Annotated in this window: 45 protein-coding genes and 1 tRNA gene (1 of these 46 running past the window's edge); 21 read left to right on the top strand and 25 right to left on the bottom strand. The window is 41.8% G+C overall.

Annotated features, from left to right (window positions below; genetic code table 11):
- From aepY to upgY, 9 genes are all read right to left on the bottom strand, one after another.
- Window positions 1–679 carry the 5' portion of a phosphonopyruvate decarboxylase gene (gene aepY, locus ISX59_RS12395; protein WP_032537203.1) on the bottom strand. Its footprint begins 467 nt before the window's first position, so 679 of the gene's 1,146 nt are visible here — the first part of the coding sequence; its start codon is at window positions 677–679; its stop codon lies off the left edge, out of view.
- On the bottom strand, window positions 676–1,998 hold the full coding sequence (gene aepX / locus ISX59_RS12390) for a phosphoenolpyruvate mutase (RefSeq protein ID WP_220575945.1): 1,323 nt from the start codon (window positions 1,996–1,998) through the stop codon (window positions 676–678). Before aepX ends, aepY begins: the two co-directional genes overlap by 4 nt.
- 131 nt (window positions 1,999–2,129) lie before the next feature.
- Entirely contained in the window at window positions 2,130–3,641 is a 1,512-nt protein-coding gene (locus tag ISX59_RS12385; protein WP_032537206.1) for an MATE family efflux transporter, read from the bottom strand.
- Between the two features lie 50 nt (window positions 3,642–3,691).
- The gene (locus ISX59_RS12380; protein ID WP_032537207.1) at window positions 3,692–4,792 is read right to left on the bottom strand and encodes a DegT/DnrJ/EryC1/StrS aminotransferase family protein; all 1,101 of its coding nucleotides are present in this window, start codon (window positions 4,790–4,792) and stop codon (window positions 3,692–3,694) included.
- Between the two features lie 17 nt (window positions 4,793–4,809).
- Complete coding sequence (locus ISX59_RS12375; protein WP_032537208.1) at window positions 4,810–5,220, bottom strand: FdtA/QdtA family cupin domain-containing protein; 411 nt, start codon at window positions 5,218–5,220, stop codon at window positions 4,810–4,812.
- On the bottom strand, window positions 5,217–5,630 hold the full coding sequence (locus tag ISX59_RS12370; RefSeq protein ID WP_032537209.1) for an FdtA/QdtA family cupin domain-containing protein: 414 nt from the start codon (window positions 5,628–5,630) through the stop codon (window positions 5,217–5,219). Before ISX59_RS12370 ends, ISX59_RS12375 begins: the two co-directional genes overlap by 4 nt.
- 7 nt (window positions 5,631–5,637) lie before the next feature.
- On the bottom strand, window positions 5,638–6,519 hold the full coding sequence (gene rfbA / locus ISX59_RS12365) for a glucose-1-phosphate thymidylyltransferase RfbA (protein ID WP_032537210.1): 882 nt from the start codon (window positions 6,517–6,519) through the stop codon (window positions 5,638–5,640).
- Window positions 6,520–6,676: 157 nt separating this feature from the next.
- A complete protein-coding gene (locus ISX59_RS12360) occupies window positions 6,677–7,165 on the bottom strand; it encodes a UpxZ family transcription anti-terminator antagonist (RefSeq protein ID WP_032537211.1) in 489 nt (162 codons plus the stop codon).
- Between the two features lie 19 nt (window positions 7,166–7,184).
- On the bottom strand, window positions 7,185–7,721 hold the full coding sequence (upgY, locus tag ISX59_RS12355) for a capsular polysaccharide transcription antiterminator UpgY (RefSeq protein ID WP_005784914.1): 537 nt from the start codon (window positions 7,719–7,721) through the stop codon (window positions 7,185–7,187).
- A 1,046-nt stretch (window positions 7,722–8,767) separates the two neighbouring features.
- Between upgY and ISX59_RS12350 the strand changes: the two genes are divergently transcribed.
- The 4 genes from ISX59_RS12350 to ISX59_RS12335 all read left to right on the top strand — a co-directional run bounded on the left by ISX59_RS12350 (window position 8,768) and on the right by ISX59_RS12335 (window position 11,157).
- Window positions 8,768–9,115 carry an SH3 beta-barrel fold-containing protein gene (locus ISX59_RS12350; protein ID WP_032537212.1) on the top strand — a complete coding sequence of 116 codons (348 nt, stop codon included), beginning with the start codon at window positions 8,768–8,770 and terminating at the stop codon, window positions 9,113–9,115.
- 141 nt (window positions 9,116–9,256) lie between these two features.
- The gene (locus tag ISX59_RS12345; protein ID WP_220575944.1) at window positions 9,257–10,129 is read left to right on the top strand and encodes a DUF4373 domain-containing protein; all 873 of its coding nucleotides are present in this window, start codon (window positions 9,257–9,259) and stop codon (window positions 10,127–10,129) included.
- Between the two features lie 489 nt (window positions 10,130–10,618).
- Window positions 10,619–10,831: a helix-turn-helix transcriptional regulator gene (locus ISX59_RS12340; RefSeq protein ID WP_005818358.1), complete on the top strand. Its 213-nt coding sequence runs from the start codon at window positions 10,619–10,621 to the stop codon at window positions 10,829–10,831.
- Window positions 10,828–11,157 carry a HipA N-terminal domain-containing protein gene (locus ISX59_RS12335; RefSeq protein ID WP_044300157.1) on the top strand — a complete coding sequence of 110 codons (330 nt, stop codon included), beginning with the start codon at window positions 10,828–10,830 and terminating at the stop codon, window positions 11,155–11,157. Before ISX59_RS12340 ends, ISX59_RS12335 begins: the two co-directional genes overlap by 4 nt.
- A gap of 134 nt (window positions 11,158–11,291) precedes the next feature.
- Here the strand turns inward: ISX59_RS12335 and ISX59_RS12330 are convergent, their stop codons facing one another.
- From ISX59_RS12330 to ISX59_RS12315, 4 genes are read right to left on the bottom strand one after another with little or no spacing between them, the layout of a single operon-like run.
- Entirely contained in the window at window positions 11,292–12,185 is an 894-nt protein-coding gene (locus tag ISX59_RS12330; protein WP_005775503.1) for an AraC family transcriptional regulator, read from the bottom strand.
- 41 nt (window positions 12,186–12,226) lie between these two features.
- Complete coding sequence (locus ISX59_RS12325; RefSeq protein WP_032531459.1) at window positions 12,227–13,474, bottom strand: mechanosensitive ion channel family protein; 1,248 nt, start codon at window positions 13,472–13,474, stop codon at window positions 12,227–12,229.
- The gene (locus tag ISX59_RS12320; protein WP_005810390.1) at window positions 13,446–14,462 is read right to left on the bottom strand and encodes a DUF4435 domain-containing protein; all 1,017 of its coding nucleotides are present in this window, start codon (window positions 14,460–14,462) and stop codon (window positions 13,446–13,448) included. The genes ISX59_RS12325 and ISX59_RS12320 overlap by 29 nt, the downstream gene beginning before the upstream one ends.
- Before the next feature lie 21 nt (window positions 14,463–14,483).
- The gene (locus tag ISX59_RS12315) at window positions 14,484–15,311 is read right to left on the bottom strand and encodes an AAA family ATPase (RefSeq protein WP_005810392.1); all 828 of its coding nucleotides are present in this window, start codon (window positions 15,309–15,311) and stop codon (window positions 14,484–14,486) included.
- Between the two features lie 91 nt (window positions 15,312–15,402).
- Between ISX59_RS12315 and ISX59_RS12310 the strand changes: the two genes are divergently transcribed.
- A complete protein-coding gene (locus ISX59_RS12310) occupies window positions 15,403–16,311 on the top strand; it encodes a DMT family transporter (protein WP_220575943.1) in 909 nt (302 codons plus the stop codon).
- A gap of 109 nt (window positions 16,312–16,420) precedes the next feature.
- On the opposite strand, the gene meaB is transcribed toward ISX59_RS12310, so the two are convergent.
- From meaB to ISX59_RS12295, 3 genes are all read right to left on the bottom strand, one after another.
- Complete coding sequence (gene meaB, locus ISX59_RS12305; protein ID WP_220575942.1) at window positions 16,421–17,512, bottom strand: methylmalonyl Co-A mutase-associated GTPase MeaB; 1,092 nt, start codon at window positions 17,510–17,512, stop codon at window positions 16,421–16,423.
- Window positions 17,513–17,520: 8 nt separating this feature from the next.
- Window positions 17,521–18,609, bottom strand: a complete 1,089-nt coding sequence (locus tag ISX59_RS12300; protein WP_032539572.1) for a DUF1573 domain-containing protein — start codon at window positions 18,607–18,609, stop codon at window positions 17,521–17,523.
- A 270-nt stretch (window positions 18,610–18,879) separates the two neighbouring features.
- The gene (locus ISX59_RS12295) at window positions 18,880–24,660 is read right to left on the bottom strand and encodes an alpha-2-macroglobulin family protein (protein WP_220575941.1); all 5,781 of its coding nucleotides are present in this window, start codon (window positions 24,658–24,660) and stop codon (window positions 18,880–18,882) included.
- A 224-nt stretch (window positions 24,661–24,884) separates the two neighbouring features.
- On the opposite strand from ISX59_RS12295, the gene ISX59_RS12290 reads away from it, so the two are divergent.
- The 4 genes from ISX59_RS12290 to ISX59_RS12275 are packed head-to-tail and all read left to right on the top strand — an operon-like array spanning window position 24,885 to window position 31,233.
- Window positions 24,885–25,625 carry a hypothetical protein gene (locus ISX59_RS12290; RefSeq protein WP_005818350.1) on the top strand — a complete coding sequence of 247 codons (741 nt, stop codon included), beginning with the start codon at window positions 24,885–24,887 and terminating at the stop codon, window positions 25,623–25,625.
- On the top strand, window positions 25,622–28,372 hold the full coding sequence (locus ISX59_RS12285) for a TonB-dependent receptor domain-containing protein (RefSeq protein WP_032539574.1): 2,751 nt from the start codon (window positions 25,622–25,624) through the stop codon (window positions 28,370–28,372). Before ISX59_RS12290 ends, ISX59_RS12285 begins: the two co-directional genes overlap by 4 nt.
- Window positions 28,373–28,376: 4 nt before the next feature.
- Complete coding sequence (locus ISX59_RS12280; protein ID WP_032539575.1) at window positions 28,377–29,528, top strand: DUF4249 domain-containing protein; 1,152 nt, start codon at window positions 28,377–28,379, stop codon at window positions 29,526–29,528.
- A 22-nt stretch (window positions 29,529–29,550) separates the two neighbouring features.
- Complete coding sequence (locus ISX59_RS12275) at window positions 29,551–31,233, top strand: hypothetical protein (protein WP_032539624.1); 1,683 nt, start codon at window positions 29,551–29,553, stop codon at window positions 31,231–31,233.
- 630 nt (window positions 31,234–31,863) lie between these two features.
- Here ISX59_RS12275 and ISX59_RS12270 read toward each other — a convergent pair.
- Both ISX59_RS12270 and ISX59_RS12265 read right to left on the bottom strand, forming a co-directional pair.
- Window positions 31,864–33,321, bottom strand: a complete 1,458-nt coding sequence (locus ISX59_RS12270) for an aminoacyl-histidine dipeptidase (protein ID WP_220575940.1) — start codon at window positions 33,319–33,321, stop codon at window positions 31,864–31,866.
- A 203-nt stretch (window positions 33,322–33,524) separates the two neighbouring features.
- Window positions 33,525–34,526: a lysylphosphatidylglycerol synthase transmembrane domain-containing protein gene (locus tag ISX59_RS12265; protein ID WP_005818341.1), complete on the bottom strand. Its 1,002-nt coding sequence runs from the start codon at window positions 34,524–34,526 to the stop codon at window positions 33,525–33,527.
- A gap of 49 nt (window positions 34,527–34,575) precedes the next feature.
- On the opposite strand from ISX59_RS12265, the gene rsmA reads away from it, so the two are divergent.
- From rsmA to ISX59_RS12250, 3 genes are all read left to right on the top strand, one after another.
- Entirely contained in the window at window positions 34,576–35,418 is an 843-nt protein-coding gene (gene rsmA, locus ISX59_RS12260) for a 16S rRNA (adenine(1518)-N(6)/adenine(1519)-N(6))-dimethyltransferase RsmA (protein WP_022012224.1), read from the top strand.
- Between the two features lie 61 nt (window positions 35,419–35,479).
- A complete protein-coding gene (gene mgtE, locus ISX59_RS12255) occupies window positions 35,480–36,820 on the top strand; it encodes a magnesium transporter (protein ID WP_005775486.1) in 1,341 nt (446 codons plus the stop codon).
- A gap of 118 nt (window positions 36,821–36,938) precedes the next feature.
- A complete protein-coding gene (locus ISX59_RS12250; RefSeq protein WP_032539576.1) occupies window positions 36,939–38,789 on the top strand; it encodes a DUF349 domain-containing protein in 1,851 nt (616 codons plus the stop codon).
- Between the two features lie 143 nt (window positions 38,790–38,932).
- On the opposite strand, the gene ISX59_RS12245 is transcribed toward ISX59_RS12250, so the two are convergent.
- Window positions 38,933–39,003: transfer RNA gene (locus tag ISX59_RS12245), tRNA-Gln, on the bottom strand.
- A 302-nt stretch (window positions 39,004–39,305) separates the two neighbouring features.
- On the opposite strand from ISX59_RS12245, the gene rsfS reads away from it, so the two are divergent.
- Genes rsfS through ISX59_RS12230 form a run of 3 tightly spaced genes read left to right on the top strand, consistent with a single transcriptional unit; the run spans window position 39,306 to window position 42,557 of the window.
- Window positions 39,306–39,665: a ribosome silencing factor gene (rsfS, locus tag ISX59_RS12240; protein WP_220575939.1), complete on the top strand. Its 360-nt coding sequence runs from the start codon at window positions 39,306–39,308 to the stop codon at window positions 39,663–39,665.
- A 48-nt stretch (window positions 39,666–39,713) separates the two neighbouring features.
- Window positions 39,714–41,702: an ATP-dependent zinc metalloprotease FtsH gene (gene ftsH, locus ISX59_RS12235; RefSeq protein WP_005810427.1), complete on the top strand. Its 1,989-nt coding sequence runs from the start codon at window positions 39,714–39,716 to the stop codon at window positions 41,700–41,702.
- A 15-nt stretch (window positions 41,703–41,717) separates the two neighbouring features.
- On the top strand, window positions 41,718–42,557 hold the full coding sequence (locus tag ISX59_RS12230; protein WP_044302108.1) for a phosphatidate cytidylyltransferase: 840 nt from the start codon (window positions 41,718–41,720) through the stop codon (window positions 42,555–42,557).
- Window positions 42,558–42,667: 110 nt separating this feature from the next.
- On the opposite strand, the gene ISX59_RS12225 is transcribed toward ISX59_RS12230, so the two are convergent.
- The 3 genes from ISX59_RS12225 to surE form a co-directional block, all read right to left on the bottom strand.
- Window positions 42,668–43,408 carry a NigD-like protein gene (locus tag ISX59_RS12225; RefSeq protein WP_044302110.1) on the bottom strand — a complete coding sequence of 247 codons (741 nt, stop codon included), beginning with the start codon at window positions 43,406–43,408 and terminating at the stop codon, window positions 42,668–42,670.
- Between the two features lie 89 nt (window positions 43,409–43,497).
- On the bottom strand, window positions 43,498–44,631 hold the full coding sequence (gene lpxB, locus ISX59_RS12220; RefSeq protein WP_220575938.1) for a lipid-A-disaccharide synthase: 1,134 nt from the start codon (window positions 44,629–44,631) through the stop codon (window positions 43,498–43,500).
- Entirely contained in the window at window positions 44,628–45,395 is a 768-nt protein-coding gene (gene surE / locus ISX59_RS12215) for a 5'/3'-nucleotidase SurE (RefSeq protein ID WP_220575937.1), read from the bottom strand. Before surE ends, lpxB begins: the two co-directional genes overlap by 4 nt.
- A 504-nt stretch (window positions 45,396–45,899) precedes the next feature.
- On the opposite strand from surE, the gene ISX59_RS12210 reads away from it, so the two are divergent.
- The 5 genes from ISX59_RS12210 (at window position 45,900) to ISX59_RS12190 (ending at window position 52,074) form a co-directional block, all read left to right on the top strand.
- A complete protein-coding gene (locus tag ISX59_RS12210) occupies window positions 45,900–46,667 on the top strand; it encodes a ParA family protein (protein WP_005784850.1) in 768 nt (255 codons plus the stop codon).
- Between the two features lie 8 nt (window positions 46,668–46,675).
- Window positions 46,676–47,566 carry a ParB/RepB/Spo0J family partition protein gene (locus ISX59_RS12205; protein ID WP_005775476.1) on the top strand — a complete coding sequence of 297 codons (891 nt, stop codon included), beginning with the start codon at window positions 46,676–46,678 and terminating at the stop codon, window positions 47,564–47,566.
- Complete coding sequence (locus ISX59_RS12200) at window positions 47,567–48,436, top strand: DUF5683 domain-containing protein (protein ID WP_032537221.1); 870 nt, start codon at window positions 47,567–47,569, stop codon at window positions 48,434–48,436.
- 24 nt (window positions 48,437–48,460) lie between these two features.
- A complete protein-coding gene (locus ISX59_RS12195) occupies window positions 48,461–49,759 on the top strand; it encodes a lytic transglycosylase domain-containing protein (RefSeq protein WP_032537329.1) in 1,299 nt (432 codons plus the stop codon).
- Window positions 49,760–49,827: 68 nt separating this feature from the next.
- Window positions 49,828–52,074, top strand: coding sequence for a bifunctional (p)ppGpp synthetase/guanosine-3',5'-bis(diphosphate) 3'-pyrophosphohydrolase (locus ISX59_RS12190; protein ID WP_032539580.1), 2,247 nt, complete (start codon window positions 49,828–49,830; stop codon window positions 52,072–52,074).
- A gap of 43 nt (window positions 52,075–52,117) precedes the next feature.
- Here the strand turns inward: ISX59_RS12190 and ISX59_RS12185 are convergent, their stop codons facing one another.
- The gene (locus ISX59_RS12185) at window positions 52,118–52,483 is read right to left on the bottom strand and encodes a MerR family transcriptional regulator (protein ID WP_005775470.1); all 366 of its coding nucleotides are present in this window, start codon (window positions 52,481–52,483) and stop codon (window positions 52,118–52,120) included.
- Between the two features lie 14 nt (window positions 52,484–52,497).
- The gene (locus ISX59_RS12180) at window positions 52,498–53,466 is read right to left on the bottom strand and encodes a M23 family metallopeptidase (RefSeq protein WP_005775469.1); all 969 of its coding nucleotides are present in this window, start codon (window positions 53,464–53,466) and stop codon (window positions 52,498–52,500) included.
- 103 nt (window positions 53,467–53,569) lie between these two features.
- Here ISX59_RS12180 and alaS point away from each other — a divergent pair, with 103 nt between their 5' ends.
- Entirely contained in the window at window positions 53,570–56,188 is a 2,619-nt protein-coding gene (gene alaS / locus ISX59_RS12175; RefSeq protein WP_005775468.1) for an alanine--tRNA ligase, read from the top strand.
- Between the two features lie 183 nt (window positions 56,189–56,371).
- Here alaS and ISX59_RS12170 read toward each other — a convergent pair whose 3' ends face one another.
- On the bottom strand, window positions 56,372–57,385 hold the full coding sequence (locus ISX59_RS12170; RefSeq protein ID WP_220575936.1) for a BF3164 family lipoprotein: 1,014 nt from the start codon (window positions 57,383–57,385) through the stop codon (window positions 56,372–56,374).
- Between the last annotated feature and the right edge of the window lie 286 nt (window positions 57,386–57,671).

Genomic DNA, 57,671 nt, shown 5'->3' with positions numbered 1-57,671 from the left:
TTTCATTCATTTTTGTTCTGTATTCAAAAAGCTCTCGCGAAATCATACCTGTTGTTGAAACTATTACATCCTTTTTTCCAATTGAATCTACAACCATTTGAATAGCGTTTTCTCGACTCATTGATAATTGTTGTAATACAGAATCCTCCTTTAATTTAAGCGAATATGATTCGAATGTATCTTTTTCTATTATTAAAGCAAATGCTTCGTTAGTTTCACGCATATAGACCAACGCATCATCTAATTGCTTAGTGAAATCAACTTCACTCTTACTCATCACTGTATTCTTAATCCCCATTACATCCAGTAAAGGAATAGTCACTTTTCCCTGCTTAACATGCTGCGGTTCGTCATGAACTCCTGGTTCACCACGCCATCCAATCAGTAAAAGAATAGGTATATTATAGACTTCTTTATCAGTCAATGACGCAAGAGGATTGATAATATTTCCCTCTCCTGAGTTTTGCATATACACAACTGGAATTTCCCTTGTAGCCAAATAATGACCTACAGCCAAACCGACTGCCGCCCCCTCATTTGCTGTTATAATATTATGCTTTGCATCCTTGTTATCCGCAATATAAGCACATATGTTTTTTAATAAAGAATCAGGAACACCTGAAAAAAAATCAATTTGCCTATCTGAAAGGCTATCAATAAAAAATTTTGGTGAAATCATCTTTTTAATGCTTTTGTACCAGGTATTAATTCTAAAATTTCTTTGATTGGCATACAATAATCATTGGATGCTTCTAACGAACGTTCATGAGTCAAAATTGATTTTGCACAATCCAGCATTGCAGGATAAGCACTTCTAAGCATGTGATTGGCATAAATAACAACATTTATACCCCATGAAGCCAATTCTGATTCAGTAAACTGATTATAAGTGGTTGGTACAGCAACTATTGGTGTCGTCGAGTCGATTTTTCTGAAACATGTACAAAAATTCTTTATGTCCATCCCAGACTTGTCTTTACTATGAATCATAACTCCATCAGCCCCTGCCTTAACATAGGCAGCAGCCCTTTCCAAAGCATCCTCCATTGATTTACCAGCAATAAGACTTTCGATACGAGCAATAATCATAAAAGAGTCTGTTACTTGTGCATTTTTTCCCGAACGAATTTTATGGCAGAAGCTTTCTATTGAATCTTGTGTTTGAACAGCATCAGTACCAAATAGAGAGTTTTGTTTTAAACCGATCTTATCCTCAATGATAATGGCGGAAATACCAAGCCTCTCAAGCGTTCTAACCGTAAATACAAAATGCTCAACCTTTCCACCTGTGTCACCATCAAAAATTACTGGTTTTGTTGTACATTCTAAAGTATCATTTAAATCATGTAAACGAGTTGTTAAATCAACAGCTTCTATATCCGGTTTTCCTTTACTAGTTGAGTCTGTTAGAGAAGAGGACCACATACCATCAAATTCATGCTTCACTCCGTTAATTATTACCGAAGCATTTTCTGCAATGAGTCCAGTCAACCCGTTATGTGATTCAAGAATACGAACAATAGGTTTTGCGTTTATTAGCCTGCGAAGTCTTTTCTGCCTGATTTCCGGAGTTGTACCTATTTCTTTTATCCTCTCATTCATTGCAGTAGAAGAAAAACCTTTAGTATATGCAATATCAACCACTTCCCCCCCCCACTTTAACAAACACTTAATTACACGTTTACGAGTATTAGATTGAACACCATCAATCCAATCGTCACCATGAACAACATAATCCGGACGTAGTTTTTCAAGATTTGGAACATAGTCTAAAGTCTCTTGAGGTATAACAGAATCTACACCTTTGATACTTTTAACTATCTCCGCACGCTGTTCATAATCTAAATAAGGAAGGCGCTTATAACTTGCAATAGCTGCATCTGTTAGAACTCCAACAGTTACAGAACCTAGTTTGGAAGCCTCTCTTATTATATTTAAATGACCTGGATGAATCATATCCGCACTCATTCCAACATAAACTTTTTTACATTTTTCCATCTTACATAGAATTTATTAGAAAAAACAAACAGGAAGTGTTAGTTATAACAATTTATTAAGCAGTTATTTGAAGATCTATTTATATTACCTAAAAATGTTTTTTTTATTCTCAAACGAAATATAAATTATGCTCATATTTTATTCTTAATATAAAAAAAAATACTATTCCGTTCCAAACGATTCATCCCAACGAATAGACATAGACACACATAAAACATACATGACACGCCAATCCCCATAACACGCATAAAATCAGTTTGTAGCATAATAGAATTGTAGAGATACAGATATAAGCCTGATAGACACAGAACCTTAATTACGGGTAAAAAAACTTTTTTTGAAAAATGCAAAACATCAAATTTGATAATTCGATGCATTAACCATAAATATATCATTCTGCTAATAAAATCGGTTACTGTAAAAGTAATTATAATAGTTACGGGGGGCATCCCCCATTTATATAAAAGCCAAGATATTGGTAATCCAAGCAATAATAATACAGAACTTATTATTTGAAACCATTTCACATGACCAGAGGCTTGAATAATAGAGCCACATGAGCTATTTATACTCCGCACTAAAAGACTTACTAACATCCAGCGAGAAAGTACTAAAATACCCTCCGGCAATGTACCGAGCCATAATCTTAAAAGAAATTCCAGCTCAACACCAATTGAAAATGTTACAAGAAGCATTATGAACATACTATATTTAGAAATTTTCTCAACAAGAGAAAATGCATCTCTATAATTACCAGAGGCATAGGATTGAGTTATTTGTGGATCTGAAGCAGTCCCAAGATTATTAACAAACATCATAATGAAATTTTCGATTTGGAATACTATAGCAAAAGCTCCATTCACAATAATTCCAAAAAAGTAATTTATAACCACAGAAGCACCTTGAGTACGAGAAAGGTATGCAATAGTTCCAATCGAAGTGTAATTATTGAAAACCAAAATTTCCTTATAAATATATTTTTCACGTGACAGATGCCATTTCACAATATCCCCAAACTTTCGATAGCAATAACTATAATAGAAAAGAAAAGAGAAAAGAGAAATAAAACAGACACCGATCGCATAAAAAAGAAGTTTATTACCAGACCAACACATAAGTAAAATAACTAAAGGCACTTTCATGAAATTAGATAGCAAATCAATTATTGCCATCTTTTTAAATTTCTCAAATGCTAACATTAATCCTTGAAATGGAATATTAATAATACCGATAGCAGAAACTGTAGTAGATATAAAATATATCAAAACTGCATCGGAAAGTTTTTCTGGCAATACGTTCAAAACGTTATAAATATACCATAAACCAACAGTAAGACCTATGATAAAAATAGATAAAGCAAATCCTATATGTAGAACTATACAAACATTGAATACTTTATTTAAATTTCCATTAGGTCCTTTACCCATTTCTACATTAATAAAACGCTGCGTGGTCATATACATTCCTATACTTACCACATTGAGCATCGTAACTATACCCCCAACAACATTATATAATCCATAATCAGCTTGTCCTAATTCAAGTAAGACATATCTTGTAGCTATTAGGCTGATTATTGTCGTAACAGCCATTCGAGCATAAATAATCAATGTATTAACTGCAATACGCTTATTGTCGCTCATCTCATTAACTATAAGTCATCTCTATCTAAATATAAACAATGACACTTTATCTATTTTAATATTTTGTGTAATATATCAGACACGTAATGAACTTCTTCATCCGTTAATGCAGGATACATCGGCAAAGAAAATATTTCTTTTGCAGCAGATTCTGTTTCAGGGAAGTCACCTTCCTTATAACCAAGGAACTGGTAACCTGTCATGATATGAATGGGCCATGGATAACTAATATTTACAAATATATTATTTTCTTTTAATGCTGCCATGATTTCATCACGATTAGAATGACGAACTACATACAAATAATAAGCATGTTTACCGTAATCTGCTTCTTTTGGCAATATTAAATTAGTATCTTTCAGCAATTCATTATACAAATACGCTATTTCTCTTCTACGTTTGATATATTGATCCAAATGAGGCAATTTTGTCAAAAGGATGGCAGCTTGAACTTCATCCAAACGAGAATTATAACCATGTTCGATAGCATAATACATCTTCTCTGCACCATAAAATCGCAAACGACGCAATTTCCCTTCCACCTCTGCATCATTGGTAATAATCATTCCACCATCACCATAAGCACCTAATATTTTCGTAGGATAGAATGAGGTTGTAGAAGCATTAGACATTGAACCTGCCTTATACCCTTTATATTCTGCACCTTGAGCTTGCGCACAGTCTTCAATAATGGATAATTTATATTTCCGGGCCAAAGCTATGAGTTCATCCATATCGACACACTGCCCGTAAAGATGAACTGGAAGAATACATTTTGTCTTTTCCGTAATATGACTTTCCACCTTTGTCACATCCATTAAATAAGTAAGAGGATCGATATCTACAAAAACAGGCGTAGCCCCGACAGTTACTATAGCCGAAACAGTAGGAATGGCCGTATTGGGCACAGTAATTACCTCATCACCAGGCTTCACACCAACAGCAAGTAATGCCAAACTTATGGCATTAGTACCATTATCACAACCAACACCATGACTAACACCACAATATTCAGCGTACGCCTGTTCAAAGTGTTTTCCTTTTGTACCAAGAATGAGTTGTCCTGATTCAAAAACATCTTCTACAGCCTTTAGTATTTCTTCTTTAGAAGATGCATACTCTTTTAAATAATTCCAAACTCTTACTTCCATATTTTATTATATTATATCTATAGTATCTCTTTGTAATTTAAAAAGTTCTGATAATTTCTCACATAATCATTTTCATCATATACATGAGAAGCTAATACTAAACAGATTGCACCAGAGGAAAACCCTTGTTCGGAAGCCCAAACACCTGGCGGAATATGTAAGCCGTAATATGGACGATTTAAAAGTACTGTCTTTCTATTAACACCGTCGTCTAAAACAACTTCAAAACTTCCACTTGCTGCAATTAAACATTGATGGCATTCTTTATGAGCATGGGCTCCTCGAGCTCCTCCACCAGGAATGTCATAAGAATAAAAAACACGTTTTATATCAAATGGCACATTCTCTTCACTATGTACAGGAGTTATATTTCCTGAACGATCCTCTATTTTAGGAAATTCTATTATTGAACAATCAAACACCGTCATAATGAACTCTTTTTACTTTGCACAAAATCTATATATTCCAAAATATAATCATCTGGATCATAATTTGTAGAAGATAACACTAACGCCAGTGCATTAGTAGAGAAATTTTGCATTTTTCTCCATATACCTTGAGGAACATAAATTCCATAATAAGAGCGATTCAAAGAAAAAACTTTCTCACAATTTCCATCATCCAATACAACATCAAAACTACCAGAAAGAGCTACTATAAATTCTTGATTTTTCTTATAAGCATGGCCACCACGTCTTTCCCCCCCCGGTACATCATAAATCCAGTATATACGCTTTATTTTAAAAGGGATATTTTCAATTTCTTGTATAATGGATAAATTACCACGCTTATCTAATATCTTAGGTAAATCCAATACCTTCACATCCTGCATATCCATACCGCACTCAATTCAGTCCTTCTATAATTTTCAACAAATATTTCCCATACTGATTATTCTTCATCTTTTCTGCCAGTTTTCGCAATTTATCAATAGTAATCCACCTTTGTCCAAAAGCTATATCCTCTAAACAAGCAATCTTCAATCCTTGTCTTTTCTCAATCACTTCGATAAATGTGCTAGCTTCTGCCAAAGAATCATGTGTGCCTGTATCTAACCAAGCAAAGCCACGTCCTAGTAACTGCACTGTTAACATTTTCTTATATAAAAATTCTTGATTAATTGAAGTAATCTCCAACTCGCCACGAGATGAGGGTATAACACTTTTAGCTAACTCAATAACTACATTAGGATAAAAGTAAAGACCTATAACTGCATAATTTGATTTTGGATCACATGGCTTTTCTTCAAGACTCAACACACTTCCTTCTTTATCAAACTCAACTACCCCATAACGTTTTGGATCACTCACCCAATAACCAAAAACTGTAGCTTTATTCTCTAAATCAGCCTTTTTCACAGCAGCCTGAACCATTTCAATCAATCCATCTCCGTAAAAGATATTATCACCTAAGACTAAGCATACAGAATCATCACCTATAAATTCCTCTCCTATAATAAATGCCTGTGCCAAGCCGTCGGGAGAAGGTTGCTCAGCGTATTCAAAACGAACTCCAAAATCAGAACCGTCACCCAGCAAACGTTGAAAGCCGGGTAAATCATAAGGAGTGGAGATAATCAATATTTCACGAATCCCCGCCAACATGAGTACAGAGATAGGATAATAGATCATCGGCTTATCAAATATCGGAAGTAACTGCTTGCTTACCCCTTTAGTGATCGGATATAAGCGAGTGCCGGAACCACCGGCCAAAACAATACCTTTCATAATTAAAACTTAAAGTGAATTCGATTGATTTGTAACTATTGGCATACAGCCATAACAGTTGTTTGTTGATTGGCAGCAAAGATATATATCATTTTTGAGCCCTAAATTGAGTGCTTACAGATTACTCAAAAAATCACTATCTTTCGTTCATCCCAATTTATTCTTCAACATACTCCCACGGATAAGGATTATCCACCACAGTCTGAAACTCGTTGATAGCCTCTTGCTGTTCAGTAGTAAGTGATACCGAATCCCAAGAAGCGATAATTGCACGGGCTTCGTCAGCCAAAGGCTCGTCGAATACCTCACCATAGCAGGCAGTAAGCAGGCGGAGCTTCAATAGCGAAGCGGGAAGAGTATCGAGGATATCCCAGCAACGATCTAATATTTCCTGAATATGTTCGCGCTTTTCTCCGTGGTCGATGAACGATGCATTGTAACCCATCAGGAGAGCGAGACAGACAGAGGCCTGTTCTTCAACCGTAGAACCTTTGATACCGGAATTATACAATGTTGTGGTCAAGCGGTAAACTTCATTGTTACGGCGGGACAAGTCATCGCTGTAAATGGGACTCCCGTCCATGCCCAAATACATCAGGTCGTGCGCGGCACGCTGAAGGGAAGCTACTTCTTCGGAAAGAGTCATAATAAATTTGAATTATGAATTATTTGATTACTTCTATAAGATCAGGATGAATGGTGGCCATGGCAACTGCTATGACACCTTGTATAGCAATGACCACGCGACGATCCCGGGCGCCTTTCACTTTCAGGAAAACACCTTCCTGACCCTCGAAGTCACCACCCGTGATACGGACTTTGGTGCCTTTGGACAGGTTGAGTTCATCGGGTTGAAAGTATAGGAGATGGTCACTGTAGGTGCCGGCTACAGCGATGAAACGCTGCATTTCATTGTCGGGGATAATTATCTTCTTGCCGCTACGGGTATCGGTGATATATTGCAAATAAGCAACCATAGACTTGACACGCTTCACTTCGGAAGGACAAGCGTGAATAAAAATCAGATTGTGAATGATAGGAACCAAGACACGGACTTTTTTTCCTTTCTTTATACTTATCTTGTATTGCATGGGGACAAAACAGCCCAAGTTCTCTTTCGCAAGCAACCGCATAGCGTCAGTCTCACGACGGTATGTGGCACGCATAGCGAACCATATTTCGGTCTCTTTCTCCACTTCCATTATTCGATTATTTCAGAAAAGGACATTCTCCCGGGGCTTTGAACTTCTTGCACATACCTGAAATTCAATCACTTGCGAGTACTTTATGTAATATACGGCAAGCTTTGTACTCTCTTGCCACGGTTTCTTGCAGCTACTCATTACCTATCTGGTAAGAAACTATAAACGAACGAATTACACTAAAAAAACGTGTTTTTAAACGTTCGTCTGATTGAACACTGTTTTTGTATTCATTTATTCATTATCGAGAAATAAAATCAGACAGATAAAAAAAAGATTTTTATTCAGAAGTATCTGTTTGGCAATTAATACATTAAAGCAGAAAGCCAAGAGTGTAAATCATTTTTTTTATTAAACATTTTGCTATTATGAAAATACCCCTTATCTTTGCGTTCAAATAAACGAACGTTTTTTGAAACATCCCTCCTCTGCCAAACTATCGCATTATAAATCATCAATTTACCGACAAAAAGAAATCAAATTCCACAATTTATCCTGTATTTGCAAGTTTACTAAATTTTTCGTCCATACCTTTGCCATATTTTACACAAATAAAAATCACTAAAATTAAAAAGAGTATGAACTACGAAAACAAACAACAAGAAGAAAAAAAAGGAAATCAAAAAAAACAAGACAGACAACAAGCAAACATCTGACAATAAAAGTCTTAAGTCAAACAGGGGACGAAAAAAGGAGAAACCTATACAAGGGATTGTTTTGAAACACTACGAATGCTTAAAGCTACTAATCACACTCTATCAAAATGGAGCAATGGGTATAAAAAAGGAGACATCACAAATTGCATTAGCCCGATATATAAATGACAAAAAACTATTAGGGAATATTCGAAACGGAATATTCATTCCATTGAAGCTCAGCACCATTCTAAAGGAAATAAACACCATCTGGAACGAAACGCTACAAGATAAATCCATTGGCATAAAATAGACAAGAAAACATATCATGAATTATTATACTCCAACTTAATCGGCAAACACTCTACCTTCGGGCCGTAAACAATTTATAAACTTTAAAATCGTATATGTATGAAACGAAAAAAAAGGCCGGCATCACAAAGTGAAGCCATGAGACTAAAATGGAAAAGACGTATCGTCTTCGAAAAAGGATACACCGAGTCGTGCGCAGAATGGATGGCGGAACGCCTGGAAGCGTTATTGGATCACATGCAATATGGACATGCGGCAGTGGCTTACCGAAAACAGAACGGGAGTTTCCAACTGGCGAAAGCAACACTGATTTATTACGAAGCGGAGTTCCATAGGGAATATGATCCCACAGAAGTAGAGGGGGCGGTGGTGTACTGGAATGTGGACGAACGGCGGTGGACGACGTTTCAAGTGGAGAATTTCATGGAGTGGAGACCGATCGTATAGGGGAGGCACCACAGATTACACAGATTTTCACAAATGAATTATTTCTATTTTGAGGAATCAGGAGAAAACGTCTTTGGGAATCCGGTGTAATTTGTGGTAAATATCTTATTGAAAGTACAAACAACTAATCTAAAAAACAATATGGCGACAACATACGACGGGATCAACTATTTCCCGATAGGCGTAAACTTCATGGAAGAGAACGCAATGGAAGTGATAGAAGTAAAATATGGAATAAAAGGGTCGGCAATTGTGCTGAAACTGATGTGCAAGATTTACAAGGAGGGATACTACATACGGTGGGATGAAGAACAGTGCCTGATTTTCGCAAACAAGGCAGGAAGAGAGGTGCAAGCAGAAGAGGTGAAGGGAATCATCAAGATTCTGTTCATCAAAGGAATACTGGACGAAAACAGTTATCGGGAAAACGGAATACTGACTTCGGAAAGCATACAAAAGGTATGGCTGGAAGCTACGAAGCGAAGGAAAAGAGAACTGTCGGAGCTCCCCTATCTGATAGTAAAACCGGAAAAGGAAAACGGAAAACCCGATGCTCCTTCTACGCCACAGGAAACTCAGCAACCAGAGCTGTTCAAAGAGGAAAAAACACCTGTTAACCCGAAAAACGTAGTACATCATGTAGCCGTTGACGCAAAAAATGCATGCGATTCCGGACAAAGTAAAGTAAAGGAAAGTAAAGCAGAGGAAAGTAAAGAATTCCCCCCCTCAGCTCCCCCTGAAGGGGAGGGGGAAAAGCGGAAGGAGGATTCTGCTTATCTACAGATACCGGGATACGCCTTCAATACAATGACGCACAATTACTCGGGACTGATGGACACGCTAAAGAGATTGAGCGTTACCGACACCGGGGAAGTAAACTCCATACTCAGGCTGTCGGACTATGGAAGGAAGGGAACGACGGTATGGAAACTGATTGCAAACACTTGCTGGAGCGATATCGGAGCCAAAGGAAGATATCTGATAGCGGCGCTAAACAAGGCGAAAAGAAGATAGCAGGGAGTGTCAGTCCCCTATTTGTAGTTGACAAAAAAGCAAGTATACAGGCTTTTGACCAGAAACGGATTCAGTGAAACAAAGAAGTAAAGAGTGTGCTTAACAAACTAAAACACAGTGTTTTTAAAGCACAAGATTTCTATCGTCCAAAGCTTTGTTTTAACGCTACGTTAAAGCTTGTTCTTTAAATGCAAATAGCAAGTGTTTTAAATGCAAAAGGCTTGTTATTTGCACACAAGAATAAAATAACGGAGAAATGGCGTTAACAATGTTAATTGAGAAACACTCTACAAACAAAAAGAAATCCCTGTCATTCTAAAATCAAAAGTACAAATAGCCGTAATCAAATTCCCAATATATTATGAATTTCATGATAAAGGTACATAACTCAAGCCACAAAAAGCTCAAATTCACAATATATTGGGAATTTCCTTGCTTATCAAACAAATACTTACTATTTTTGTTTCAAATTCACAATATATTGGGAATATGAAACAAATTGGAATACAGATTCGCCAACGAAGAAAAATGTTGGGTATAAATCAGCAAACACTTGCCGATTTAGCACAAATCAGTATCAATACTATAACAAAAATTGAAAATGGAGAAATAAATATTAATTTTCAAAAGCTCTATGCCATATTGGAGGTATTAGGATTAGAACTTTCTCTGAAAATTAAAAATAAGGAGGGACATCTATGAGACAAGGAATCGTATACTTGAATAAAGAACGGGTAGGCATTATTACGGAATTATCTTCTAACGAATATAAATTTCGCTATGATGACGAATATTTCAATGATCCATCAAAGCCCTCCATAAGCCTGACATTGACAAAACAACAACAGGAATATACTTCCCATTATCTATTTCCCTTTTTTGCCAACATGCTGTCAGAAGGGCACAACCGCCTCGTTCAGGCAAGATTATTGAAGATTGATGAAAAAGATGATTTTGGTATTTTATTAGCTACAGCACATACCGACACGGCTGGGGCTGTAACCATAAAACCTCTCGACTATGATTGAATTAACTTGCTGTCCTTCTACTTTACAAAAGGGATTCTCAACCTATTCGCCTGTTGCATTGAAAGAGCTGTTCAATAGCCAAAAGGTAAACCATATACTGCCATACAATGGCATGGACAATAATGAAACTAAGATTATACCAGTTTCTTTTTCTTCCTGTAGTTTTCACGAAACTCTTTGGGTGAACATTCTTTCTTCTTCTTGAAAATCCGATTGAAATTAGAAAGATTATTAAACCCGCATTCATAACAGATTTCAGCAATAGACATAGTAGAATCAACCAGCAGGCGGGCAGCAAACCCCAAACGAATATCAATGATATAGTCCGAAAGATTTTTACCGGTACGCAATTTAAAGAAGCGACTGAAAGATACCGGAGTCATTCCTACCATATCGGCCAGCTGATTCAGGCGGATCTCTTCCTGATAATGGGCATTAATATATTCCTGCACCTTCTGTACGCGACGACTATCCGAATGAATGCCGATTTTAGCAAAAGAAGAACTTGACAACGTACGAGCCTCTTCGTTGAAAAGTGACAGTTCGTAAAGGATAGTCAGGAATTTGATAACAGCATAAAACCCCTGTTTCTCGGATGCCAAGGTATCGAGCAGAGGATAGATTTTAAGGATGGCCGACATCGGAAAACAAAGACCTTTCTGAGCTTTCTCAAGCATATCACGAATGGAATCGAACTGATTCTTATTGATAAAGCTTTTAAAAAAGAGATCGGAGGAAAACTGGATCGTTATTTCACGGATCTCTTTTGAATGGCAATCGTGCTGCTCCCATACATGTTCCAGGTCTTTTCCAGTAATCAGAACCAAATCATAATCACTGATCACTTCTGCCGAATCGCCGACAATGCGACGCACTCCGGCGGCTTTCTCCGTAAAGTTCAGCTCAAACTCGGCATGGTTGTGAATGGGATAGGTAAACTCCGTTTTATACCGTTCGGCAATATAAAAACAATCCTTGTCAGACAACGGAGTGATCTCCCGGATAATGTTGCTTTGTAGTGCATTCATAGCTAATATAGTATTATTAGCTACAAATATAATACACTTTTTTAATTTCTTCTACTCCACTCCCTAAAATCTTCTCCCGTAGGATTCTGGAATACACGTAATCCGAATTCCGGAATAATGGCAAGCAGATGATCGAATACATCGGCCTGGATTCCTTCGTAAGGTACCCACTCTTTCACAGCAGAAAAAAAGTAAAGTTCGACCGGAATACCTTGTTCGGTGGGCTGAAGATAGCGTACCATGCAAGTGAGATTTTTATTCACGTCGGGAAGACTTTTCAGGTAGTTCGTCAAATAGGCGCGAAACACACCAAGATTGGTCTGGCGTCGCCCATTGACCAAAATAGAGTTGTCTATGTGATGTTCTTTATTATACTCTTTCACCACCTTCTCGGTCTGCTCCACATAATCGGTCAACAATTGGATTTTCTTATATTTAGCCAGCATTTCGGGGGTACAGAATCTGACACTGTTCATATCGATATTGATAGAACGTTTCACACGCCGCCCACCGGACTCCTGCATACCCCGCCAATTCTGAAAAGAATCACTGACCAGCAGATAGGGAGGAATGGTAGTGATGGTATTGTCCCAATTGCGCACCTTCACTGTATTGAGCGTCACTTCAATCACCGTACCGTCGGCTCCGTATTTGGGCATAGCAATCCAGTCACCTACTTTCAGCATATTATTTGCAGAAAGTTGGATGCCGGACACAAATCCCATGATACTGTCTTTAAACACCAACATCAGGATGGCAGCCGAAGCACCAAGCCCGGTGAGCAGCACCATCGGAGATTTATCTATCAATACACTGATAACAACAATTCCTCCAATGAAAAATAGTATCACTTGTGCTGTTTGCAACAAACCTTTCAATGGTCGATCACGAAACTGCTCTCGCTCACTGTATACATGATAAACAGCCGATAAAAATGCGCTGATAAAACGTAGAAAAACCGCAATGATATAAATCATGCAGATACGACGAATAAAATCGAGGGCACTTACATTTGGAATTGCCAAAGGAATCAACACATAAATAATGATGGGGGGGACAAGATGACTGAGATAAATCAGTACTTTACGATCGAATACAATATCATCCCAGGTTGCCTTGGTCTTTTTCACTAATTTAGCAACCACTTTCAAAAGGATATGACGGCAAATAAGGTCAGCTAAAAAGGCAACACCGATAATCAGTATCAGTGTTATAATAGGACCTACTTCATTGCTGTTAAATCCCCAGGAAACGAATAGGTTATTTATCTTTTCGGTTATTTGTTCCATATAAAAACTCTTTAATATCTTCTTTCAACCATTGATAGAGGTATAAATCTTTGTATGCACTGTTTTTGCGGAGCATTACTTCCACATTCACCTGACTGTTCTGATAACAAGTCAGTTCGTTATGAAATTGTTCATTGTGTTCTGCCAACTTCTTGATTTCCTGTTCACGCTCGCGCCTTAAAGCCGTACAGACGGGAGTCAGCACTTTCATCACTACATTATCCATAATATGATGCCCTTGAACAAACAAATAAGTAGTATCAGGAAGTACTCCGAGCCTTTCAAGTTCGGCCGATAATCTGTCAATCTCTTCGAGCCCCTGCGGAAAGCGTGTAGACAATTCGGACAACTTAGCTGTAACCGAACGTCTCACCACTTCCAGAGAACGTTCCGGATGTCTCAGGCTAACATCGTGCAAGCGAACACAGCCATTAAACTCACTCATGGAAAACGTATAAGTATCATGGCGGCGATAAAACCAGACAGACCATAGGAAAAGCGGATAAACGATCCGGGAGTATCGCTTCATAAACTCGTTGAAATCAATGAGGTGACGGTCATTCAAAGTTGCCTGTACACAAACCTCATGCAAGCTGTCGGCGTAACAATGATAGTTCTCAATGGCATAGGCATAGGTCTGAAAAATATATTTGTTACGGTTAATCTTACGCGAGGTGGAGGTAGCTCCCTGCAACAGAAAGTCATAGTCACTATCTACGCAAGCAATCAGGCTTTTCCCGAGCTCAGCGGTATTGAGAGTATTCATCAACACCATCTTCTTGCCTTTGGCCAACGATGTAGCGGAAGGAAGCATCACTTGAAAATAATGTTCTTCGTCCTCAAACTCTTCAAGCAGGGTACGCCAGAAAGCTACATCATCATAACTCTCAACATAAGCAACGATTCGGCGGCGTGCCTTTTTAGAGTACAGCTTATGGGCTGCACTGAAGTAGGAAGAGGTCAGATTATCTTTAAGACTAATTGCCATAGGTCGTGTTTTGGTTAAATGCTATTTATAACTGGTTGCAATATCACTGACTTCGGTTACTGCATCGAGCCATCCCTCCATGATGACTGCAGGCGAATGAGTGGTAAGTATAATCTGTACATTCGGATTCAGTTCACGGATCATCGCAATCAATCTTTGCTGCCATTCGATGTGCAATGAAGCTTCGGGTTCGTCCATAAACAAAACGCAATGGGCATTGTCCTGTACAAGTACGGTAAGCAGGATCACCAACATCTGTTTCTCACCGGAAGAGAGCTTATAAGGAAACAGAAGTTCACCATCCTGATAAAAAGCAATATCATTACGTTTACGGTCTATTTTTTTACGGGTATAGCTGAACAGTTCATCGACCATGTCTTGAAAACGGCGCTTGGCTACTGAAAGAGTAGCTGCTTTGCCGCGCTCTTCCTCGTTATTACTACTCAGCAGATCGATCATCTTATTGCCGATATTGACCTGGTAGTCAAGGTAGCGGCGCTGTAACAGGTAAAGTTGCCAGTCGAGCTCGGATTTCACATTTTTATCTGCCATACGGGCTGTGAAGTCTCCCATAATAAGCGGACGATCGTAACTGCGGATCACGTCATACGGAATGTAAGTAGCTTCCGGATTATCAAAAAAGACACGTACCCCGTTTTTTTCATCGCTCTTTACTTCGCCTGATAACTGTTCAAGATAACCGACCGATCGATTCAGGATAGTAGTTTTTCCTACTCCATTGATACCGGATAGTATATTGACATCCGGACGAAGATCCCAGACTATGTTGAACCGGTCCCATAATCCGTTTATTTCAATTCGTTTGATATAATTGGCTGATAGTTCCATAAATGGTTGCATTTAAATTAAACAAATATAGAAAATTCAAACGATAAATTAGTTACTTTTGCATCAGTTTTCAATAAAGGTAACATTCGGTATGGAGATTGATAAGAATCTGAAAGGACATGCACTGGCATTTACGGCCAACGTGATGTGGGGATTAATGTCCCCTATCGGCAAATCGGCATTGACAGAGCTCTCGGCACTTTCGGTAACCACCTTTCGCATGGTAGGGGCGGCAGCAGCTTTCTGGATACTTTCCGCTTTCTGTAAACAAGAGCAGGTAGGGCACCGTGACATGCTGAAAATTTTCTTCGCTTCTCTGTTCGCCCTTGTTTTCAATCAGGGAATATTTATATTCGGCCTGTCTCTCACTTCTCCGATAGACGCATCTATCGTAACAACGACTTCACCTATCATCACCATGATTGTGGCAGCTATCTATCTGAAAGAACCGGTTACAAACAAAAAGGTATTGGGAATTTTCATTGGAGCAATGGGAGCATTGATCTTGATTTTAAGCAGTCAGGCGACAAACGCAGGAGGAGGAAGCATCTGGGGAGACTTACTTTGTATGATCGCCCAACTCAGCTTCTCTATCTACCTGACCGTATTCAAAGGATTATCCCAACGCTATTCGGCCATCACAATCAATAAGTGGATGTTTATTTATGCATCTATATGCTATATTCCTTTTTCTTACCAGGATATAGCGGGCATCGAGTGGAACAGCATTTCGACCGCTGCCATTTATCAGGTACTTTATGTGGTACTATGCGGAAGCTTCATTGCTTACATCTGCATTATGACTGCACAAAAACTGATGCGCCCTACAGTAGTAAGTATGTATAACTATGTGCAACCCATTGTTGCTTCCATAGCGGCAATCTTAATGGGAATCGGAAGCTTCGGCTGGGAAAAAGGAGTTGCGATTGCATTGGTATTTCTTGGAGTCTACTTTGTGACTCAAAGTAAATCGAAGGCAGATTTGGAAGGTGTGTCATAACTCACCACAGATTACACAGATTTACACAAAATGATTTTAATCTACTGACAACCAATAATAATTATCTGTGTAATCTGTGGTGAATACGAATTTTGACACCTCTTCATCGTTATTTCAGATCTTCGAAATAAGTATCGAGTAAGCTCTTGGCAGCAACAAAAGAGGTGAGATTTCCCTTGAGCACCTGTTGCTCCTTTTCTTGTAACATCGATTCAATCTTGGCATTGTGATAAAAGCTGTCACGTAACTGTTCATTGATGCTCTCATACATCCAGTATTTGCTTTGTTCGTTACGACGATATTCAAAATAGCCATTACCTTTCACAAAATCGATGTACTCGTACACCATATCCCATATTTCCTTTACTCCAAGATTATAGAATCCCGAATAAGTAAGTACACGCGGTGTCCATCCGGAATCCGGAGCCGGGAAAAGATGTAAAGCGTTACGGAATTGCGCAGCCGCCAACTTGGCTTTGTCAATGTTATTGCCATCAGCTTTATTTATCACAATGCCGTCAGCCATCTCCATAATCCCTCTTTTGATACCCTGTAGTTCATCTCCCGTACCGGCCAACTGAATCAACAGGAAAAAATCGACCATTGAATGAACTGCCGTCTCACTTTGTCCCACTCCTACCGTCTCCACAAAGATCTTATCGAACCCTGCAGCTTCACATAGAATAATCGTTTCACGAGTCTTACGGGCCACTCCTCCCAACGAACCGGCAGAGGGACTGGGACGTATAAATGATTTAGGATGTACAGAAAGCTGCTCCATACGGGTTTTATCACCCAAAATACTTCCTTTGCTGCGTTCACTACTCGGATCAATAGCTAAAACAGCTAACTTACCTCCTTTTTCAAGAACGTGTAATCCAAAGACATCAATCGAAGTACTTTTACCGGCTCCCGGCACACCACTGATGCCTACACGAATCGAATTACCGGAATAAGGCAGACATCTTTCAATGACCTCCTGTGCGGTAGCCTGATGTTCGGGACGCACACTTTCCACTAAAGTTACAGCCTGGCTCAGAATCGTCACATCCCCTTTGACAATGCCCTCCACAAACTCATTAACCGACAACTGGCGTTTTTTTACTTTTCGCTTCAGATAGGGATTTACAGATGACGGTTGTTCAATGCCTGCATTCACAACCAAACCTTTATATACTTCGTTATTTTCAGGATGTTCCATGGCAGATATTAATTATGTGATTCGTTACTCGTAGCTTTTACATCGATCTCCACTTTCGGCTGTACCGGATCATTGGTGATCATCAGAATTCGCAAGTGTCTCTTCTTCTTTCCAAGATTCTTTTTCAAGACAGTCACTCTCAGGCGGGTACTTTCGCCCGGCTGCAGTATAGTTTTCTTCAAAGCAACACCTACCGCAGGATTGAATACTTGCAGTTTACTGATCTGCAAAGGAGACTTACCTGTGTTAGTGATAACAATGTCATGTCGGGCTTTGTTTTTCTTAACCAAAACCCGGCTTAAATCAATCTTGGATTCGGACAGACGAATAGCAGGAGCTAAAGCTTTATCTTGCTCGGTCATTCCTGAAAAGTCCGGAAGAAGTATTGCTGACACGGGGATTTCATTTTCCTCACTCACTTTATCACCGGCAAAGCGAGCCAGATAAACAGAAGACTGAGTCAAACCTAAATCCATCAGTTGTTTGGTATCAAGTGTCAGGGTAATGGTTCCTTTCTTACCTTTCAAAAGGACGGTAGGATTAGTTTCCATTTTCAGATAAGGCGGAAGGTGCATCAATACAGGTTCGTATGGACGATCGGAAAGATTGACTACCCCCAACGTAATGACCGGTTTTTCTCCGCTGTGTACATCAGGAAAATCTATATCTGTACGGTCAATCCGGATTTGTCCGATTGCATAGGGATGGGTTTTAGTAAAATCCTTGATCTCCTGAACCACCTCTCCATCGAAGTTCAAATAAACCAAACCAGGCTGCGCATTGCTGTAAATGCCGATCGATTTATTGAAATGCCCCAACGCTTTTGCATCAAACGTAGCACCAACCGTTCCTTTTTCTCCGGGAGCAATCGGAGTTTTCGTCCAGTTAGCAACCGAACAGGCACAAGAGGTAGTAACATTAGTCAGTACCAAAGGTTTATCACCAGTATTGGTAATAGTATACTCTACAGAAACCGGACGCTTCCATTCAATCTGTCCGAAATGATGGGTCTCCTTATTAGAAGAGATACGAGGTTGAGCTACAGCCGATAAAGTAATAGTAAGTAAAGTAAATATGAAGAGTAAACTACGTTTCATTCGTTCCTATTTTATTATTGTTAGTTGTTTAAAGTACAAAAATAGGAGTTTTCGTCGAGAATCTGCCACTGATTACATATTTTTAAGCACAGGACATAGTGGCTTTACTCAAAAAAACAGGGGCTGCGTCAAAACTCACCACAGAGGACACAGAGTAACACAGAGACAATTTTAGGTTGTTGATTATCAATAAAAAGACTCTGTGATACTCTGTGTTACTCCGTGGTGAAAAAAATTTCGACACACCCTCCTGAAAATATTTAATTTTATTTATTGAGATACGTTACAGCGAAACGAAGCTGAGTGGGCTGCATATTCGGGTGCATATGCACTCTGAATAGTAGCAATTCCTGTTTCGTAACTTCCTGCACGATCGACACGGTAACTATACTCTAAAACATAAGTTCCTTTATTCAAGGTATCGAAAAAGAAATCAGTTGAAGCATCTTTTACTGCTACATAACAACCGACATCACCAACATTGCGATATCCGGACAGGACTTCAATCGGTTCGAGACAGGCAGCCCGCTGGTCTTTCAACTGTATAAAATCCATCGTACGGTCAAGACGGACAGTCAGACGGACTACCACTTTATCACCAACCTTTAACTGAGTTTTACCAATAATCGGTTGCAACTGACGATTGTTATGAGCAATCGTTTCCACATATAATTTCTTATCTACATCCAGACCGCTCCCTTGGCGAACTACTTTATCAAGACTCTCTTCGAACTGTGCATATACTGCTCCCCAGGCAATACCCGGATCTCGTTTTTCAACAATAATCTCAGCGGCATCTACGGTCTTTCTGTCCGTAAAAGTCCTCCGAACATAGCCCAATCCCGGAACAATCGTTTTGGCAGGACTTACCGTTTCCAACACTTCATTGCCAAGAACAATACGGACATCTCCTTGATTATCCAGTAAATTAGTTCCATTGTAAAGCAGAGCATAAACAGCATCTGCAGTAGCTACCGGAGAATCCCATTGCTGGGTCTGTTTCTGCTTTAAAAGCCACATTTTCATTTCTTCAACAACCTGTGCATCCTCTCCCACTCGTTCAAAAGCTTCCATTACATCCACATGGGCAGGTACTTTCAGGTTATTCCAAGTATATGGACTGTCGGCTGTATCAAAAAACATTCCCTGGTCATCTGTCCGAGTGAGATACTCTTTAAGAGATGCCATAAACTCCTGAGCCTCTTTCACCTTGCCTACTTTCTGCAAGATAATGGCCGACCAAGCTTTTTCGGTTACAGACTGCTGAGACAATGACGGAGCTACTCTCGAAAGGAAATAGGTATATGCTTCTTTCATGGATGCCGGCACTTTTTCGTCAGAAATAGCAATCAGATAGAGATACTTTAATGCACTTCGTGAAATTCCTTGTGATTTACTGCCGTTTTTTTCGGCTTCACGAATAGAACGATATTCCTGTAAGGCCTCTTTATGAAGATAGTTGAAAGCCGACCGTTGCATATTCAAGGCTGCGCCTTCCAATGGTTTTCCTGTAAGCAGGGCTATACGTGCATTCTGCTCCACAATAAAATCGGTAACAAAAAGACTACCGTCCATTCCTTTATACCAACTCCACGAACCATCAGGTAATTGGAGTTCCTGTAGTTTCAGTAAGGCTGCTGCATTATTATTACGGATATTATTCAAATCGAATAGAGTGGCAATGCGTTCTTTTTGTTCGCTTTCCGAGGTAGCTTCCATCACCCAGGGAGATTCGGAAAGAAGGATATTCTTCACTTCCTGATTCTTTTGCAAATTACTCAGGAAAGTTTCTTTGGTGCCTCCCCCGAGTTTCCAACTGTCAAAAATAGCTCGAATACGTGGTTGGGCATTCATTATGTAAGAGGCCATTGTGTTGGCATACCAGGAAGTAGCCCATGAAATGGCATCATCATTTCTGGGTTGCGACAACGCTGGCAATGCTTGTACGGCATACCAAGCCGGATTGGAAGTAAACTCAACGGTTAAACGCCGGTTGGTTGCAGTCTTGCTATGATGATTGAAAAGGTCTGCTAAAGAGAAAGTACGCGTTTGTTCACCACGGACAGGCATAGGCAAGGTCTCTGTCAGATTCTCTTTATTGCTGAGAACCGGAAGCAGGTGTTGTTCACCATCGCTGAAATTGCCTCCTTCGGCTATCATCCGGCATCCCAGAACTTCATATTTATCAGTAACCGTAAACAGGAAATCCACCCCGACAGTCTGTCCGGGCCCGGCATTAAATTTCTTTTGCTGGGTAGATATCACCTGATCCGTCATAGGATTGAAAAGCACAAGTTTCACTGTACCCGACATGCTTTTACCTGTGAGATTGCTGACAGAAGCAGCGATGGAAGTATGGTCTCCCACCCGGACAAACCGCGGCAGATTTGGGGTAAGCATAAACTCTTTACTGGTAACAGCAGTAGCATTTATCTGACCCGTCATCATATTCTGTGTGTGGGCATAACCACGGAAATTCCAGGTCGTAAGGCTTTGCGGCATACGGAAAGAGAAGCTGACCTCACCCTGAGCATTGGTATGAAGTTGCGGATAGAAAAAAGCTGTTTCAGCAAAGTTGGTACGTAACTCTATATCTGCAGCCCCATTCACAGCCGGATGGTCTGCCTGATTTACAGCCCCCGCATCTTGTGAAACAGAAATCAACTCGGATTCAAAAAGAACATCGTCTGCGACCTCGCTTTTCATTTGTTGTTTCATAGCTCCCATTCCACGCATACGAGCATAGCGGGTAACCGGAGCGGCGTCATTGGTTATCGACAACACCTCGGCAACAGCATATCCGACAGGAGGTAATACAAAATGATCGTAACTGAACGAAGGTACTTTCAAACTACGCTGACGGAAACCAAAATAGAAATAGTTCGAATCTGCATAGTCCCTCCTCCAATGGGAAACAGGAACGGAAAGATGATAATATAGCTGCAGAGACTGGTCAGCTTTCCAGATTTTATCCAGTGAAGCATCGTACATGGTAGCCAACATCTCGGCCAAAACCGGTGATCCTTGTGGATTCCGGATCGTCAGCTTCCATTCCTCTTCCTGTCCGGGACGTAATTTGTCACGGAATACATCCCAGCGTATATTCAAAGTATAATCGGGCAAACGCTTTGTCAGACTTACTTCCTGTTCGTAAACTATTCCTTTACGAACAAATGCAAAAGTAATGCCCAAACCATTTCCATAAGCCTCCCGATAAGGGTACTCAAAACGGACAAGCGAATCGGACAAATGAAGAAGTTTGCTCTCCAGATGCTTGTTACCACTGAATACATCCATAAGTACATAAGCATCCTTTTCGGAAGTTCCAAAGTAGAATAGTGCAGGATGTTCTGCATCAAACCGGGTATTTACCTCATAATACCATAAAGGCATGGACACCGGTGGACGTTTATCATTCAAAGCGAAAAGGATCACAACCTTTTCCGTTTCTGATTTACGTCCCTGGGCATCCGTCACAGAAGCTACAAGTTTATAAGCACCGGAAGGTAGTGTTTTCCAGTCGGACAATAACGTCTCTTCATTGGATCTGAACGAACCTGAAAGGATTGCCTGAGCAGAAACCTTCTGATCTTTCACAGCTTTGGATTCCTCATAACCTGAAATAGAGAACAATTGGTAACTGCCTTCGACGGCAACCGGTTTACGTTCCAGATTATTTACCTGAAAAGTAGCTTTTATGGAATCGTCTTTACAGATAAGTCCGTTTATATCGGCAAATAGCAGCAAGGAAGTCTTTCCGGCCCGCAGGCTGATTTCCGAAGTCTGCGTTTCGCCCGCAACATTCGTGACCGAGACCTGTACTTTATAGTCATAATAGGAAGAAGTGTCATCACCATCGTCAAGGTCGGAGCCTGAAGTATCGGGTTTCAGGTCAACAGGGAGCTCAAAATTTCCATCTGCCCCCAGACGCACGGTGTCAGAAGCCAATATGACGGGATTCACTCCCCACATCCGCCAGGAACAAAGGGAACGGGTTATGGTATAAGTAACCGGAATATCCTGTAAAGGCACACCGCTGAAAGTCTTGACATTCCCTTTCAATTCGACACGGTCCCCTAAACGATAACTTTCAGTCACCGGCTCAAATGTAATGTCAAATGTAGGACGTTTATAATCTTCCACCCTAATGGTACGGAAACCGTTTTGAGTATTCAGGCTGAAAATGCCGTTCAAACAAACGGATGGTAATACGAATTCAGCAGTAAAAGAACCGAAATCACCGGTACGCAGCTTCTTTATACCCACTTCCTGCCCATTGGCATCTGTAAGTGTCAGTGTATATTCTCGCCCGGCAAGCACATGGGCAGAATCCGGGTATTGTTCATAGGCAATTCCTTTCACATAGACAGTCTGTCCCGGACGGTAAAGAGAACGATCGGTAAGCAAAGTTACGGCAGAAACCGGCTTTGTATCATCTGTAAAGTTATAATTCCCACCCCATAAATAGATTTGCGGCATAGCCGTATCGGCTCCTTTAGCAGCCGTCAGGTATCTGTACTCTCCTGATGAAGCAAACTGTGCTTTCCCTTCAGCATTAGTGGTAGCGGTCAGAAGCTGTTTGTTCTGTCGGTCGAAGACTGAAAGCAGAACCCCCTCTATAGGCTTCCCACTCATATCATCGAGTACAGCTACCTCACTTAGCTTGGAAGGCAAAGAGCGGGTCAGCACTTTGAAGCGGGTGGAAGACAGAAACTTCGCAGAATTAGAACGAACCTCAGCATCCGGAACAATACGGAGGGCATAGAGGCCTGTTTCAGGAGCTTTCATATGAAATATAGAGTCTTGCATTTTATAGTCACCAGACGGGAAAAGGACATAATGCACCGACGAAAGCAAGCGCCCATATTTCTTTAAGAATGTTTCATCAGGTACTTCCACTGCATTGGGGCGAACCGGCAAATTGATCGCATACAACTGAACTGCGAAACTCTTCAGATTCTTAAAACTGACTTTCAAGTCGAATTCCTCACCGGGATAAACCGCTGACGGGGTCTGCACTGTAAAATCCGGGCTCAGGATATCCTGCTTCAGCTCTCTCAAGGCATTAATACGGTGATAAGCCGGATAGCGGGAAATAGCCTCATCACACAATTGCAATCCGGAAGCAGGTACACCGGCATTCACCGCCTCCTGGGCCTTAAGTAAATAAACCTCGGCACAAATGTCACGTGACTGGTTCTCAGCAATCAGTTTATTCAATGCTGCCAGATAAGGATCTTGCGTCAGCCCGATTCTACCTTCGGGAGCATGATAAGGACGAAAACCGGGATCGGTGCGCCTTTTCCACTGCAGATAATCCAAGTTAGTAAGCAACAGAGCGTCCGGATTATCGGTCCGGCGATATGAATCCATCATGTGTCGATAAATCCCTTCGATACGTGCATTTATCAGAGAATCACTGCCCAACCCGGATAAACTCTCTAATGAAGCAATGGCACGGGAAGCTAAAAGATGATACATATCATGATGATAATAATCACTTGTTACCCCCAGCTCGACAAAAGGAATGTAACTTCGGGATGAAGTATCGAGCAGTAACAAGGAATCCTGAAACGTTACGGCTGTTTCTGACATCACTTTCGTTACAAACTGATTTTTACTCCACTCCCGAATATCATTTGAGGGAGTCACTTCCTCCAAATCTGTACGGCGGTTTAGTTTCCAACGATTTTGAGAAGCATAATCGGCATACATACTGCCGATAAGCGAATGCAGAACCGCACGGTCCAGTGGCTTATCTGTAGTTTTCACCCACTGCTCTAATCCGTTCAACGACACATAGAAACTATCCGGAGTGATCTCTTCCCTGAATCTCATCTGCCAGACATAGGCTTTCAGCATTTGAGGAGAGTTCTTCTCAATTTCAGCTTTCTTATAAATTTCACCGGTCAACCGGACGATAGTCTCGGGCAGGCTTTTCTGTTGGGCCTGCTCCACTTGCTTCCATAACTTATCGTATGATTGGGCATGTGTCCATGACATCATTCCCATAGAAAGTAACACGATAATACAAATTAGTCTAATCTTCATATCTTAAAAGTTTAAGTATCAATACATAATTAACAAAGTAACAAAATAAAGTTTAAAGATTTGTTCTTTTTCTTATAAAAAAAGAGAACAGATCGGGCATATTTCCATAACCAGCATGAGCAAAATTAAGGTCTTTTAACACAAAACTGAAAACGACAAGACTTTTTCAGTTAACTTTGTAATCGCAACCATTAATCTAATCACAAACCAACACACAACATCTTATGAAAAACAGACATTACTTGAAGTATATGCTGGCGATTACCGCATTATTATTCAATGGAGAAGCAATCTACTCACAAACCCATCCGATAGAAAGTTATCTGAAAGCGGCAGGAGACCATGCAACCATTTATAATGGTGAAATAGAATTTACGTACAGTCTTGCTCAATACGAAAATCTCCCTTATTTTCAAAGTGACGAATTTACTTCCGGAGAGATCATCTTCAGAGGTAACCGGTATCCGGGTCTGGCCCTTCACCTGGATTTATACAAAGACCAACTTTCGGCTCTGAATCCCGGTAGCCGTCATAGCATTATTATTAATAACGAAGGAATCGAACAGGTAAAACTACACAATGCTACATTCATCTACTTCCGTCCAACGCCAAATACAAATCTGGACAAAGGATTTTACGAATTACTGCACAATGGAAAAGAATTGAGACTATTGGCACGCAAAAAATATTATATTGCTCATATCAGTGCGGAAAAAATAATAAAAACCGGCAAACACCAGACTGAATATTTCACGTACAAAGCAAAATATTATCTGGAGTACAACGGAGTATATTATTCCGTCAGTAACAAAAAGACGTTTGCCAGGATCTTTCCGGAACAGCGTAAACTGATAAACCGCTATGTACGAAAACAGAAGCTAAACTTCCGTCATGATACTGACGCCTCACTGACAGCCCTTACAAACTATTGTGAAGAATTGATAGCCCCCAAACAGACACGATGAAAAAGAATATATACCTATGGATGCTGCCCCTGTTATTCTGGTGGCCGCAACAAGCAGTGGCACAACAGCCGCTCTCACTTCCTGCCGACAGTATAACCATTGATACCCTACTGGAATCAATGGAGAAAAATACATCCTACAGAATTTATACTACCATTGACACCTCCTTCAAGGTATTGGTAAGAGGAAAGACTACGCCTTTACAGCAGTTGAAAGAAGCACTGGCACCGACACCCTATAAACTATCGGTATATGGGAACATTTTATTCGTGCTGAAAGAACAGGAGCTTATCACACTATTGCCTCCCACACTGACAGGCGAACCGGAAAAAGATGAAGGTTACTATGGGGATGTATATACTTATCTGAGAGACGAACCGGAAAAAGCATCTTCAGAAAACAAAGTATATAATGTAGGAGATGTACGGATCAAACAACGCCCCCGGAAAGCAACACTCAAAGGGCAAGTGACTAACTTTAAAACCGGTGAGCCCATGATCGGTATCAATCTGATTTTAAAGGACCCATGGATAGCGACAACAACAGACGCAAAGGGTAACTTTACCCTTGAGCTTCCTACCGGACATAAGCAATTGGACATAAAAGGACTGAATGTAAAAGATACGCGACGTCAAATCATGCTTTTCAGTGACGGAACACTCAATATAGAACTGGAAGAGAGTGCACATATGCTGGACGAAGTAACCATTACTTCCGGACGCATACAGAATGTAAAGAGCACACAGCTGGGAGCTGAGACTTTGCGCCCTACACAGCTGAAAAATATCCCAATGGCTTTGGGGGAAGTGGACATTCTGAAGATGGTACAAGCCTTGCCGGGAGTAAAAACAGTAGGTGAAGCTTCAAGCGGATTCAACGTACGTGGCGGAGCTACCGACCAAAACCTGATTTTACTTAATGACGGAACCATTTATAACCCCAACCACTTATTTGGCTTCTTCGCCGCTTTCAATTCGGACATGGTGAAAGAGGCCGAAATATATAAAAGCAGCATCCCCGCACAATATGGCGGACGTATCTCGTCTATTCTGGATATCACCGGCAAAGAGGCCAATAAAGAAAAGTTCACAGGTTCGGCGGGTATCGGACTGGTGACAAGCAAACTGAATCTGGAGATTCCGGTCATCAAAGACAGGACATCTGTCTTACTAAGCGGACGTACTACATATTCCGACTGGATTATGAAACAGCTTCCGGAAAAAAGCGGTTACAAAGACGGCACCGCCGGTTTTTATGACCTGGGCGCCATTGTGGCACATAAGTTCAACGATAAACACAGCCTTAATATTTACGGATATTATAGCCATGACCGCTTTGCTTTCAACTCAAACGAAAAATACGGTTACAACAACCTTAATGCCTCAGCACGATGGAGGGCTGTATTTAACGAGAGACTGGTGGGATATTTCTCGGCCGGATACGATCACTACGACTACAATGACCGGGAAACAGTCAATGCCTCAAGCGCATATAAGCTATCGTTTGACATTAATCAATATTTCGTTAAGGCAGACTTTACAAACAAACTGACCGGCAATAATACATTAAACTTTGGTTTTAAATCAATGCTGTACAATATCAATTCGGGAACTTACGAACCTGAAGGAAGTGAATCACTGGTGAAAAAGGATGCTTTGCAAAAAGATAAAGCCCTGGAAACGGCGTTCTATTTGGGTGATGAATGGGAAATCACTCCCAAACTGTCAGTCAACGCAGGAATCCGCTATTCGCTATTCAATGCGTTAGGCCCACGTTCGTATTATAAATATGAACCGGGTACACTCCCGCACGAATCGACTATAACAGATACTATCACTGCCGGAGCAGGAAAAGTGATGAAAACCTATCACGGACCCGAATTCCGGCTATCCGCACGATACTCCTTCACGGATGATTTTTCAATTAAAGCAGGATTTAATTCGATGCGGCAATATATACATAAACTGTCGAATACTGTCATCATGTCGCCAACCGACACATGGAAACTGAGTGATGTCAACATTAAACCCCAAAAAGGTTGGCAAGCCGCGGCAGGACTTTACCTGAATTCTCCGAACGGTATCTGGGAATACTCAGTGGAAGGTTATTATAAGCGGATGTCCGATTATCTGGACTATCGCGGAGGAGCCAAACTGCTAATGAACCACCATATTGAAACTGATGTTATCAACACGCAAGGACACGCCTACGGTGTGGAACTGCAGGTAAAAAAACAGGTTGGAAAACTGAACGGTTGGATGAGTTATACCTATTCGCGTACTTTCTTGAGACAGAATGACAAACGGATCGAAAAACCTGTAAACAACGGTGACTGGTATCCTACGGAATATGATAAGCCTCATGATTTCAAGTTTGTAGGTAACTATAAATTTACGCACCGCTACAGTATGTCGATCAATGTGGACTACAGCACAGGACGTCCGACAACCATTCCTGCCGGACAATATTATGATGAGTCGACACAATCGATGCGGGCTTATTACACGGAACGAAACTCATACCGTATACCGGACTACTTTCGTACAGACATCTCTTTCAATATAGAGCCCAGCCATCACCTGACGCTACTAACGCATAGTTCTATTTCTATCGGCATATACAACGTCACCGGAAGAAAAAATGTTTATTCCGTTTATTATGTGTCGGAAGAAGGTCAGATAAAGGGGTACCAGATGTCTATCTTCGGAGTGCCGATTCCTTTCATTACATATAACATAAAATTCTAACACCATGTTGAAATCAAAATATATTATCTATCTATTGCTACTCTGCCTGACAGGTTGTGTCTCCGAATTTAACGCACAACTTCCCACTTCCGACGAAGAACTGTTGGTAGTGACCGGCGACATCATTGCCAATACGGAAGTCGTATTTTCATTAAGTAAAAGTGTCCCACTGTCCGAAGAATCCCCGGAAAACTATCGAGACATTGAGGCCAAAATCATTGTAACCGGCAGTGACGGCTATCGGAGTAATCCCGGTAAGGCTATCGGAGAAGGCAAATATCAAATCAGCATCGGGGAATTACAGAACAACGTATCTTATGGAGTAGAAATAGAATATAATGGAGAGATTTATATCTCTTCTCCCTCCGAACCGATGGAAACTCCTGAAATAGACAGTGTTTCATGGATACAGCCCGTAAAAGAACAGCCACTGACCATCCGGGTATCTACACATGGTGATCCCGGAAAAGCCCAATATTACATGTGGAATTACAAAGAAGACTGGGAGATTAGAGCTAATTACATGACAACTTGTTACTTCGATCCGGAAACAAACCGCATTTACGAGGACAGCAGTTACCCTACCTTCTATTGCTGGAAAAAAGAATTATCCAGAAATATATTGATCAGTTCAACCCAATCACTGAAAGAGAACCGGATCATAAACAATAAGCTGTTTGAAGCACCGGTAAAAGGAGATAGATTTACAGTGTTATACAGTGTACTGGTACAACAACGGACACTGAGTAAAGCAGGGTATGAATATTATCTGAATGTACAACAGCAAAATGAAGACATGGGAGGAATCTTTACTCCACAACCTTCCGAAGTTCAGGGAAATCTCAGTTGTACCACTCAGCCTGAGCGAAGAGCCATCGGCTATGTCGGGGTTTACAAAAACATAGTCGAAAAGAGAATCTATATTCGCCCCAATGACATAGAACGTCCTCCCCGATACACTGATTGCGAGGAACTGACGGACGATGATCTGAACGAAATGGGCTACAACACCTATCTGACAAGGTATCTGGCTGGCTATCGTCCTGTCGGAACAGGTACACACATCGATAACTGGACGCTGCAAAGATGCACAGAATGTGAATATAACGGAGGAAACAAAAACAAACCTTCGTTCTGGCCCAATGATCACCAATAACTTAAAAAGAAAGGAGACAATCATGAAACGAATCTTCACACTATATTTCTTTGCATTGTTTTGTCTGATTTCACAGGCACAGGAAGAACTATACGAACGGGTGTATGTACATACGGACAAAACGTGTTATCTGGCCGGCGAAGAAGTTTGGATCAAGTTTTATACCACTGACACCCACTTCCAACCATCTTTTTTCAGCAAAGTGGGATACGTAGAAATATCAAATGCCGAACGCCCACAGGCCCAGTTAAAATTAGCACTTGACAATGGTAGCGGTTCGGGAAAAATAAAGATTCCGGCTGATGCTCCCTCAGGTATTTACGAGTTAAGCGGATATACCCAATATATGAGAAATGAAGGGGAAAAAATCTTTTTTCGAAAGCAGATTGCCATAATCAACACTTTCCGAATTGCGGAATCTGACCCGATAACATTAGCCGATTCTACGGAAACATACCCGAAAGAAGTACCGGCTATGAACGGAAACATTCGTATAAACACTTCCCGGCCGTCGTATAGTATACGCCAACCTGTAGAATTGACCATCAATGGCCTGCCCGAAGAAGTATCCGACCTTATCGTTTCGGTAAGCCGTAATGATTCACTGGTCATACTTCCACATCACGAAGAATCTGTCTGGAGACAGCAAGTTACCAGTACGCCCGGCACATTCTCCGGTCAATGGGTACCGGAATATGAAGGACATATCATCCGCGGACAAATACAAACTCCCGAAGGAGAAACACTGAAACAGATACAGAATAAACATGTGTCAGCAGACATCGCTTTTGTAGGTAAAGATATCCGGTATGTACAAGGACAAGTAGACGTTGAAGGGAATGCACGATTCTACACAAGCAATATATTTGGAATCAATGACATAGTGGCTGCCGCATGGGGAGCTAATGGAGAATCTTACCAAATGAATATTTTATCGCCTTTCTGTGAGAATCTGCCGAAAAATCTCCCCCTACTTAAACTCTATCGAAATAAAAAACGATTATTGGAAAGAAGCATAGGCATACAGCTACAACAAGTTGTCATGCTCGATTCTCTTGACCATGGTATCCCTCTGCAATCTTGTTACGGGCTCCAACCTTATCTGAACTACAATCTGGATGAATACACAAGATTCAGCACGATGACAGAAACCTTTGTAGAATTTGTACGTAGCGTGATAATACGCAAAGTGAATGGTAAACGCAGGCTAAAAGTACTCAAAGAGGAAGAAAAAAGATTCAATGTCGGAAATACATTAGTGTTATTGGATGGTGTTCCTATTCACGATCACGAAGATATTCTGAAGTATAACCCCAAATTGGTGAAAAAAATCGATATCTATAACAGCCGCTATGCTTTTAGCGGTGAAACATTCGAATGTATGATTTCCCTGACCACGCAAAAAGGAAACCTGCCTTCCATACAGTTAAGTGACGACTCGCAACTGACAGTATATGAATGTCCTCAATTGCCCGTTGCATTCAGCATGCCCGAGTACAAAAACGAAGTTGACAGAAAATCACGCAAACCGGATTTCCGGCATACATTATACTGGAACCCCTCCGTAAAAACAGAAAAGGGAAAAGCTACCACACTCCTTTTTTACACATCCGACCTTGAAGGAGAATTTAAAGTAGTGGTGGAAGGCTTTACGCACCAAGGAAAAGCAATCCGAGGTGAAACGAGTTTTCGTGTAGGAGAATGACCCTCGCAGTCCAATGGGTGAAGTAACTCCCCAATAAAAAAAGTGGGGAACACTTTTTATTTAGTGTATCCCCACTTCATCATTTCATTTCTGCCGGCTTCTCTTAAACATCTTTCCAGCAGATGCATTACTACTTTTTTCATTGCTTCAAATACTAATAATAATTACCTTAATTAATAAACACACATCGAAAACCTAAAGGGGAGAATGCTTAAAGCGTTACATATCCCCAGATGTTAGGATTGGCATTTGCCAAATTCTTTAATAAACTTCTTACAATCTTCATAATCTTTTTACCTAAAAAAACTGTTACCTAAAAACTATGTTATCCTAATTCTTATGTTTTACAGCACAAAAATAAAGCCTAAATAGATACGTTGTACTCAAAAAGGGAAGAAAAATATGTTTTAAAACATATTTCTTGATATATATCAAGAAAATCGGTTTCTATTGGCAATCATATGACAAAACCGGACATAAATAAAGTCAGAAAGGCAGGTTGCCATTGACAATTCTGCATTTGGATGACAAGTCATCATGAAACAGGAAAACAAAAAGAGATCCTTAAAAAAGAAGAGAGGCAAACGCTTGTAACGCTTGCCCCTCATTCGTATATTCGCTGATGAACCTTTATTTAATCGGTGTCTGTTCTAACGTAGCAACCAGAAAATCATAGAATTTCTGCACAGTCGGAATCAAGGCTCTTTCATCAGGAGAGTGCGGTGAACGCAGTGTAGGGCCAAATGAAATCATATCCAGTCCAGGAATAATAGCCCCAATGATACCGCATTCCAACCCGGCATGAATAACTTTCACTTCCGGCTCTGTACCAAACTGCTTTTTATAAGATTCTTTCATTGCATGCAGAATCGGAGAATCGATGTCGGGTTGCCATCCGGAATATCCTCCCGTCATCTCCACTTTCATACCCGCCATAGAAAAGCAACATTCAAGGCTGGTAGTCAGACATTCTTTCATGCTGTCGCTGGAACTACGTGCCAGAATCTTGAAAGAAGCTTTTCCACCACCAATATTAATGATTGCCAGATTTGAAGAGGTTTCTACTGTATCGGGAATTGTAGGAATCATTCGCATCACACCATTCTGACAAGCAAAAATAGCATCGATCAGATTATCCTGAATCTCTTCAGGTACTTCTCCTGCAGGCAGTTCTACCCGCTCGGCAGTGAAGCTGATAGGAGTTTCGATTGCTTTATACTCTTCATTGAAAATATCTTCGCAATACTTCACTAAACCCAATAGTTCTTCTTCATTTTCAGCGGGGATAGTTACTACCGCATGGGCTTCACGGGGAATGGCATTCCGCATATTTCCACCTTCCCAAGTTGCCAGGCGAGCTTCATAACTTGCTACAGCTTCACGCACAAAACGTACCAGTAATTTGTTGGCATTGGCACGTCCCTGATTGATTTCCAGTCCGGAATGACCGCCACGAAGACCTTTCAAACTTACCTTAATGGCAATATCACCACCTTCCGGAGCCACTTCCTTATACTCAAGAAATGTGGTAACGTCCATACCACCGGCACAGCCGATGTAAAGTTCACCTTCGTCTTCAGAATCGAGATTAAGCAGTATTTCTCCATTCACAGTACCCGGTTTCAGACCAAAAGCACCAAACATACCTGTTTCTTCATCCTTTGTAATCAAAGCTTCCAACGGTCCGTGTTTCAGATTCTGATCTTCAAGAACAGCCATGATAGCAGCTACTCCCAAACCATTATCGGCTCCAAGTGTAGTACCTTTAGCTTTCACCCATTCACCATCTATATAAGTTTCAATCGGATCTTTCTCAAAATCGTGAACAGTATCATTGTTTTTCTGTGGTACCATATCCATATGTGCCTGAAGGATTACTCCTTTTCTATTTTCCATCCCCGGAGTGGCAGGTTTACGGATAATCACATTGCCGGCTTCATCTACAAAGGTTTCCAAGCCGAGACCTTTACCGAAATTTACCAGAAACCCGGTAATTTTTTCCATATGTCCCGACGGACGCGGAATCTGCGTCAAAGAATAGAAGTGCTTCCATACATTTTGTGGAGCTAAATCAAGAATTGTGCTCATAAATGAATTATTTATAGGTTTTAAATCAATTTCTAAAGGTCAAAGCTACTAAAAAGAATGGAAAAGAAAGAATTACCGGAAGAAATTCAAATAAAAAAAGTTCAAAAACCGGATTTACAGATTAAATATGTATAGCAATAACACACATATTGTTTTAAGTTAGCAAAGCGCATTTCCTGAAACACAATTGTTATCAGCAAATATTATTTTCGTCGGAGGAAGGAAATAGCCGCCAACCCGTAAATGCCTAATAAAACGACCAATAAGGTTTGAATGCCATGAACGATCAATGCAAATATTCCGGCATCTGTCGCATTTACCCCATAAAGCATCATCATGGTGATCACTGCAAAATGCCACGGACCGGCCCCATTCGGAGTAGGAACAATTACGGCAAATGTTCCTCCGACAAACATGACCAATGCAGCAAGAAGTCCCAGATGTGCCGTAAAAGCAAAACAATAGAAAGTGAAATAAAAATGGAGAAAATAGCTGAGCCAAATCAAAAAGCTATAAAGCAGGAAAAGCGGAAGATTTTTCACATTCCGCAGTGACATAATGCCTTCACAAACATTCAGTACAACTCCTTTCACTTTCTCGAAAAAAGAAAGGGTACGAATCAAATAATAAAATAGCACAACAACTCCTATTCCACAAAACAGAATGATATAGAACCAAACAGACGTAAGTAAATGCATCAATGAAGGAATCTTCGTACCGGTTTGTTCAAGAAAGGTGACAAATACAGGCATTTGCAACAAAACCGTGACACCGGTAATCAAAAGAATAGTCAGTGTATCTACCAAACGTTCGGTTACCACAGTACCTAAAGATTTAGCAAAGGAAACATCATCGTATTTTGCAAGTATCCCACACCGGCTCACTTCTCCTACCCGCGGCACCACCAAACTGGCTGCATACGAAATGAAAATGGCATTGACGCAATCACTTCTTCGGGGAAACGCTCCCAAAGGTTCCAGCGTCTGACGCCAACGCCAACCACGAAACACTTGTGCCGATATGCCGAAAAGAAGTGAAAAAGCCATCCACCACCAGTTTGTGCCGTGTTGCAAAACCTCCGCGGCTTTTACAAAATCGAAGTCACGATAGACCCAATATAAGATAAAGCCTCCCAAAACCAATGGTAAGATAAGTTTCAGTGTCTTTTTTATTAGTTTCTTCATCCCTAATTCTTTATTCTTCATTTAAAAGAATTACCTTTGTCTGCTGCAAAAGTAGTTATTTAGTTGATAAATGAAATTAGTAAAGCCTAAAAAGTTTCTCGGACAACACTTCCTGAAAGACCTGAAAGTGGCACAGGACATTGCCGATACAGTAGATACATTCCCCGAACTGCCGATTCTGGAAGTTGGGCCGGGAATGGGTGTGCTCACTCAGTTCCTTGTCAAAAAAGAACGGTTGGTAAAAGTGGTGGAGGTCGATTATGAATCGGTAGCCTATCTGCGAGAAGCCTATCCGTCACTGGAAGACAACATCATCGAGGATGACTTCCTGAAAATGAACCTGCAACGTTTATTTGGCGGACATCCGTTCGCATTAACCGGAAACTATCCTTATAATATATCCAGCCAGATATTTTTCAAAATGTTGGATAACAAAGACCTGATTCCTTGCTGTACAGGAATGATCCAAAAGGAAGTAGCCGAACGCATTGCGGCCGGGCCGGGCAGTAAAACATATGGCATTCTCAGCGTTCTGATACAAGCCTGGTATCGGGTAGAGTATCTTTTCACTGTAAGCGAACATGTGTTCAACCCACCTCCAAAAGTGAAGAGTGCAGTCATACGAATGACACGTAACGAGGTACAAGACCTTGGTTGTGATCCGAAGCTATTCAAACAGGTAGTGAAAACTACTTTCAACCAGCGTCGAAAGACATTACGAAACTCCATCAAACCGATCTTGGGTAAAGATTGCCCGTTGACAGAAGACGCTCTATTCAACAAACGCCCTGAACAACTCTCGGTACAGGAGTTTATAGACCTGACAAACCGGGTGGAACAAGCGCTGAAGTCCCCGATAGAAGCAACTTCTCAAAAAGAAATTCCCAATGGGGAAGCCGGATTATCGGACTGAACAAACGTAGTATACTAAACGTGACTTCCTCGATTTACGGGAAGCAGGTAAGGATGTAATTATGAACGAAGAATACATTGACAACGTAAAAGAGCTTATCGGAGAAAAAGATGCCGATAAAGTAAAAGAGCTTCTTATCGATCTGCACCCTGCTGATATAGCGGAGTTGTGTAACGAATTGAATCCGGAAGAAGCCCGCTTCGTCTATCGATTACTTGATAATGAAACTGCCGCGGACGTACTTGTAGAAATGGACGAGGATGTTCGTAAAGAGTTTCTTGACATCCTGCCATCAGAAACCATTGCCAAACGTTTCGTTGACTATATGGATACGGACGATGCCGTAGATTTGATGCGCGAACTGGATGAAGACAAGCAGGAAGAGGTACTTTCGCACATTGAAGACATCGAACAGGCAGGAGACATTGTCGACCTGCTGAAATATGACGAAAATACCGCCGGTGGTTTGATGGGTACGGAAATGGTGACCGTCAACGAAAACTGGAGTATGCCCGAATGCCTGAAAGAAATGCGTCAACAGGCAGAAGAACTTGATGACATCTATTATGTATACGTGATAGACGATGACGAACGTCTTCGCGGAATATTTCCACTGAAAAAGATGATTACGTCACCCTCTGTATCCAAAGTAAAACATGTGATGCAGAAAGACCCTATCTCGGTACACGTAGACACACCTATCGATGAAGTGGCACAAATTATCGAAAAGTATGACTTGGTTGCTATCCCGGTTCTCGACAGCATCGGCCGGTTAGTAGGACAGATTACCGTCGACGACGTCATGGACGAGGTTCGTGAACAATCGGAGCGCGACTACCAATTGGCATCCGGTCTCTCGCAGGATGTAGAAACGGACGACAATGTACTTCGTCAGACTACAGCCCGCTTGCCCTGGCTATTAATCGGTATGATTGGCGGCATAGGTAACTCTATGATATTAGGTAATTTTGATTCTACTTTCGCCGCACATCCCGAAATGGCTCTTTACATACCGTTAATTGGCGGTACAGGTGGAAATGTGGGAACCCAGTCATCGGCACTTGTCGTACAAGGCTTGGCAAACAGTTCTCTCGATGCTAAAAACACGTTCAAGCAAGTCAGCAAAGAAGCTGTAGTTGCATTGATTAATGCCACAATCATCTCTTTACTGGTATATACCTATAATTTCATTCGTTTCGGTGCAACGGCCACTGTTACTTATTCGGTATCCATCAGCCTGTTTTCAGTAGTGATGTTTGCCTCCATCTTCGGTACTCTGGTTCCAATGACACTGGAAAAGATGAAAATAGATCCTGCTATAGCTACAGGGCCGTTTATTGCCATTACAAATGACATCATTGGTATGATGATGTACATGGGAATTACGGTGTTATTATCGTAAAAAACAGCTATAATGAAAAAAAATAAAGGAAAATAGTATGAAGTAATCATTTTATTTCATTAATTTGTGACCTAATGGATTTAAGGACAAATCCTGTTTTCCTAAAAACGAATATACAATGATGGACTCTCATGACACTAACCAACCTTTGAAACAAGGGGAATTAGAAGAAGAAAAAAAAGCAGTTGAGGTTTCTGAAGAGATTACAGAAACTCCGGCTGAAGAAACGATTGCTGAAAAATCAACCGAATCAGGTTCAAGACTGAACACTAAAGAAGAAGTGCTGTCCCGATTAAAAGAAGTTGCCCAAGATGCTGAAAATGCAAGTAAACAGGAGCTGGATGGTTTAAAGCAGACTTTCTATAAAATTCATAATGCCGAACTCGAGGCTGCGAAAAAGTTATTCGTAGAAAATGGTGGTGCCGAAGATGAATTTATTGCACAGCCTAACGGTGTAGAAGAAGAATTCAAAAGTTTAATGGCAGCCATCAAAGAGAAGAGAAGTGCTTTGGCTGCTGAGATTGAAAAACAGAAAGAAGAGAATCTTCAGGTCAAGCTGTCGATTATCGAAGAATTAAAAGAACTGGTGGAATCACCCGATGACGCCAATAAATCCTACAATGAATTTAAAAAGCTACAGCAACAGTGGAATGAAGTAAAGCTGGTACCACAGGCTAAAGTAAACGAGTTGTGGAAGAATTATCAACTGTATGTTGAGAAGTTCTACGATATACTAAAACTGAATAATGAATTCAGGGAATATGATTTCAAGAAGAATCTGGAAATCAAGACACACCTTTGTGAAGCTGCAGAGAAACTGGCCGACGAACAAGATGTAGTCTCCGCTTTCCATCAATTACAGAAACTACATCAAGAGTTCCGCGATACCGGCCCGGTTGCCAAAGAATTGCGTGACGAAATATGGAACCGCTTCAAAGCTGCCTCTACTGCTGTCAATCGTCGTCATCAGCAACATTTCGAAGCATTAAAAGAGAGCGAACAGCATAATCTGGATCAGAAAACAGTTATTTGCGAAATAGTAGAAGCAATCGAATTCGATCAACTGAAAACATTTGCTGCATGGGAAACCAAGACGCAAGAAGTAATCGCCCTGCAAAACAAATGGAAAACAATCGGTTTCGCTCCACAGAAAATGAACGTGAAAATCTTTGAGCGTTTCCGTAAAGCTTGCGACGAGTTCTTCAAGAAAAAAGGAGAATTCTTCAAGTCTCTGAAAGAGGGTATGAATGCCAATCTGGAAAAGAAAAAAGCATTATGTGAAAAGGCAGAAGCTCTGAAAGATAGTACCGACTGGAAAGAAACAGCCGAAATCTTGACTAAACTACAAAAAGAATGGAAGACAATCGGCCCTGTTTCTAAAAAATATTCGGATGCAGTTTGGAAACGTTTTATCACTGCATGTGATTACTTCTTTGAACAAAAGGGCAAAGCCACCTCTTCCCAACGTTCTGTAGAACAAGAAAATCTGGAAAAGAAAAAAGCAATCATAGCCCAGTTAACCTCAATTGACGAAACAACAGATGCTGATGAAGCAAGCAAAGAAGTTCGTGAATTGATGAAAGAATGGAATAATATCGGGCATGTTCCTTTCAAAGAGAAAGATAAGCTTTATAAGCAATATCACGGTTTGATTGACCAGCTTTTCGACCGATTCAATATCAGTGCATCGAACAAGAAACTGAGTAATTTCAAATCTTCTATCGGTAATATTCAAAGTGGAGGTTCGCAATCTATTTATCGTGAACGCGAAAAATTGGTTCGTACGTACGAGAACATGAAAAACGAACTCCAGACCTATGAAAACAACTTGGGCTTCCTCACTACCTCTTCCAAAAAGGGAAACAGCCTTTTGACCGAAATTAACCGTAAGGTAGAAAAGCTCAAAGCTGATCTGGAATTGGTATTGCAGAAGATAAAGGTAATTGATGAATCAATCAAAGAAGAATAAAGGAAAATAATTTTTAGTTCTATGTAAAGCGAATCAGAAGGCATAAGCCCCTTTGATTCGCTTTTTTTATATACGAAAATTATAAATAGGAAAGAATACCAACAAAGAGAGCGAAGTTTTATATAAAAACTTCGCTCTCTTTGTTGGGCTATCTGGACTCGAACCAGAAATGACAGGACCAGAATCTGTAGTGTTACCATTACACCATAGCCCAATGTCGCTTAACGATTCACATCCTTTGTTTCTCGTTTGCGGTTGCAAAGGTACAAAGTTTTTTTTAATCACAAATACTTTTCGCTCTTTTTTTGCAAAAAAATATCTAATACGCCGGATTCCAAAGAGATGCATCCCTAAAAAAAAACAAAAAATGAAATAGATTTAGCATATAACCTTCCTTGATACAATAAATCAGCGTATATTTGTAAAAAATATCACGTTTATGACAGGAAAACAAAGAATGCCCCTTCCTTGTTATAAACAGAAACTAAACATTGATTATTTAATTTCAACCTATAAATGAACGAAACGAAAGTATTAATAGAAAAGATAACCGAAGGTATACAAGAAAAAAAAGGTAAAAACATTGTCATAGCAGATCTGACAAACATTGACGACACGATATGCCAATACTTTGTAATCTGTCAGGGGAACTCCCCCAGCCAGGTCATTGCCATCGTAGATTCCATAAAAGAATTTACCCGAAAAGGTGCCGGCACTAAACCCTCTGCCATCGATGGACAACGAAACGCAGAGTGGGTAGCTATGGACTTTTCTGACGTATTAGTACACGTATTCCTGCCGGAGGCCAGAAACTTTTATAATTTGGAGCACCTGTGGGCAGATGCCAAACTAATTACTATTCCCGACATTGATTAATCTATCAGTATGGACAATAACAGCAAGAAAACCAACAATAAAGTAAATATGCCCAAGTTCAATCTGAACTGGATGTATATGATTATCGCCCTGATGCTTTTAGGGCTGTATTTCGCTAACGGAAACAGTTCTGTTAACAAGAACATCTCTTATGATGAATTCCAACAATACGTACGTGACGGGTATGTCAGTAAAGTGATTGGCTATGATGACAACACAGTTGAAATTTATATTAAGCCACAGTACGTAGGAGCTGTATTCAAACAAGATTCTACACGTGTAGGCCGGAATCCGATGATTACCACCGAAGCTCCTTCACGCGAAAATCTGGATAACTTCCTGCAAAAGGAGAAAGAAGAAACACACTTCGACGGTTCTGTCAGCTATGATAAGAAGAAAGACTACTTCAGCGCAATACTTTGGAATGTGCTGCCTATTGTCTTTCTGATTGCCTTGTGGATATTCTTCATGCGCCGCATGGGCAGTGGTGCCAGTGGTGGAGCAGGTGGCGTATTCAATGTAGGAAAATCGAAAGCACAGCTCTTTGAGAAAGGTGGATCCATCAAAGTGACATTTAAAGATGTAGCCGGACTGGCAGAAGCCAAACAGGAAGTAGAAGAGATTGTCGAATTCCTGAAAGAACCCCAGAAATATACGGATTTGGGAGGTAAAATTCCTAAAGGCGCCTTGCTGGTAGGCCCTCCGGGAACAGGTAAAACATTGCTTGCAAAGGCTGTAGCCGGTGAAGCCAATGTACCTTTTTTCTCTTTGGCCGGTTCCGATTTCGTTGAAATGTTTGTCGGTGTAGGTGCATCCCGCGTACGCGACCTTTTCAAACAGGCTAAGGAAAAGGCTCCCTGTATTGTTTTCATCGATGAGATTGATGCCGTAGGACGTGCCCGCGGCAAGAATCCTGCGATGGGCGGCAATGACGAACGTGAGAACACGTTGAACCAGCTGCTAACTGAAATGGACGGTTTCGGCTCAAACAGCGGTGTTATTATTCTGGCAGCCACTAACCGTGTGGATGTACTCGATAAAGCATTACTCCGTGCCGGACGATTCGACCGGCAAATTCATGTAGATTTACCGGATCTCAACGAACGTAAGGAAGTATTTGGTGTGCATTTGCGCCCCATCAAGATAGACGATACAGTAGATGTAGATCTGCTTGCCCGCCAGACCCCCGGATTTTCGGGAGCTGATATTGCAAACGTATGCAACGAAGCAGCCCTGATAGCTGCGCGACATGGAAAGAAATTCGTAGGCAAACAGGATTTTCTGGATGCTGTAGACCGTATCATCGGTGGACTTGAAAAGAAAACCAAAATCACCACGGAAGCCGAACGCCGCTCTATTGCTTTGCATGAAGCCGGACACGCAAGCATCTCTTGGTTATTGGAATATGCCAACCCATTGATTAAGGTAACCATCGTTCCTCGTGGACGCGCATTGGGAGCTGCATGGTATCTGCCGGAAGAAAGGCAAATTACCACCAAAGAGCAAATGCTCGATGAGATGTGTGCCACTCTGGGCGGACGCGCAGCAGAAGATCTCTTCATTGGGCGCGTATCCAGTGGAGCTGCCAATGACCTTGAACGTGTGACCAAACAGGCTTATGGCATGATCGCCTACTTGGGAATGAGTGAAAAGTTGCCGAACTTATGCTATTATAATAATGATGAGTATTCGTTCCAACGTCCGTATAGCGAAAAGACTGCCGAACTGATTGACGAAGAGGTGAAAAGAATGGTTAACGAACAATATGAACGTGCCAAACAAATCCTCTCGGAACACAAAGAGCAGCACAACGAATTGGCGCAGCTACTGATCGATAAAGAAGTAATCTTTGCCGAAGACGTAGAACGAATCTTCGGTAAACGTCCTTGGGCTTCCCGTTCGGAAGAGATCATGGCAGCCAATAGCAAACAAGAAAATACCGCCCACCCTACGGATGGAGAAGATACCGATACTCCACAAGCAACAGAGTCTCAAGAAGACAATGCGCAACAAGAACCGGCGGCATCACAAAACTAAAAATGTAACAGCACCTTGAAAAACAACTTTTTACAACGCGCCATAACAGGAATATTATTTGTAGCCATCATAGTGGGTTGTATACTGTACGATCCACTGGCTTTCGGAACACTTTTCGTTATTGTCAGTGCTTTGACCATACGTGAGTTCGGCCATCTTGTCAATCAATCGGGAGAAGTAGCCATCAACCGGACCATCACCATGCTGGGAGGAGCTTATCTGTTCCTTGCTCTCATGGGATTCTGCATCGATGCTGCCGATTCCAAAATATTCATTCCTTATCTGGTATTGCTCATTTACCTGATGGTAAGCGAATTATACCTTAAGAAAAAGAATCCGGTACTCAACTGGGCTTATTCCATGTTGAGCCAGATGTATATCGCTCTCCCTTTTGCTTTGCTGAATGTACTCGCTTTCCAGAATGATCCGGAAACAACCAGCGTCTCTTATAATCCGATATTACCGCTTTCTATATTTGTATTTCTATGGCTGAATGATACGGGCGCCTACTGCTTCGGCTCTCTGTTTGGCAAGCATCGTTTATTCGAACGTATTTCTCCGAAGAAGTCATGGGAAGGTTCTATCGGCGGCGGTATCGTAGTCATTGCCGCTTCGTTTGCATTTGCCTATTTCTTTCCGGTCATGACTTGGGCTGAGTGGGCCGGGTTGGCACTGGTCGTTGTTATTTTCGGAACTTGGGGAGACTTAACGGAGTCACTTCTGAAACGTCAATTGCAAATTAAAGATTCTGGAAGCATTTTGCCGGGACACGGTGGTATGCTCGATCGCTTCGACAGTTCGCTTATGGCCATACCGGCAGGAGTTGTCTACTTATATGCACTGACCCTGTTCTAAAATCGATAAAAAAATAATAGCCGCAAATAAAAACGGGCTACAAACGTAAAGCATCCCGCAGAATATAGCGAAACTTCCGTTTGTAGCCCGTTATTTACAACTCACCCTTTTTACATTACCTGAACTTCGTTTGAAAGCTCTATATTCTTTGCACCCTCGGGTATCGGCTGTTCTTTTACATCAAAGACTACCTCAACTTCTCCGTTTTCAACAGAATTCAGTTTCACTTTAATGCCTTTCTTACCGGTCAGATCCAACGAATTCAAATTAAAAGATACCGCACCGTTTAAACAACGCTTAGTCACATCACCATACGTATTATAACGATATTCCAAATGGATATACCCGTCATCACCATCTTTAGCCATGTTTCGCGTATCGCGAACCAGACTGAAGCGATGTTTTTCTCTGGCCGGTAAGCACTGGCGAAAAATGATGTTCAGATATCCGCCTCCAATCCACATCATATCTTTATATACAAGAACAGGGTCATTGCCTATTTCCGCTTCATTGTCGGCAGTCAGGTCCTCTATTTGTTTGGTCAGGACGTCATAGTTACACTCTACTTTTACCCCATGATCGTATCCTTCATAATTATCATAAAGAGGATTGAAATAAGTAATCACACGCTGTCCGTCTATCGGCCTATAGCCCGGAACCGCGGTCGCAGCAGGCCAAAGACTTCCCCAATGGTCGGCATTCAGTGCATAAGTATCGCCACCGACTACCCGGACTGTAGCCCAGTCTCTTGCTATATCGCCCAATGAATAACCGTCACCGTCATCACACGACTGCAATGCCGGCAGTATCAACGTCAACATTGCCACCCAAAGTAGTTTAACTCTTTTCATATCTATTCTTAATTTATTCCTTATTACCCTATAAATAAAAAAACCGGGCATTTACTGCACCGGTTTCTGTCCTATTATTGAATAAAAAACTATTTTTTAAGCAATTTCACCATTTCGCGGGCGGCATGCCTCGGGGCTCCTGCCGGTCCAAGCAACCGTGCCATTTCTTCATAACCATCCAACATTTTCCGTCGATAGTCTTCTTGAAACAACAAACGTTTCAGCTCGTTCCGCATATTCTCCACCGTCATCGTATCAGCCACCAATTCCCTGACTACTTCCCGTCCGGCAATCAAGTTGACCAACGAGATAAACTTCACCTTCAAGATATGTTTCCGGAGGAAAGACACCAGCTTCCCTACGGGAGTATGGTAGCAAACCACTTGCGGTACGCGGAAAAGTGCCGTCTCAAGAGTGGCAGTTCCGGATGTCACCAAAGCGACATCCGCCTGTTGAAGCAAGCGGTAAGTCCGGCCAAAGATTACTTGCAGATTTGTCCCTTTTACGAATTCAGCATAGTATTCCGGAGAAATGCCGGGAGCGGCAGCCAGCACAAGCTGATAATCCGGAAAAGCCGAGGCTGCCTGGATCATATCGGGGAGATTATCCTTAATCTCCTGCTTCCGGCTTCCGGCAAGCAAAGCAATGATAGGCTTATCCGCTAACTCATTATCACTGATAAAATCGGCAAATGTTTCCGGATTTGCAGCCTTGAAAGCGGTAACTTCATCCACCGTCGGATTACCAACGTAATGAATCGGGTATTGATGCCCTTCAAAAAACTCAACCTCAAAAGGGAGAATGGAGAAAAGCTCATCTACATCTCTTCTTATATTTTTGATGCGATATTCTTTCCATGCCCAAATCTTGGGAGAAATATAGTAATAAACCGGAATCTTCGTTTTCGCATGCACAAACTTGGCAATATCGAGATTAAAGCCCGGATAATCCACCAAAATAACAACATCCGGCGACCATGCCACGATGTCCTCCTTACATCTCTTCATGTTGGCAAAGATGGTTCGCAGATGCAGCAATACAGGGATAAAGCCCATGTAAGCCAGCTCCTTATAATGCTTCACCATCGTTCCTCCTACAGCAGCCATCATATCACCGCCAAAGAAACGGAATTCAGCCCGCGGATCCTCCTCTTTCAGTGCAGCCATCAAGTGAGAAGCATGCAAATCGCCCGAGGCTTCGCCAACAATGAGATAGTATTTCATAATTCCCAGGATTTCAATTCGTCCATAAAATGATAAGCAGTCATATCCACTATCGTCGGTGTGATGGCTACATATCCGTTGGCCAACGCCCAATGATCGTTCTTCTCGTTCTCCGGTTCGTGATCGATAAACTCTCCGGTCAGCCAATAATAATTCGTATCGTCTCTCCGTGGACAGGCCTGCCACTCTCCGCTCCAGTGCCCTTTGGCCTGTTCGCAGATTTTCACTCCCTTCAGTTCCGGAGTATTGGGAAAATTCACATTGAGACAAGTCAGTGGCGGAAGTCCCTTCTCAAGAACCATTGCCGCTATTTTCCGCACATAAGGTCCTGCAGCATCAAAATCAGCTCCGGGGGCATGGTCACAAATAGAAAACCCGATAGAAGGAATTCCGTTAAGGCAACCTTCGATTACAACCCCCATCGTGCCGGAGTAGTGTATATTGGTAGCAGAATTGTCACCATGATTAATCCCACCGACAACCAGATCGGGTTCACGGTCAAGTATCTGATTTCGTGCCAGTTTTATACAATCGGCCGGCGTACCGGAACACTTATAAACAGTCAACCCCACATCTTTTTTCAATAACTGATAATGCACCGGCTGTGTCACCGTCAGTGCACATCCACTGCCAGAACGGGGAGCGTCAGGAGCCATTACTACGATTTCGCCCAGCGGACGAAGAAATTTAATCAGTTCACTAATACCTTTTGCCATAATACCGTCGTCATTGGAAACGAGGATCAAAGGCCTTTTATTTTCCATACAATCTTACCTTATCTATTATTTTATGTTTTCGAAATGCACAAAAGTAGCAAAAAGAACTTGTATCGACAACAGAACCAAATAGGAAAGCGAAGGTCTATTAATATTGTATTCACAGCAGATAAGAAACAAGAGTGGAAAACATCCGGATGTTATCGTGAAGAACATCCGGATGTTATTAGATATAACATGGGGATCTTGTCATCAAAAACATGGGGATGTTTTATCAGCTAACTCTTAATGGAAGTCTTGAAACCATCTGATGGTTAGCCATGCAGACTACCCGTTTACAAATCTTAATCTTCTGCAAGTGAGTAAAAAAAGGAATTGATATTCAATTTTAATACGTATATTTGCGAGCTAAAAAGAGAAAAAATGCCCGTATCTCGCCTGGCAGTTATTAACAAAACAGGTGACTTATCAACAGATTAAGCAAAGTTTCTATTTTTTAGTAGGCGCTCTGAGGATTTATCACTTATTTCGCTGCCAATAAATTTAGATAATATGGGAAAAATAATTGCTTTGGCCAATCAAAAAGGTGGTGTAGGAAAAACAACGACTACGATTAACCTCGCAGCTTCGCTGGCTACGCTTGAAAAGAAAGTACTGGTTGTTGATGCAGACCCACAGGCAAATGCCTCTTCCGGATTGGGAGTCGACATCAAGCAATCCGAATGTACTATCTACGAATGCATTATCGACAGAGCCAACGTACAGGACGCTATTCATGACACTGAAATTGATTCGCTGAAAGTCATTTCATCGCACATCAATCTGGTAGGCGCCGAAATTGAAATGCTAAATCTCAAAAACCGCGAAAAGATACTGAAAGAAGTGCTGACTCCGCTAAAGGAAGAGTATGATTATATTTTGATAGACTGTTCTCCTTCGCTGGGATTGATCACAATCAACGCCCTGACGGCAGCAGACTCGGTGATTATCCCCGTACAGGCAGAATACTTTGCCCTCGAGGGAATCAGCAAACTGCTGAATACCATCAAGATTATCAAATCAAAACTGAACCCGGCACTCGAAATAGAAGGCTTTCTGCTGACGATGTACGACTCACGCCTGCGCCAAGCCAACCAGATCTATGACGAAGTGAAACGCCACTTTCAGGAACTGGTGTTCAAAACCGTCATCCAGCGCAACGTGAAGCTCAGTGAAGCACCCAGTTACGGACTGCCCACCATCTTATATGATGCAGAATCTACCGGAGCAAAAAATCACCTGGCACTGGCTAAGGAACTAATAAGCAGAAATAGTAAATAAACGAAGATATGGCAACACAAAGAAGAAATGCATTAGGCCGCGGGCTCGACGCCCTGCTCTCCATGGAGGAGGTGAAAACCGAAGGTTCTTCGTCTATTAACGAAATAGAACTGTCGAAAATCTCCGTCAACCCCAACCAGCCGCGTCGCGAATTTGATGAAACGGCACTGGAAGAGTTGGCCGATTCGATCAGGGAAATAGGAATTATCCAACCCATCACCCTGCGCAAAGTCTCGGACGACGAGTACCAGATCATTGCCGGGGAACGTCGCTACCGCGCTTCACAGAAAGCCGGACTGGACACGATTCCTGCATACATCCGCACAGCCGATGATGAAAACGTGATGGAGATGGCGCTGATAGAAAATATACAGCGCGAGGATCTTAATTCGGTAGAAATCGCACTGGCTTACCAACACTTGATAGAGCAATATGACCTGACACAGGAGCGGTTAAGTGAACGTGTCGGCAAGAAACGCACAACCATTGCCAACTATCTGCGTCTGCTCAAATTGCCTGCACCGATACAAATGGCACTGCAGAACAAACAGATAGACATGGGACATGCCCGGGCATTGATCACACTGGGCGACCCGAAACTACAAGTTAAAATTTTCGAAGAAATTCTGGAACACGGATACTCTGTCCGCAAAGTAGAAGAAATAGTAAAATCACTGAGCGAAGGAGAAGCCGTGAAGAGCGGAACCAAAAAGATTACCCCGAAGCGGGCCAAACTGCCCGAGGAATTCAACATGCTGAAACAACATCTATCGGGATTCTTTAACACCAAGGTACAACTGACTTGCTCTGAAAAGGGCAAAGGGAAGATCAGTATTCCTTTTAGTAATGAAGAGGAACTGGAACGTATCATGGAAATCTTCGACTCACTGAAGAAATAAATGACGAAAAAAAGTAAAACATATCAGCTATACATTGCCCTGCTTCTCTGTTTCTTTCAGGTAGCAGGGATTGATGTGTATGCACAGGAGCCTGTAAAAACAGTCCAGGATTCCATCTCTCCGGTCCGCGAGGCTCCTAAAGCACGGGCACGCCGCCATCGTGAACCGGTAGTTTCTTCGCCGGTCGCCGACAGTGTAAAAGTGGATAAAGCGGTTATCCTCCCGCCGATAGACAGTTTGGAAAACCGGAAACCCGCCATTGTTACGGCAGACAGCCTCGAGGAAGTCAACCGGCAGAACCTGGAAAAGATAGAAACACCTGTCATTCCGTCAGTCGTAAAGACAGATAGCCTGCCGCCTCCCATCATGCCTAAAAAAATGTTCGTACCTAACCCGACGAAAGCAACCTGGTATGCCATCGTGTTTCCGGGTGGCGGACAGATATATAACCGCAAATACTGGAAACTACCTATTATATATGGTGGATTCGCCGGATGCGCCTACGCATTAAGCTGGAACGGGAAAATGTATAAGGACTATGCTCAGGCTTATATGGACATTATGGACAATAATCCAAATACGAACAGCTATCAGGATTTACTTCCGCCAAATCACAATTACACCGATACCCAGCTGAAAGATATACTCCGCAAACGGAAAGATACGTATCGCCGCTATCGTGACCTCAGTATATTCGCTGTCATCGGCGTATATCTGATTTCCGTTATCGACGCCTATGTAGACGCGGAGTTATCCAATTTCGACATATCACCCGACCTAAGCATGAGGGTGGAACCTACTATTATAAATAATAACCCGTTACAACCCGGCAGTAAGTCGGTAGGCGTGCAATGCAGCCTCAGATTTTAACCCATGAAGATTGAACAAATAAGAATGAAGAAATTAGCAAACTATTGCCCCCTGATTTTATTGTTTTTGTTTGCCACCCCAAAGGTAAACGCACAGAGTGTAGACGTAGTGATTCGCGACAACGGCAAAGAACGCCAGGAAAGCATCGAGCTTCCGAAAAGTATGACTTATCCCCTCGATAGTCTGCTCAACGACTGGAAAGCCAAAAACTACATTGACTTAGGAAAAGATTGCAGTACGGCGGAAATCAATCCGTTGTTCAGTGACTCCGTATATATCGACCGCTTATCGCGCATGCCGACCGTAATGGAGATGCCATACAACGAAATCGTACGTAAGTTCATCGATATGTATGCCGGCCGCCTGCGAAATCAGGTATCTTTTATGCTGAGTGCCTGCAACTTCTACATGCCTATCTTCGAAGAAGCTCTCGATGCGTATAATCTGCCATTGGAGCTGAAGTATTTACCTATCATCGAATCGGCTCTGAACCCGTCGGCAGTATCACGCGCAGGTGCAGGAGGTTTGTGGCAGTTCATGATAGGAACCGGCAAAATGTACGGGCTGGAATCGAACAGCCTGGTGGACGACCGTCGTGACCCGATAAAGGCAACTTGGGCAGCAGCACGCTACCTGAAAGATCTATATGATATTTATCATGACTGGAATCTTGTGATCGCAGCATACAATTGCGGACCGGGCACCATCAACAAAGCCATCCGCCGTGCAGGAGGAGAAACCGACTATTGGAGCATCTATAACTACTTGCCCAAAGAAACAAGAGGATATGTACCGGCATTTATAGCAGCCAACTATGTAATGACCTATTACTGCGATCATAATATCTGTCCGATGGAAACCGATATTCCGGAAAGCACCGATACGATTCAGGTAAACAAAAACCTTCACTTCCAACAGATTGCCGACTTGTGCAATGTTCCGATGGATCAAATCAGAAGTCTCAATCCACAATACAAAAAAGAGATAATTCCGGGTGAAAGCAAATCTTATACTTTGCGCCTTCCACAAAACGCCGTAAGTTCGTTCATCGATCGCCAGGACACTATTTACGCCCACCGTGCCGACGAATTATTCAAAAACCGGCGTACAGTAGCCATTAAAAATGACAGTCCTGCTTCCAGAAGGAAAGGTAGCTCTGCCAAAGCAGGCAATGGTACACCCACATATTATAAAATCAAAAATGGAGACACCTTGGGAGCTATTGCAGCAAAATATGGTGTACGCGTAAAAGATCTTCAAAGTTGGAACGGACTGCGGGGAACTAACATTTCCGCAGGAAAACGTTTGAAAATATACAAATAAATCCCCTTTCGCTTGCCTGATGTTTAAATTTGATTATTTTTGCAGAAAAGGAACGAAAGGACTAAATTATGGACACTGAGAACCAGAAAGAAATAGCTGAAGAGCAAATGATTGAACAAGCTTTTCAAGAATTGCTGAACGATTATCTTGCTACCAAGCACCGTAAACGTATTGAGATTATAACCAAGGCCTTTAATTTTGCCAATCAGGCACATAAAGGCATCAAACGACGCTCCGGGGAGCCTTATATCATGCACCCCATTGCCGTCGCAAAAATCGTATGCAACGAAATCGGGCTTGGTTCGACTTCCATTTGTGCAGCCCTTTTGCACGATGTCGTAGAAGATACCGACTATACGGTAGAAGATATCGAAAACATTTTCGGAGCTAAAATCGCACAAATTGTCGACGGGCTAACTAAAATTTCCGGAGGTATCTTTGGTGACCGCGCTTCGGCACAGGCAGAGAACTTTAAAAAGCTCCTGCTCACGATGTCCGATGACATCCGGGTGATCTTAATCAAAATAGCCGATCGTCTGCACAACATGCGTACCCTCGGCTCTATGTTACCCAACAAACAGTATAAGATCGCAGGCGAAACATTGTATATTTATGCACCTCTTGCCAACCGCCTGGGACTGTATAAGATCAAAACAGAGCTGGAAAACCTCAGTTTCAAATATGAACATCCTGAAGAATATCAGGAAATTGAAGAAAAGCTGAACGCAACAGCGGCCGAACGTGACAAGGTATTTAATGAATTCACCGCCCCGATACGAGAGCAACTGGATAAGATGGGGCTAAAATACCGTATCCTGGCACGCGTGAAATCAATCTACTCCATCTGGAACAAAATGCAAACCAAGCATGTTCCCTTTGAAGAAATTTATGATCTGCTGGCTGTACGAATTATCTTCGAACCACGCAATATGGAGGAGGAACTGAATGATTGTTTTGACATCTATGTCTCAATCTCTAAAATCTATAAGCCCCACCCCGACCGCCTGCGCGACTGGGTGAGCCACCCGAAAGCCAATGGATACCAGGCACTGCATGTCACCTTGATGGGAAACAACGGACAATGGATCGAGGTCCAGATACGTAGCGAACGGATGAACGATGTGGCCGAACAAGGATTTGCCGCCCACTGGAAATATAAAGAAGGAGGAGGCAGCGAAGATGAAGGTGAATTGGAAAAGTGGCTGCGTACCATTAAAGAAATACTCGACGATCCGCAACCGGACGCCATCGACTTCCTCGATACAATCAAATTGAATTTATTTGCTTCGGAGATTTTTGTCTTCACTCCGAAAGGAGAGCTTAAAACCATGCCACAGAACTCTACTGCGCTGGATTTTGCATTCTCCCTGCACACAGATATAGGAAGCCATTGCATCGGCGCCAAAGTCAATCATAAACTGGTGCCCCTAAGCCATAAATTACAAAGTGGAGATCAGGTAGAGATACTGACATCCAAGTCGCAACGTGTACAGCCACAATGGGAAGTATTTGCCACTACTGCAAGGGCAAGGGCAAAGATTGCAGCTATTCTGCGTAAAGAACGAAAAACCTTCCAGAAAGAAGGAGAAGAATTGTTGAACGAATTCTTTAAGAAAGAGGAGATCCGTCCGGAAGCAGCTGTCATCGAGAAGTTATGCAAACTGCATAACATGAAAAACGAGGAGGAGTTTCTTGTAGCCATCGGCAACAAAACCATCGTATTGGGAGACGCCGACAAGAATGAACTGAAGGAGAAGCAAAGCAGTAACTGGATGAAGTATCTGACTTTCTCTTTTGGCAACAACAATAAAGACAAACAGCAGGAAGAAAAAGAACCGCAAGAAAAAGAGAAGATTAATACCAAACAGATTCTTAAACTGACGGAAGATGCCCTGCAAAAGAAATATATCATGGCCGAATGTTGTCATCCCATCCCCGGTGACGACGTACTGGGATATATGGATGAAAACGACCGCATCATCATCCATAAACGCCAATGTCCGGTAGCGGCTAAGTTAAAAAGCAGTTATGGCAACCGTATCATTGCCACAGAATGGGATACACACAAGAAACTTTCTTTCCTGGTATATATTTATGTAAAAGGCATAGATAATGTAGGATTACTGAACGAAATCACGCAGGTCATTTCACGCCAACTGAACGTTAATATCCGAAAGCTGGACATGGAGACCAATGACGGCATTTTTGAAGGAAAAGTACAGTTATACGTGCACGATGTGGAAGACGTAAAAGCCATTTGCAACAATTTGCGCAAGATTCCAAATATAAAGTCAGTGACACGCGTAGAAAACTAATGAACCATCAACGATGAACGATAACAGGAGTACCAACCTGCGTTCATCGTTCCTCTCCGTTCGTCGTTGAAAATCTATCAAGGGCATTCCTCATTCCAAGCAGTTCTTCTCTAATCTGCTTAAGACGATTGATAATCTCAAAGTTCCGGATTGTTGCCTCTCTATTATCTTTCAATTTTTGGCGGGCTCCGGGCAAAGTCATCCCCCGTTCCTTCACCAAGTGATAAATCAGACGGATGGTTTCTACATCCTCTTTCCGGTATTGGCGTACCCCACGGCTACCCTTTTTAGGGGCAATTTGCGGAAACTCCTTCTCCCAAAAACGAAGCAACGACTCATTGACATCGAACATCTGGGCAACTTCACTGATAGAGTAATATAATTTCAGATCCCTTTCTGTATTTTGCATAATTCTCTTTTTGTTTAGTCAAACACTTTACCGTGGTTGGCAGCTATCTGAATCATACGTTCATAATCTTCCGCACTTAAATCCATGAAGTAATAATTAACCGGATTCACCACTTGCCCCTTGACATGCACTTCGTAATGCAAATGCGGTCCGGTGCTCTTTCCGGTGCTTCCCACTCCGGCAATCACCTCACCGCGTACCACTTTTTTACCCAGTTTAGTACGAAACTCCTGCAAATGAGCATAACGGGTACGATACCCGAAGCCATGATCAATCTCAACAGTATTGCCATAACCGGTCTCCCACCCCATTTTCACCACTGTCCCGTCACCAGTGGCATACACATCCGTCCCGGGATGAGCAGAAAAGTCCATTCCGGCATGAAACTTCGTCGTTCCGTAAATAGGGTCGATACGTGTACCATAACCGGAAGCTGTCTTCCGAAGATCTTTATTAGATATCGGCTGGATGGCAGGAATACACTTTAACATCTGGTCATGATTTTTACACATCGCCACCACGTCGTCAAACGACTTGGATTGTATATAAAGTTGCTTACTCAGCACATCCATCTTCTGAGTCGTATTAACCACCAGTTTTGAGTTGGCCATATCCATCAGTTCTTCATAACGGTTCGTACCGCCATAGCCCGCCTGACGAATGGCCGGTGAAACGGGATCGGCCATAAAAATGACCCTGTAAAGGTTATCATCACGTTGCTGAATGTCCTGAAGCACTCCCATTGCTTCGTCAAGACGACGAGAAAGAACATTATATTGCGCCAAAAGTTGGCTATTCTCTTTCCGCAACTCCTTCTCTGAAGGAGAGCCGAAAATCAGTAACAATATAATGAAACTGCCGGCCCCCAGCCCCATCCCGATAAAAAGACGGCGGAGAATGCTCAATGCCCGTTGTCGGACAGTCGGATAAATCCGGTCATAAGTCTGCGTTTGCGGATTATAGATATAGTAAACTTTGCGCATCTTATAAATATTTCGCTTGTTAATACGGCAAAAATAATAAAAACAAGCTATCTTTGCACTGCTTTTTTCAGAATATTAACCTCAACAATAGATATATAGAAGTATGTTGACTGCAAAAGAAACCAGAGATTCGTTTAAGAATTTCTTCGAGTCAAAAGGACATCAGATTGTTCCTTCGGCTCCGATGGTGATTAAAGATGACCCTACCCTGATGTTTACCAATGCAGGGATGAACCAGTTTAAAGATATTATTTTGGGTAACCACCCGGCGAAATACCACAGAGTCGCGGACTCGCAAAAATGTCTTCGCGTAAGCGGAAAGCACAATGACCTTGAAGAAGTGGGACACGATACGTATCATCACACCATGTTCGAAATGCTGGGTAACTGGTCATTCGGCGATTATTTCAAGAAAGAAGCCATCAGCTGGGCATGGGAATATCTGGTAGATGTATTGAAGCTGAACCCGGAACACCTGTATGCCACGGTGTTCGAAGGAAGCCCCGAAGAAGGGCTGGAACGTGATAACGAAGCAGCTTCCATCTGGGAACAATTCCTTCCCAAAGACCATATCATCAACGGCAACAAGCATGATAACTTTTGGGAAATGGGTGATACAGGTCCCTGCGGTCCTTGCTCGGAGATCCACATCGACCTCCGCCCGGCTGAAGAGCGTGCTAAGATTTCAGGACGCGATTTGGTGAACCATGATCATCCCCAGGTAATAGAAATCTGGAACCTCGTATTCATGCAATACAACCGCAAGGCCGACAGCAGCCTCGAACCGCTACCGGCAAAAGTTATCGATACCGGTATGGGATTCGAACGTCTTTGCATGGCTTTGCAAGGTAAAACATCCAATTACGACACTGACGTATTCCAGCCACTGATCAAATCAATCGCTCAAATGGCGGGAACAGAATATGGCAAGAATGAACAGAACGACATCGCTATGCGTGTGATTGCCGACCATATCCGTACTATCGCTTTCTCAATCACCGACGGACAATTGCCGTCGAATGCCAAAGCCGGTTATGTGATTCGTCGTATCCTCCGCCGTGCCGTTCGCTACGGATATACATTCCTTGGACAGAAACAAGCGTTTATGTACAAATTGCTTCCGGTTCTGATTGACAGCATGGGTGATGCTTATCCGGAACTGATTGCTCAAAAAGAGTTGATCGAAAAGGTTATCAAAGAAGAAGAAGAATCATTCCTACGCACTTTGGAAACCGGTATCCGCTTGCTCGACAAAACCATGGCGGACACAAAAGCCACCGGAAAAACAGAAATCAGTGGCAAAGACGCCTTTACGCTGTATGATACGTTTGGTTTCCCGCTCGATCTGACAGAACTGATTCTGCGTGAAAACGGCATGACAGTAAACACAGTGGAATTCGACGCCGAAATGCAACAGCAAAAACAACGTGCACGCAACGCCGCTGCCATTGAAACAGGCGACTGGATTATTTTGAAAGAAGGCACAACAGAATTCGTAGGGTATGACTATACAGAATATGAAACCTCTATTCTGCGTTATCGCCAGGTGAAACAGAAAAATCAGACTCTGTACCAAATCGTATTAGATTATACCCCGTTCTATGCAGAAAGCGGTGGTCAGGTAGGTGACACCGGTGTATTGGTAAGTGAGTTCGAAACTATTGAAGTGATCGACACTAAAAAAGAAAACAATCTCCCGATACACATAACAAAAAAACTTCCCGAACATCCGGAGGCTCCGATGATGGCTTGTGTAAACACCGACAAACGTGCAGCTTGTGCAGCCAATCACTCTGCCACTCACTTACTGGACGAAGCACTCCGTGAAGTATTGGGAGAGCATGTTGAACAGAAAGGCTCCTTGGTAACTCCGGATTCTCTGCGCTTCGACTTCTCTCACTTCCAGAAAGTAACGGACGAAGAACTCCGCAAAGTGGAGCATCTGGTAAACGCTAAGATACGTGCCAATGTTCCATTGCAGGAACATCGCAACATCCCTATCGAAGAAGCTAAAGAACTGGGGGCAATCGCCCTGTTCGGTGAGAAGTATGGCGACCACGTACGTGTTATCCAGTTCGGCTCATCCATTGAATTCTGTGGAGGTACTCACGTTGCTGCTACCGGAAACATCGGTATGGTAAAAATTATCTCTGAGAGTTCAGTAGCCGCCGGCGTACGCCGTATCGAAGCATATACCGGAGCCCGCGTAGAAGAAATGCTGGATACGATCCAGGATACTTTGAACGATTTGAAAGCTCTTTTCAACAATGCTCCCGACCTTGGCGTAGCCATTCGTAAGTATATCGATGAAAACGCAGGGCTGAAAAAACAGGTGGAAGACTTTATGAAAGAGAAAGAAGCCGCCGTCAAAGAACGCCTGCTGAAGAATGTACAAGAGATTAACGGCATTAAAGTCATTAAGTTCTGCCTGCCGATGCCCGCGGAAGTAGTGAAAAACATCGCTTTCCAACTCCGTGGCGAAATTACAGAGAACCTGTTCTTTGTAGCCGGAACAGTTGATGCCAACAAGCCAATGCTGACGGTCATGATCAGCGATAATCTGGTTGCAGGCGGATTGAAAGCAGGTAATCTGGTAAAAGAAGCTGCCAAACTGATTCAAGGTGGCGGTGGCGGTCAACCTCACTTTGCGACAGCCGGCGGTAAGAATCCGGACGGACTGAACGCTGCTGTTGAAAAGGTACTGGAACTGGCAGGTATCTAAAAGTCCCGACTCTCCACGAGAAGGGAACCACGCTGTCCGAAAGTTGCCATATAAAGCTGGAAGTCAGATCAAACATCATAGTCTCCCGAGTAAAGAGCCCGGTATTGTGCCGGGCTCTTTCTATTTCATTCCCCCTTCATCGGACGCAAATATCATAAACTCACTTTATCCAATGGCAAAGCATTATTTACCTACTTCATAAGTATATATCTTATATGGCTCCTGTGTATTCAATGCATACAACCGACCGTCGGGAGAGACAGTAAAATTATCATAGATTTTATCAAATAAAAATCTCTTTTTCAGCTTTCCCTCCCAATCCCATACTTGTAATTCCGGTATTGCTCCTTCACTATATATTACTTTCTCAGTAACTCCTTGATAAAAAAGAACGTAAATTGCATCATCAGTAGCCACAGTCTTGCGCCAATAAGGATACACACTTTGTTCCCTGAACTTTTCATACGTATTATGTCTGTCCGGAATATCCTGCAACCTGATTTCCTGCAACAGCTCTCCCTTTATACTATACTTCCGTATAAGATTATGATACAAATAAAAATCCAATATAACCTTCTTTCCCATTTTTCCCGCTGTAAACTTATAATCGAATTTTGCTTGCTCCATCTTCTCTAAATCCGTAGAAGGATAATCTCCAAAAGGGGTAAATTCCCCTTTAGAATATATGAAATGCTCTTTACCCGAAGCTCCATCCGTTTTACCGCTCATGATATAATGCCCATGATCCAATCGAACCAGCTGATTTATTGCATCCGAAACGGCTATCGGAATATTATTTAGTATACAAATGCCCCTGTTTTCAATCTTGATTTCTCGTTCTATATCAGAATCTAAGATAAAGAAACTGGAATCGGAGCTTGTAAAGTAATCAGCGCGGGGACGAATCAGCTCATTGGGGCCTCCGCCTATATACCCCGATGAAAACTCATACTTCAAGCTGTCTGACGTCCAGAAAGAAAGTGTCGGATTGTTTTTTACCTCAACCAATATCAAGTGATGATCAAAATAAAAAAGTCCGCGCGGATATAAGATATTGGTAGAATCTAAGTCAAATTCACAAAAAGAACAGAGTCCCAACTCCGCATCATTCAAACTTATTTCCTTAAAATGGGGAGAGGAGCAACCTGAACATAATATCATTGGCAATATACATGCCCAAAAACAAATATATTTCATACAATTTCTTTTTGATGTAAAGCGGTTTTTAATGTAAATCACTTTTTTCCTGAAATTAGTTTTTCATAGTCCTGTTACTATGGTTGCAATAATAGCAAGAATAACCCGGAAAAGCAAGAATTACCTTTTTTATTCTACTCCCACTACACGGCTCTTTCACAGGGCGGACGCTCAATAAGTATAACATCTTATTAGGGTTGTATTATTTCCTAAATATGTAGTCCCTTCCCTGTATTTTTCAATATTTCCTGCTCCTTTTGTCTGTGTGTAATATAATTCATTACAT

It is taken from the genome of Bacteroides sp. FSHCM14E1, from assembly GCF_019633785.1.
In the GTDB taxonomy this organism is placed as follows: Bacteria; Bacteroidota; Bacteroidia; order Bacteroidales; family Bacteroidaceae; genus Bacteroides; species Bacteroides hominis.
Note: the sequence above shows the minus strand (reverse complement) of the source record. Positions and strands in the feature narration are given on the sequence as shown.

Excerpts from the sequence above, each read along its gene's own strand:
- meaB (WP_220575942.1), bottom strand. The coding sequence starts at position 17,512 with ATGGAACATCCTGAAAATAACGAAGTATATAAAGGTTTGGTTGTGAAT.
- ISX59_RS12200 (WP_032537221.1), top strand. The coding sequence starts at position 47,567 with ATGACGAAAAAAAGTAAAACATATCAGCTATACATTGCCCTGCTTCTC.
- ISX59_RS12280 (WP_032539575.1), top strand. The coding sequence starts at position 28,377 with ATGTTGAAATCAAAATATATTATCTATCTATTGCTACTCTGCCTGACA.
- ISX59_RS12380 (WP_032537207.1), bottom strand. The coding sequence starts at position 4,792 with ATGGAAGTAAGAGTTTGGAATTATTTAAAAGAGTATGCATCTTCTAAA.
- ISX59_RS12360 (WP_032537211.1), bottom strand. The coding sequence starts at position 7,165 with ATGACTCTTTCCGAAGAAGTAGCTTCCCTTCAGCGTGCCGCGCACGAC.
- ISX59_RS12270 (WP_220575940.1), bottom strand. The coding sequence starts at position 33,321 with ATGAGCACAATTCTTGATTTAGCTCCACAAAATGTATGGAAGCACTTC.
- ISX59_RS12300 (WP_032539572.1), bottom strand. The coding sequence starts at position 18,609 with ATGAAACGTAGTTTACTCTTCATATTTACTTTACTTACTATTACTTTA.
- upgY (WP_005784914.1), bottom strand. The coding sequence starts at position 7,721 with ATGGAAGTGGAGAAAGAGACCGAAATATGGTTCGCTATGCGTGCCACA.
- surE (WP_220575937.1), bottom strand. The coding sequence starts at position 45,395 with ATGGAAAATAAAAGGCCTTTGATCCTCGTTTCCAATGACGACGGTATT.
- ISX59_RS12285 (WP_032539574.1), top strand. The coding sequence starts at position 25,622 with ATGAAAAAGAATATATACCTATGGATGCTGCCCCTGTTATTCTGGTGG.
- ISX59_RS12195 (WP_032537329.1), top strand. The coding sequence starts at position 48,461 with ATGAAGAAATTAGCAAACTATTGCCCCCTGATTTTATTGTTTTTGTTT.
- ISX59_RS12275 (WP_032539624.1), top strand. The coding sequence starts at position 29,551 with ATGAAACGAATCTTCACACTATATTTCTTTGCATTGTTTTGTCTGATT.
- rsfS (WP_220575939.1), top strand. The coding sequence starts at position 39,306 with ATGAACGAAACGAAAGTATTAATAGAAAAGATAACCGAAGGTATACAA.
- lpxB (WP_220575938.1), bottom strand. The coding sequence starts at position 44,631 with ATGAAATACTATCTCATTGTTGGCGAAGCCTCGGGCGATTTGCATGCT.
- ISX59_RS12295 (WP_220575941.1), bottom strand. The coding sequence starts at position 24,660 with ATGAAGATTAGACTAATTTGTATTATCGTGTTACTTTCTATGGGAATG.
- ISX59_RS12170 (WP_220575936.1), bottom strand. The coding sequence starts at position 57,385 with ATGAAATATATTTGTTTTTGGGCATGTATATTGCCAATGATATTATGT.
- ISX59_RS12325 (WP_032531459.1), bottom strand. The coding sequence starts at position 13,474 with ATGGAACAAATAACCGAAAAGATAAATAACCTATTCGTTTCCTGGGGA.
- ISX59_RS12345 (WP_220575944.1), top strand. The coding sequence starts at position 9,257 with ATGGCGACAACATACGACGGGATCAACTATTTCCCGATAGGCGTAAAC.
- ISX59_RS12385 (WP_032537206.1), bottom strand. The coding sequence starts at position 3,641 with ATGAGCGACAATAAGCGTATTGCAGTTAATACATTGATTATTTATGCT.
- rfbA (WP_032537210.1), bottom strand. The coding sequence starts at position 6,519 with ATGAAAGGTATTGTTTTGGCCGGTGGTTCCGGCACTCGCTTATATCCG.
- ISX59_RS12210 (WP_005784850.1), top strand. The coding sequence starts at position 45,900 with ATGGGAAAAATAATTGCTTTGGCCAATCAAAAAGGTGGTGTAGGAAAA.
- ISX59_RS12335 (WP_044300157.1), top strand. The coding sequence starts at position 10,828 with ATGAGACAAGGAATCGTATACTTGAATAAAGAACGGGTAGGCATTATT.
- rsmA (WP_022012224.1), top strand. The coding sequence starts at position 34,576 with ATGAAATTAGTAAAGCCTAAAAAGTTTCTCGGACAACACTTCCTGAAA.
- ISX59_RS12315 (WP_005810392.1), bottom strand. The coding sequence starts at position 15,311 with ATGGAACTATCAGCCAATTATATCAAACGAATTGAAATAAACGGATTA.
- ISX59_RS12180 (WP_005775469.1), bottom strand. The coding sequence starts at position 53,466 with ATGCGCAAAGTTTACTATATCTATAATCCGCAAACGCAGACTTATGAC.
- ISX59_RS12265 (WP_005818341.1), bottom strand. The coding sequence starts at position 34,526 with ATGAAGAATAAAGAATTAGGGATGAAGAAACTAATAAAAAAGACACTG.
- mgtE (WP_005775486.1), top strand. The coding sequence starts at position 35,480 with ATGAACGAAGAATACATTGACAACGTAAAAGAGCTTATCGGAGAAAAA.
- ISX59_RS12250 (WP_032539576.1), top strand. The coding sequence starts at position 36,939 with ATGATGGACTCTCATGACACTAACCAACCTTTGAAACAAGGGGAATTA.
- aepX (WP_220575945.1), bottom strand. The coding sequence starts at position 1,998 with ATGGAAAAATGTAAAAAAGTTTATGTTGGAATGAGTGCGGATATGATT.
- ISX59_RS12375 (WP_032537208.1), bottom strand. The coding sequence starts at position 5,220 with ATGACGGTGTTTGATTGTTCAATAATAGAATTTCCTAAAATAGAGGAT.
- ISX59_RS12290 (WP_005818350.1), top strand. The coding sequence starts at position 24,885 with ATGAAAAACAGACATTACTTGAAGTATATGCTGGCGATTACCGCATTA.
- alaS (WP_005775468.1), top strand. The coding sequence starts at position 53,570 with ATGTTGACTGCAAAAGAAACCAGAGATTCGTTTAAGAATTTCTTCGAG.
- ISX59_RS12320 (WP_005810390.1), bottom strand. The coding sequence starts at position 14,462 with ATGGCAATTAGTCTTAAAGATAATCTGACCTCTTCCTACTTCAGTGCA.
- ISX59_RS12190 (WP_032539580.1), top strand. The coding sequence starts at position 49,828 with ATGGACACTGAGAACCAGAAAGAAATAGCTGAAGAGCAAATGATTGAA.
- ISX59_RS12205 (WP_005775476.1), top strand. The coding sequence starts at position 46,676 with ATGGCAACACAAAGAAGAAATGCATTAGGCCGCGGGCTCGACGCCCTG.
- ISX59_RS12330 (WP_005775503.1), bottom strand. The coding sequence starts at position 12,185 with ATGAATGCACTACAAAGCAACATTATCCGGGAGATCACTCCGTTGTCT.
- ISX59_RS12350 (WP_032537212.1), top strand. The coding sequence starts at position 8,768 with ATGAAACGAAAAAAAAGGCCGGCATCACAAAGTGAAGCCATGAGACTA.
- ftsH (WP_005810427.1), top strand. The coding sequence starts at position 39,714 with ATGCCCAAGTTCAATCTGAACTGGATGTATATGATTATCGCCCTGATG.
- ISX59_RS12370 (WP_032537209.1), bottom strand. The coding sequence starts at position 5,630 with ATGGATATGCAGGATGTGAAGGTATTGGATTTACCTAAGATATTAGAT.
- ISX59_RS12225 (WP_044302110.1), bottom strand. The coding sequence starts at position 43,408 with ATGAAAAGAGTTAAACTACTTTGGGTGGCAATGTTGACGTTGATACTG.
- ISX59_RS12310 (WP_220575943.1), top strand. The coding sequence starts at position 15,403 with ATGGAGATTGATAAGAATCTGAAAGGACATGCACTGGCATTTACGGCC.
- ISX59_RS12185 (WP_005775470.1), bottom strand. The coding sequence starts at position 52,483 with ATGCAAAATACAGAAAGGGATCTGAAATTATATTACTCTATCAGTGAA.
- ISX59_RS12340 (WP_005818358.1), top strand. The coding sequence starts at position 10,619 with ATGAAACAAATTGGAATACAGATTCGCCAACGAAGAAAAATGTTGGGT.